Source organism: Actinomadura decatromicini, from assembly GCF_008121305.1.
Classification (GTDB): Bacteria; Actinomycetota; Actinomycetes; order Streptosporangiales; family Streptosporangiaceae; genus Spirillospora; species Spirillospora syzygii.
The window spans coordinates 222,548-278,610 of sequence record NZ_VSRQ01000002.1 but is presented as its reverse complement, the minus strand read 5'-3'; the positions used below and the strand labels follow the sequence as shown (position 1 = coordinate 278,610).

Here is a 56,063-nt window from a genome sequence, read left to right as displayed (position 1 = left end):
GAAGCGCTCACCGAGACGACGGCGATAAAGGCCCCGGCGTGAACGAAGCAGATCCGATCACCGTCGCCTGCCTCGATCTCGCCGGGACCACTGTCGCGGACGGCGACACCGTCCACACCGCCTTCGCCGAGGCGATCGCCGCACTGGGGATCGTCTCCGGCACGGCGGCGTACGACCGTGCCGTCTCCCGTTTCCGCGACTCGCGGGGCGCGTCGAAGCTCGGCGTCTTCCGCTCGCTCTTCGACGAGGCCCGCGCCCAGGCCGCGCACCTGGCGTTCGAGCGCTCCTACGCCGACCTCGTCGACCGCCGCGGCCTGCACCCCGTCCCCGGCGCGGACGACGTCCTGCTGCGCCTCCGCGACGCCGGCGTCCGCGTCTGCCTGCTCACCGGCTTCAGCCGCAGCACGCAGGCCCGCGTCATCGACGCCCTCGGCTGGTGGGACCGCGTCGACCTCACCCTCTGCCCGGAGGACGTCCCGCGCGGACGGCCATGGCCCGACCTCGTCCTCTCCGCCGCCCTGCAACTCGGCGTGGACGACGTCCGCAACATCGCCGTCTGCGGCGACACCGCCAACGACATGCTCGCGGGCCGCCGCTCGGGCGCCTCGATCGTCGCCGGCGTCCTGACCGGCGCCCACGACCGAGACCGCCTCCTCACCGCCGGCGCCACCCACATCCTCCCCAGCGTCACGTCCTTCCCCACCCTCGTCCTCCCGGCCAACGCCGGTACCCCACGGACCGCCGACCACGGGTAGGCTTGTGCCGCCGCAAGGGGCCTTAGCTCAGTTGGTAGAGCACCGGCTTTGCAAGCCGGGTGTCAGGGGTTCGAATCCCCTAGGCTCCACCCACTCGAAAGCCCAGGTCAGAACCGAAGTTCCGGCCTGGCCTCTCTTGTCTCAAGATCTCTTCTTCCGCTTCCGTGCCCGTTGCGTGCCCGATCGCTTCTTGCCCTTGAGTTCAGCCTTGGCCATCGCGCTCAGGGTGTCGGCGATCTCGCGGTGCCGTTCGTCCGTCGCGTGGAGGTAGATCATGGCCGCGCGGTCACTGTGTCGCCACAATGTGGCCATGGACGCAGGACTCGCCGCCCTGCTTGGTGCAGCCGTTGGCTCGCTCACCACGCTGGGGGCGGCTGTCGTGAACGGTAGGACGCAAGCACGAACCCAACACGTCCAGTGGCGCCGTCAGCATCGACGCGACGCCTATGCCGCCTACCTCAGTGCCCTCCATGATCGCGATATCGCCATGGACGCGATCCTCCACGCATTGAAGGCGGCTTCTCCCGACCTGCCCGAACTGGACGAGACGGTCCAGCGCTTCATCGCCCGGGCCCGCGACGTCCACCGTGCCGCGGAAGTCGTCATCCTCGAAGGCCCTCCCTCCATCGTCGATGCGGCCGACCGAATCGACGAGGAGTCCCGAGGCCTCTCCGAGGTCATGCAGCGAATGGTGAGGGATGCCCACGCGGGAGACGCCAGCGAGAGAGCGGAACACTCCGCTACGGCCTCAGCGCGAGAGCGACGGCTTTACCACGCGGTCAGTGAGTTTCGTGTCCAGGCTCGCGGCGTCCTTGGCAACGTCGACTGACACTTCACGCGGCGGGTTGCTTGCGGCTGGGCTGGAAGGGCGCGGGGCTTCCCCGACCTCGAGCTGTCGAGGATGGCGACGGCCGCAACCCGTCATGGGGGCACCCTTCGGGGGTCACTACGTGATGGCTTCGCCACCCTTGACAGGACTCGTCCGCCGCTAAGTGCAGGTCTCGTTGGGGCCGGAGCGAGGAAAGCTGCGGAAGAGCAGCGGCTACGTCGCACGCTCGGGGCGGCCGCAGGGGGCGGGCACCGCGCGACAGCAGCCCAGCGCCCCGGTCAGCGGGGTGCCAGGGCGGGTGGGAGATTCATGATCGGCTTTGTGAGGCGGGTGTCAGGGGTTCGAATCCCCTAGGCTCCACCCAACCGAAAGCCCAGGTCGGAACTTGGTTCTGGCCTGGGCTCTCCTGTTTCGCGAGCGTGCTCAGCGCCTTGTCTTGTACCTGGTCAAGTGCGCGCCGCCGGGGAACGTGTGTGTTTCCACCAGGTTCAGGTTCACCCGGCTCTCCAGCGTGGTGAAGAACGGTTTGCCGCCGCCGACGATTACCGGGTGGGTGACGATCTCGTACTCGTCGATCAGACCGGCCCGCATGGCCGCTGCGGCGAGCGTTGCGCCGCCGACTCTCATCGGTCCGCCGTCCTCGGCCTTGAGTCGGGTGATCTCGGCGATGGCGTCGCCGGTGACCAGGCGAGCGTTCCAGTCCACCTTGTCGATCGTTGAGGAGAACACCGCCTTCGGCGTGTCCCGCCAGTTCCGCGCGAACTCGATCTGTGCTGGGGTGGCGTCCGGCTGCTGGTCGCCGGTCGGCCAGTAGGAGCTCATGGTCTCCCACAGCCGGCGCCCGTAGAGGAAGAGGGTGATCGCCCGCTCCTGGTCGAGCCACCACTGGAACAGTTCGTCGCTCGGCTCGCTCCAGTTGATGTCGCCGCCGGGCGCGGAAACGTAGCCGTCCAGGGACAGGTTCATGCCGTAGATCAGTTTCCGCATTGCGCGATGCCTTCCGTCAGCCGGGTCTCGGAAGAGTAGACCAGTCGAGCGGAAGAAACTGATCGGTGCGCGGATCGTTCGTACGGATCCGGGTCCTGGCCCTCGCAAAGACATCCAAGCCGCTCGTCCCGTGCACCTTCGGACAGGTCCGTTCGGTTGTTGCGGGGCAGGGGACGACGGTGGGTCGGGACTCAGGCGATCGAGTGTGGGAGATGCTCGCGGCGCTACAGGCCGAAAGCACCGCCCTCGGTGAGGATCAGCAGGCCGATGCCGATCAAGACCACGGGAAGGAGGACATGGCCCCACCGGCTGAGGGTGCGGGCGATGACCGGCCGCGTTGCGAAGTAGCGACCCATCGCGCACCAGACGCCCACCAGGACGAGGAAGACAACGGCGTACACGATCATGCCGCCAGTGGCGGCGGTTGCGAAGACCGGGACGTAAACCCCGATGTTGTCGCCGCCGTTCGCGAAGGTCACCGCGGCGACTTCGAGGGCGGCTGGGCCGCTTGACCTTGTCTGCTCCTCGTTCTCTTCTTCGCTGTTTCGGTGGTTCTTCCACGCATGCCAGGCTGCTTTGAGCCCGAGGGCAAGTGGGAGCAACCCCAGATAGGGGATGACGGACTCCGGCAGGAAGGTCGCGCCGAACGCGGCCGCCACGGCCACAGCGAGGATCGCGGCGAACCCGAGGTATTGCCCGACGGTGATCCGGATCGCTGAGCGGTGATGCCCGGCGCCTTGGGCGAAGAACAGGGCCAGGATCAGGATGTCGTCGATATTGGTGACGGTGAACAACCCGGTCGCCTGCCCGACCATGTCTAGACCCACGAGCGTGAGATCCCTTCGGTGAGCGCATCCCCGGGGGCTACCGTCCCGATCACGGGCGCGGCGAATCCCAGCAGTCGACAGCAAAGACAGCGACGCCAGCACACACCATCGCATCTGATCAGCCATCACCGTGCCCTCAATGCGAGAGCGCAGGGCGACGGCCCCTACCTCGATCGAACTGGTTCGAGGTAGGCAGCAGCGAACCTGCGGCGGGGCATTCCGACTCTCGGGGAGCAGGGCCGAGGGTTTGCAAGAGGGTTGGGCGACTGTTGGGGTGGATTGCGCCCAGATGGCATTTGTCCCAGGGATCCCGCGGTCACGCCCAGAGCAGGAGCCTGGGGTGCCGATGGGGCTGCTCATTCCTCCTTTGTGCTGGCCACGATGATGTTGGCGCGTCCGGGAGGAGGTGGCGGTTTTGCTTTAGGGGTTGGGCGGGGGCGTCGGGGCGGGGTGGGGCTCGCGGTGGAGGGCTAGGGCTCGGCGGGTCAGGGCTGTTAGGCCGCCGAGGGTGATGAGGGCGCCCGGGCCTGCCGTTGGTTCCGTCCACCAAAGGATTCGGCCGGTGATCAGGGCGATTCCTAATGCCAGGGCGAGGATCGCCACTACTGAGCCGGCGCGGGTGGTGGGGAATCTTCTGCCGCGGCGACGGCCTTCGGAGTCGAAGAGCATGCGGTCTTCAAGGCGCATCAGGGCGTCCCACAGCCGTTTCATGCCTGCCTCCTTGGCCGGAGTCCGCAGGCGGGCAGCGTGCCGAACCGCCCCCGTCTGCGGACTCCAGTATGGAGGACGTCGTGTTCCTGCGGGAATGGCTTCTAGGAATTCGGGCCTGAACAGGGGGTCATGTGGCTGAAGGGCCCCTGATGGATTGGGGGAAGGTGAAGGTGTTGTGGGGGTCGTAGGTGGTTTTGACGGTGGTCAGGCGGGTCTGGTTTTCGGCGTAATAGGCGCGGGCCCAGTCGGGCAGGGACGGGTCGACGAAGTTCTGGTAGGTCTCGCCGTTCGAGTAAGGGCCGATGGCGGCGAAGCCCGCGTTCACCCAGGTGGTCGCGGCGGCGCGTGCTTCCGGGGGGACGGGGGTTTGGTAGACCGAGCTCAGGTAGTTCAGGTCGAAGAGGGTGTCGCGGTGGACGTAGGCGGTGTCCGTTCGGGCGAGGTCGTTGTCCGCTCCGCCTAGGGCCAGGACCTCCAGTTTGTTCGCCACGCTCGCGGGACGCGGGAGGTCGAATACCGCCAGGGCCTTTTCCCACATCTCCCGGGACGGAGGGCGGCTGAACAAACGGCCGCGTACCAGGCCGAATGGCGTCCGGGGAAGGAGGGCGCCTTGGCGCGTGCCTATTCGGTGGCATTGGGTTTGGGTGAGGTCCGTGCAGCCGTAGGTGTAGAGCATGAAGTCCTGGTGCGACATCACGTCGATGCTCTGGGACGACGCCGGGCCCGTCGCGGACAGCAGGGCGTCCACTTGCGGGCGGAGGTCGCCGGGGGAGATCAGGACGACGCCCGACCATGGGGGTTCGCCGTCGCCGAGGGCGACGACCGCGACGGCGCCGACCGTCCGCGGGGCGTCGGCCAGGAAGTGCGCGAAGCCGTCCAGCATGTCGGCGGCGCGGGTGAAATCCCAGGTCAGCGTGGCCACGGAGAGGGTGGTGAGGCGGGCGGGGACGACGTCGAACGAGGATACGACGCCGAAGTTCCCGCCGCCCCCGCCGCGGATCGCCCAGTAGAGGTCGGGGTGCTGGTCGCGGGACGCGGTGACGGTCCGTCCGTCCGCGAGGACGACCCGCGCTGAGGTCACCCTGTCGCAGGCCAGGCCGAGGGTCCGGGTGAGGTAGCCGATGCCGCCGCCCTGGATGTAGCCGCCCGCCGCGACCGTGGCGAACGCCCCGCTGGGGACGACGAGCCCGGCGGGTGCGAGGGCGTTGAGGATGTCCACGGCCGCCGCCCCGGTGCCGATCCGGACGGCACCGTGCCCGAAAGCGGCCTCGCGTCCGATCGCGATCGCGCTCAGCCGGGACACGTCGATAAGGAGGCCGTGGGACGTGGAGTAGCCGCCGAAGCTGTGGCCGCCGCTGCGAATGGCGAACGGCAGGCGCTCGTCCTGCGCGAAGGCGAGGCACACCGCCACGTCGGATTCGTCGGCGCAATAGGCGACCGCCGCCGGGTTGACGCGGTCGTACTGGGCGAGGTCGAGTTGTCTTGCCGTCCGATATCCGGGGTGCCAGGGCAGGACGAGCCGCCCCCTCAGATGCCGGGCGAGACGGGGCCAGGGACGGGCCGACCGTGGACGTGGGGCGAGCAATGCGAGTGCGCCGGCCCCCAGGACTTTCCTTCGGCTCAACATCCACCCATTAAAGGACCGAAACAATCTCGATCAGTACTACGGAATTCCGTAGTACGGTACTGGTGTTGCCGATATTGGCGTGGCTCCGCGCGGATTCTATGATCGGCCTTGTGGCTGATTCCGAGCTGATGCGAACGGTGCTGGTCGCCGCTTCGGACGTCGAGGTGCGTTTCGGCGACGCGGGTGGGAAATGCGAGATCGCGGTCGGGCCGCGCGCCTTTTCGCTGGCGGCCGGGGAGGATTCGCTGGATGCCCTGGCGGAGGTGCTGCTGCGGGTCGTCCCGCGACTGCGGCGCGCCGCACCTGCGGCGGAGCAGTTGTCCGCGGCCGAGGTCGCGACGCTGGAGCCCTATGTCGAGCGGTTCCGCGAAATGGGCGTCCTGCTTTTTCCTGGCGATGAGGTCGTCATCGACGATGAGCCCGGTCGCCGCCTCTATTCGTATGTCGCGCGGCGGGCGGCCGATCCCGACCGGGCGTTCATGGGGGTGCGAGCGAAACGTATCGTCCTGCGCGGGCCTGAGCATGTCGTCTCGGTGTGGGGTCGGCTTCTCAGCGAACAGGCAATCCAGGTCGAGCAGGCCGATGAAGAGGCCGATCTGAACATTGTCGTGGCGTCCGACGAAGAGGTGCTCATGGCAGTGAACCGCGCTTTGTGCTCGGCGCGGCGCAATTGGGTTCCCGTCGTATTCTCGCCGCAGAGCGTCCGGATCGGGCCGTGGGTGAAGGCCGGGGAATCGGGGTGCCTGCGCTGTTTCGTCCCGCCCGACACGGCGGCCGGAAAGGAGCGGAGCGCGCGTCCGGGATGGGCGACCATGCAGGCCGGAAGCCTTCACTGGACGGGCGGCCTCCTCTCCCACCTCGCTTTGAACGCGCTGCTGCCGATGGGCGCGGAGCATCCGTGGGGCCGGGTCACGACCGTGGACGTCGTCGCGGGCGAGCAGAGGTCGGTCACGACCTGGCGCGACCCGTTCTGCGACGACTGCGGCGAGCGGAGCGTCCCGCACCGGGAATGGGTGACGCTCTGATGGCCGAAACAGCCGAACCCGTAGGGCTGATCGAGGCGCTGGGGTACGGCGTGCGCGACGTCCCGCTCCCCGCGTTCGCCGAGGGCGCCGCGTTCGCGCTGGTCGCCGCCCGCCACGCGGCCGGACGGCTGGAGTTGTCCGGCGACCCCGTCCCCATGCTCGCCCTGACCGCCGGGCACGACGCGGCCGACGCGGCGTGGCGCCTCGCGGCCCGCGCCGTCGACCTGCGGCAACGACGTCCCGGACACGGCGTCGGCGCCGGTCCGTCGCGCGCCGCCGCCGTCCGCGCGGCGGTGTGCGACGCGGTCGCGCGCCGTCCGCCGCCCGCCACGGCGCGCCGCCTGACCGGATGGGAGGACGCGGTGCCGCCGCCCCTGCACCCGTCCTTCGACGGCCGCCTCGACTGCCACCTGTTCGACGCGCCGGACGGGTTGCCGCTGGTGGGCGCGGTGCTCCGGCAAGGCGGCGGCGCGACGGCGCGCGAGATCCGCGCGCTCGGCTGCGCGCTCACCCCGGCCGGGGCGGTGCGCGCCGCGCTCGATGGTGTCCTCGCCAAGATCGCGTCCGGCGGCTGGACGGCGCCCGCCGAGCCCGTGGAGGTAACCGCCGAAACAACGCTCGACGGCACCGTCGCCGAAGGCGAGCTGGGCGACCGCGTCAAGGCCAAGGTGCGGACGGTGCTCGACGACGAGCGCGGCGCCGTCATCCAATGCAGTCTGCTGGAGGAGCGGCCAGGAGAACTCGGGCCGTGGGCGGAGCACGACGTCGCAGGCTGCACGGCGCCCGCCGAGGTGCCGCTCGCCTGCCCGCCGTCCCGCGTCCGGCTGTCCCGGCTCTTCCACGAGAACTCCAAGATCCGCGCCGGACACCGGACGCTCCCGCCGGTGGACATCGACCGGCTCGCCCCCACCGTCCGGCAGGCGCTGGCCCGCCCTTACCGCGACTACGGCCGGACCGAAACCGAGTACGCGCTCCCCACGGAACAGCAGAAACAGGCGCTGCTTCCGCTGGACGTGGCGGTCCGGCGGCGGCGGTCGGCGGCGCCGATGGCCGCGTCCGCGCTTCCGGCGGCCGACCTCGCCCGCGTCCTCGACCTGTCCGCGGGCATCACCGGCTTCGCGCGCACGTCCGGCGGGACGAGGCTGCCCCTCCGCGCCACCCCCACCGCGGGCGGACTGTGCTCGTGCGACCTGTTCGTCCTGACCCGCCGGGTGGACGGCCTGCGGCAAGGCGTCCACTACTTCCATCCCGGCCGCCGCGTGCTGCAACTCGTCCGGTCGGACTTCGCGTTCGCCGAGGTCGCGGCGCACACCGGCTATCCGGGACGGGTCGCCGACGCGGCCGCGATCGCGGTGTTCGCGGGCGCGTTCCGCCGCAACCAGTGGAAGTACTGGGAGCGCGGCTACCGGATGGTCCTCCTCGAATGCGGACATCTCGCGCAGAGCGTGGTGGTCGCCGCGGCGGCGCTCGGGCTCGTCGCGCATCCGCTGATCGGCTTCGTCGACGACTACTTCAACCGCCTCCTGGGCCTGGACGGGACCGACGACGCCGTCCTCTACCTGGTCCTCCTCGGAAAGGCCGCGTCATGACCGCCGGAGCGAAGCCGCACCCCGGACGCCCGAGGGCCGTCCGCCAGAAAGGCAGGGCCACGTGATCGATCAGGACGGCGCCGTCCGGCTGACACCCGGTGTGCGCGTGCTGGTGCGCGACGACGCGACCGGCTTCGTCGAGTCGGCGGACGGGGTGCGCAGGCTCAGTGGGACGGGCCTCCGCGTCCTCGCCGACCGCGTGCTCCCCCGGCTGGACGCCCCGGCGCGGCCCGCCGAACTGGCCGACGCGCTCGCGGACGTCCTGCCGCGCGACACCGCGCTCAGCCTCCTGGACGGCCTGCTCGGCCAGGGCATCATCGAGCCCGCCACCATCGAGACCGCGAAGGAGGAGCGGGTCACGACCGTCGAGGTGCACGGGCCCGCCGACCTCACCGCCGACCTGTTCTCGGTTCTCCGCCGAATGCCGGGCATCGACGCGACCCGGGCCGGAGACCTGGTCGGCGACCCCGATCTCGTCGTCGTCGCGACCGCGTCGATCTTCGACCCGCGGGCCGGACGGGTCAACGAGCAGTGCGTCCGCGAGGGCAGGGCGTGCCTCCACTACGGGGTCGTCCGGGACGGCGCCGCCTTCGTCGGCCCGCTCCCGTCCCTCGACCAGGCGTCCGCACCCTGCTACGAATGCCTGCGCACCCGGATTTTCGCGAATTCCGTCCATGGGCCGACGTGGCGGGCGTACGCGGATTTCCTGGCCGAGGCGGGGCTGTCCGCGCTGCCACAGGGAATGGCGCCGTGGAACGCCGCGCGGCTCGCCGGAGCGGTCGCCCGCCGGATCGCCGGATGGCCGGAGCGGGCGGCCGCCGACCTGCTCTGGCTGGACGAGGACGGCGACGAGTCCAGCCGCCGCCTCCTTCCCGTCCCCACCTGCCCCGTCTGCGCCGCGCAACAGCAGCAACACCCCGCGCCCGTGTCGCCGATGACGGCCGCGGTGGACGAGCTGGTCGGGGTCGTCCACTCGGTCAACGTGCGGCGCGCGGACGGCGGCCCGCGCATCTACCTGGCGGGCAGCACGACGTCCGACCTGTCGCTGGTGCGGCCGGGCCTCGGCGTGATCCGCAACGGCGGCGCCGGGTTCGCCAAGGGGGACGCCCTGCACGCGACGATCGGGGAGTCCCTCGAACGGTACGCGGCGGGGGTGTCGCGTCCGGGCGGGCTGCGCCTCGCGTCCTGGACGGAGCTGACCTGCTCCGGCGAGCCCGCCGTCCACCCGACGGAGTTCGGGCTGTTCTCCGACGCCCAGTACGACGAGCCGGGGTTCCCGTTCCCGCGGTTCGCCGAGGACACGCGCGTCCGCTGGGTCCGCGCCACCCGCTGGACGGACGGCGAGACCGTCTGGGTGCCCGCCTCGCAGGTCTTCCTCTACTACCGCCGCGCACGCGACGAAACACCGATCGCCCCGTCGATCTCCACCGGGCTGGCCGCCGGGCCGTCCCGCCGCGAGGCGGTCCTCGGCGGGCTGCACGAGATCCTGGAGCGGGACGCGCTGGCGATCTCCTGGCTGCACCGGCTGCCGCCGCGTCCCGTCCCGGAGGACGTGGTCGCGGGATCGTCGCGGGTCCGGTACCACCTGGCGAACGCGACGTCCTGGCGGGTGTCGTTCTACGACCTGTCGCTCGACTTCGCCCCGACCGTCGTGGTCGCGGTCATGGACGGACGCGGCGGCCCCGACCCGGTCCTGTCGTTCGGGAGCGCCTGCCGCGCAACACCCGAACGCGCCGTCGAGAAGGCGTTCCTGGAGGCCGCCCAGGGCCTCACCTACGTGCGCAGGCTGGTCAAGGACTACGGCGACTTCGACCCCGGGCCCGACTTCGCGAACGTCGACGAGTTCAACAAGCACGCCATCCTCTACACGCTGCGTCCCGAGCTGCGGCGCCGCGCCGGGTATCTCGTCCACCCCGACGAACCACCCGTCTGCGCACGCCCCGCCCGAACACCGCCCCCCGAAACCGACCTCGACGCAACAGTCGCCGAACTCGCCGCCGCCGGACACGACACCTATGTCGTCGACCTCAGCACGCCCGACACGCGACACGTCGGGGTGGACGTCGTGCGCGTCCTCGTCCCGGGCCTCCAGCACCTTTCCGGGGCGCACCGGTTCCGGCTGCTGGGCAATCCGCGGCTGCGCGGCGCCGTCCGCGCGCTCGGCTTCGACTCCGAACCGGACAACCCGTTCCCCCACCCGCTTCCCTAGGAGGATTCCGATGGTGCCGTCCTTCGTCGCGCGGCCCTCGCTGTCGGTCGTCCGCAAGGAGGACTTCGCGGACACGTCGCTGATCCCGGCCGCCTTCGCCAGGCACGTCACGAGCCGCTGCCTGCCGCCCGACCGGTCGCCCGTGCACTGCTCCTACTCCGCCGACGAGGCCGAGGGCGGCGTGCGGCTGCGCTTCTCCAGCAAGGTCACCGGCCTGGACGAGCCGACACTGCTTACCCACCGCTTCTTCTTCATCGACCGCGACGAAACACGCGAACGCCTCCACCTGGTCACCCCCGAGGAGCCGGAGGTGACGTCGGAGGTCCTCGTCCTGATGGACGGCGCGGAACGCGACTACTGCCACGCCTCCGTCTACGACGGCGAGAACCGGCTGCTCGCCGTCCACGCGATCGTGTTCGACCAGCGGGGGCGGACCGTCCCGTATCCGTTCACCGAACGGTACGTCTCCCCCCACGACCTCGGCCGCGCCGACCTGGACGAGGTCACCGACGACGCCGGACGCCGCGCGCTCCGCTTCACGGTCGGCCTGACCGGGCTCACGGGGCCCGTCCCGATAGCGATCGCGTGGCAGTCCATGGGACGCATCGACCGCAGGGAGCTGACCTGCACACCGGAGGCGCCCGAGGCGCACCACGAGATCGCGCTCGACGCCAACCCGCTGCTCGCCCCCGGAGACTGGGTGGTCATCGCGGTGGACGAGCACGAAGGCTTCCTCGCGCAGTCCCTGGTCAGCGTCCAGCCGGCGGGCTGAGATGAGGCGGGTGCGGCTGCCGGGCGGGCTGCGGCTGGTCGAGGCGCCCCGCCCCGGGTCGCCGCTCGCCGCGGTCGTGCTGCGGGTGCGGGTCGGCAGCGGCGACGAGCGCCCGGACGAGCGCGGCACCGCCCACATGCTCGAACACCTCGTCGTCCGGTGCGCGCTCGCGGGCGGGCGCGTCGGGGAGGGCGCGCTCGTCTCGGCGCGCACCGGACGGGAGTCCACGGCGTACAGCGTCGTCGTGCGCGCGTTCGACGCCGTCCGCGCCGTGGTCGCGCTCGGCGCGGTGTTCGACGAGTTGCGCGTGCCGCCGGACGTCCTCGCCGCCGAGCAGGCCGCGATCGTCGAGGAGGCGGCGCGCCGGCACGCCGAGCCCGCGTGGCGGATCCGCGAGTCGCTGCTCGGCGGCCTCTGGGCCGGGACGGCGTTCGAGCATCCCGTGCTCGGGGACGCGCGCGTCGTCGCGTCCCTCACCCCGCGCCGCGTGCTCCGCTTCCACCGCACCTGGTACCACCCGGCGAACGCGACGCTCGTGGTCGTGGCGGGGCGCCCGCTGCCGGACGTTGCGGCGGTTGCGTCCCGGTGGACGGGCGCGCCCGCGCCGCCGCACCGGACGGACGCCCCGTCCCGCCCCTGGACGGCCACCGCCGGACGGGACCACGCCGGGATCGCGTTCGCCTACCACCGGGTCGATCCGGCCGGGTCGGCGGCGCCGGTCATGCTGGCCCGCGAGGCCGTCGCGGCGGCGAGCGGCGTCCAGGTGCGGACGCTGCCGCTGGGCGAATGGCTGTGCGTGTGGGCGGCGACGGCCCGGGAGCCGTTCATCGCCGCGCTCACCCGGACCCGCGACCGCCTGACCAGCGCCGACGGCGCGGCGTGGCTGCGCACCGAGGCCCTCATCCCGACCCTCCGCCGGGAGGACGACGTCGAGACGGCGGCCGTCCGCGCCGCCGATCCCCGGACGCTGGTCACCACCGACGCGCTCCTGTCCTGCGCGCCGGAGCCGGTGGCGGCCGTGCTGACCCACTGGCGCAACACCATCACCAGCGGTCGGGAGGGACGGGGGTGAGCGTGCGGCTGCTGTCGGCGTTTCCGCCCACCGGACGGTCGCCGGTCGCCGCGGCGGCGCTCGCCGTCCCGCTGACCGCCGTGTCGCGCACCGCCGTGCTGACCGCGCCGCTGGTGGCGGCCGTCTGGGCGAAATCCCTCGCGGACACCGCCGAGGCGACCGGCACGGCCATGCGCGTCGAGCCGCTCGTCACCGCCGACCTGGCGGGCATCACCGCCGAGGTGGTGCGGACGGACGAGACCGCCCTGCGCTCCCTCACATCCTGGTTCCACCACGTGCCTCCACCAGGGGAGCCGGAGCTGGAACGGCTGCGCGAGGACTGCGTGGCCCGGCTCCCGACGTCCGAGCGCGGGTCGGAGGACGTGCGGCGCGCCCTGTTCGGCGACCGGCACCGCTACGGCGTCACCCACCGGGAACGCGCCGCCCACCTGCGGGAAGCCGGTGTCCGCACGGTCGAGGACGCGATGGCGGAGCTGCTCGCGGAACGTCCCGCCGCGTTCGCCCGCGCCGACGACGCGGCCCGCCCGCCGGGCCGCCGGACGGCCGTCCGCGTCGACGGCGCCCGCGCCTGCTGCCTGATCGGCGCGCCCGGCGTCGCGCTCGCCTCGCCGCGCAAGTTCCCGCTGCACGTCGCCTGGGCCGCGCTCGGCGGACGCGACGGCCTGCTCGACCGGCGGCTCCGCCAGGAACGCGCCCTCACCTACTCGATCGCCGCGTTCAGCCGGGAGCTCGCGGAGGGCGGCTACGGCATGTGCGTCGCGGCGTGCCGCCCGGAGGCGCTGGACGAGGTCTCCGCCGTCGTCCGCGACACGTTCGCGGCTCTGGCCAAGGACGGCGTGAGCGGGGCGGCGCTGCGCTCGGTCAAGGAACGCCTGATCGTCCGCCAGCACCGCGCCCTGCAGACGGCCCGAGGCCGCGCCGAACGCCTCCTCGGCTACGCCGCCGCGGGCCTCCCGCCCGCCGACCTGGACCGCTACCCCCGCAACATAGCGACGGTGACCTCGGCCGACGTCCGCTCCGCAGCCGCCACGACCCTGACCCCGGAAACGTTCCTAGAACTGAAACTGATCCCCGCCATGTCCTGACCTGGACGAAGCTCAGCCGGGGCCACGGGTCGGGCGGCCGGAGGCCGCCAAGGCCGGAGGTCGCCCGACCCGAGGAGCGAGGGGCCGTTTCCCGAGAGCGACCGCGATTCGGGAAACGGTCCCTCGCGAGTGACGGGGGTTCCAGGGGGTCGCCCCCCTGGGCAAGTCACGCCAGTCCTAAGGCGGTGGCTCGTTCGACTACTTCCAGGCGGTTGCGGGCGCCGAATTTCGAGAGCAGGTGCCGCATGTGGTACTCGATCGTGTTTTCGGTGACGTGGAGGGCGCCCGCGATGTCGCGGTTGCGTAAGCCGCGGCGGAGCAGGTCGAGGACTTCGTGTTCGCGTTGGGTGAGGTGCGGCGCGGGGCCGAGCGAGCGCTCCTGGAGGATGCGGAAGAAGCACTGGTCGCTGACGTTGATGCGGAGCCGTTCGGCGGCGCGGATGGCCTCGGCCATCCGGTCGACTTCGACGGTGTCCTCCAGGTAGACGCGGCAGCCGCGGCGCAGCCAGCGCTCGCACCGCCGCCAGTCGCGGCGCTGGCCGAGGATGGCGAGGCTGAGGTCCTCGCGGATGGCCTTGGCCCTGCAGAACATGCGGTGGATGTCGCTGTCGTCGAGCTGCTGGCCCGCGAGCATCCAGCCCGCCCGGACCGTGTGGACGAGGGGCGCCAGGACGTCCGGGTCCGCGCACGGGTGGATCTCGACGTCCTGGTCGTGGACGGCGGTCGGCCGAGTCGACGTCAGGGCGCGCCAGGAACCGACCAGAACGACCCGGAAGGCGTTCTCGCCGACGACGAATGCCGCGCCATTACCGGAGATTGCGATTGTCATGTGACCTAGCCCCCGGACGGCCAATTGGAGCCCATTTGAGGTTCCGGTGAAGCCCCGTCGGATGAGTGCCCTGTGATTTATGCAATCACGTTGGACGCGGCCGCTGTCAAGGTGTGGCGGACTCTTGTCGGGCGGCCTGTTTCGGACGGGTCGGCGGTTGACCAGTGCAGTTATTCGGGAGCTCGGAAACTGCCGGTCTCCGACTAAGGAAAACCGTGGGAACTGGAACGTTTCATCCGGTCGCTCCGCTCTGCGCATCGTCCTCGCGGGATTCCAGAATCTTTCTTACAGTGATCAGCTCGTCGCGTATGGCTTCCAATGACTCCGCGATGCGGAGAAGCGGGTCGGGCGGCGTCGGCGCCGGCGTGGCCCGGCCCTCCGCGCCTGCGTCGCTTCCCGCTTCCGGGACGACGTAGCCGGCGAGCTCCATGAGCTCCCAGTAGCCGAGGTCGAGGACGCCCGCGAGCCGGTGCAGCACGCGTGGCGACGGCGTCCCGACGAAGCCGCTCTCCAGTTTGAACAGGTAGCCGGTGGAGATGTCGGCTGCCGCGGCGGCGGCCTGGGTGGACAGGCGGCGGGCCTCCCGTGCCGCGCGCAGGGTGTCGCCCATGCGCCGGGTGGGCCGCGGCGGCTGCCGGTTCGATTCTTGCTTGCTCACGTTCACTATGGTAGTCACATTCACTATGGGAATCAATCGTGAGACGTCATCGCGGAGCCGCGCGGCGCTCACCGTCGCGTCCCTCGGACTCGCCACGGACGCCCTGGTGTACGGCATGGCCGTGCCGGTGCTGCCGAAGATCGCGACCGAGCACGGCAGCCGCCCGCTCGGCGTCGGACTCATGTTCGCCGTCTACGCCGCGGCCCTGGTCGCCGCCACTCCGGCGGCCGGGCTGTGGGTCGACCGCCAGGGCAACCGGCGGCCGCTGCTGGCCGGCGTCGCCGGCCTCGCCGCGGCGACGGCGCTGTTCGCGTTCGCCCGGGATCCGTCACTGTTAATCCTGGCCAGAGCCCTGCAAGGCGCAGCGGCCGGCATCGTCTGGACGGCCGGCCTCGCCCTCATCGCCGCCACCCACGGACCGACCGAGCGGGGCAAGGCGATGGGCATCGCGCTGTCCACGTTCGCGGTCGGCACGCTGCTCGGCCCCCCGCTCGGCGGCCTGCTCGCCGGGTGGTTCGACCCGCGCGTCCCGTTCCTGCTGGCCTGCGCGCTGGCGCTGGCGGACGGGGCGGTCCGCTGGTTCCTCGTCCCGGCCGACACCGGCCCGGCGGTCCGCGGCGGCATCCGCGAGGTGCGCGGCCGTCCGGGACTCGCGCTGGTCGCGCTGCTGACCGCGACGGGCGCGGCGCTGATCGCGTTCATGGAACCGATCCTGCCGCTGCATCTGTTCACTACGGAGAATGCCGGTACCGGCGAGATCGGGCTCGTGTTCGGCGCGGCGGGCGTCGCCGCGGCGATCGCGCCGTCGCTCGCCGGGTACGCGCTGGCGCGGCTCTCGCCCGGCGCCGTCGCCGGGACGGGCTGCGTCCTCGCCGCGGTCGCGTTGCTCCTGCTCGGCGGCCCGCTGGACGGCGTCGGCCAGAGCGCCATCGGCCTCGCCCTGGTCACGGGCGGCGCGTCGCTCGTCCTCACGCCGACCGTCACCGTCATGTCGCAGATCGCCGAGTCGCGGCAGCCGCCCGTCTACGGGGCGGTGTACGCGGTCTACACGCTGGCCTACACCGGCGGCCTCGCGGTCGCGCCCTTCGGCGCGGGCTGGGCCATGCAGGGCCTCGGCTTCGACGGGGCCGCCCGGACCGCCGCGGCCGTCGCGGCGCTCCTGACCGTGCTCGTGGTCGCGTGGGGGCGGCGGCGTCCGGCGCGGCCACCAGCCGATTCCGTGGAAACCGCCGCCGGGAAATCCTCCGGCGCAAATCTCGGCTGACCGCCTCCCGTCCGCGCATTCCTGATTGCGGGGTGTATCAACTACGGAAAACCGGGATGGAGAAAAATGCCGTTCCGCTCTTACTGTGACGGAGTTCCTTCGGACCTCGAAAGGAGGGGAAAATGTCCGACATCGAGATCACCGTCATCGAGGAGCCCGTTTCCACCCTCGAAGCGATCGGTATGGACGAGGGCTGCAGCAGCAGCTCGTCCTGCAGCTCGCTCGACATCTCGGACGTGGAAGTCGAGTAAAACCACGCCCACGCCACCGGAACGAGCGGAGCGGTCCGCGGTGTCGCCGCCGCGGACCGCTTCCCGTTCAGCCGCCGCAGCCCACGGGGGTCCGCGAAATGAACACGCCTTTCGACGTCGTCGTGCGGAACGGCCGCTGGTTCGACGGCACCGGCGCGGCCTCCGCCGTCCGCGACGTGGGGATCAGGGACGGCAGGGTCGCCGCCGTGTCCGCGCGCCCGCTGCCCGCCGGGCCGCCGCCGTCCACCCGGGTGATCGACGCGACCGGACGCTGGGTGCTGCCGGGCTTCGTCGACATGCACACGCACTACGACGCGGAGGTCCTGCTCGACCCGGGCCTCGGCGAGTCGGTCCGGCACGGCGTCACGACGGTGGTGATGGGCAACTGCTCGCTCTCGACCGTCCACGCGGGGCCCGTCGACTGCGCCGACCTGTTCGCGCGGGTCGAGGCGGTGCCGCGCGGGCTGATCCTCGACGCGCTCACCGAGAACAAGTCCTGGACGTCCGCCGCCGAGTACGTCGCCGCGCTCGAAACCCGTCCGCTCGGCCCGAACGTCGCCGCCTTCCTCGGACACTCCGACCTGCGCGCCCACGTCATGGGCCTCGGCCGCGCCGTCGACCCGCGCGTCCGGCCGGACGAGGCGGAGCTGCGCCGGATGGAGGCGCTGCTCGCGGCGGCCCGCGCCGCCGGACTGGTCGGCCTGTCCACGATGACCAGCCCGTTCTCCCGCCTCGCGGGCGACCGGCACCGGTCGGCGAAGCTGCCGTCCACGTACGCGACGTGGCGCGAGTACCGGCGGCTGCACCGCGTCCTGCGCCGCACGGGCGGGATCCTGCAGAGCGCCCCGAACCCGGCGATGCCGCTGAACACGCTGCTGTTCGTCGCCGCGAGCGCCGCGCCCGCGGCCACGCGCCGGGCGCCGCTGAAGACGACGCTGCTCACCGCGATCGACCCGAAGTCCGCGCCGGGGCTCGCGGCCGTCCTCGTCGCGACCTCGCACGTCGCCGGACGCGCGCTCGGCGCCGACCTGCGCTGGCAGCACCTTCCCGTCCCGTTCGAGCTGTACTCCGACGGGATCGACCTCGTCGTGTTCGAGGAGTTCGGCGCGACCGCCGAGGTGCTGCACCTGCGCACCGAGGCGGAGCGGCGCCGGCTGCTCCAGGACACCGGGTTCCGGCGGCGGTTCCGGCGCGAGTACCGGCGGCCGCTGCCGCGCCGCGCCTGGCACCGCGACCTGTACGACGCGGAGATCGTCGCGTGCCCCGAGCCGGGCCTCGCGGGACGCAGTTTCGGCGACGTCGCCGACGCCCGCGGCCGCCACCCGGTGGACGCGTTCCTCGACCTCGTCGCCGAGCACGGGTCGAAGCTGCGCTGGCGCACGACGCTCGCGAACCACCGTCCCGCCGTGCTGGACCGGCTGGCCGCCGAGCCCGCCGTCCAGTTCGGCTTCGCCGACTCGGGCGCGCACCTGCGCAACATGGCGTTCTACAACGCGCCGCTGCGGCTGCTGAAACGGGTCCGGGACGCCGACCGCGCCGGACGTCCGATCCTCACGCTCGAACACGCCGTGCACCGGCTGACCGGCGAGCTCGCCGGCTGGCTCGGCCTGGACGCGGGCACCCTGCGCGTCGGCGACCGCGCCGACCTCGTCGTCGTCGACCCGGACGGGCTGGACGACTCGCTCGCCGCCTACCACGAGGCGCCGATGGCGGGGTTCGGCGGCGTGTCCCGGATGGTCAACCGCAACGACGCGGCCGTGCCCGCGGTGTGCGTCGGCGGCGAGGTCGTCTTCGCCGACGGCGCGTTCGCCCCCGGCTTCGGCCGCGTCCGCGCCACCGGGCGCTTCCTGAGACATGAGCGAGGTACGCGATGAAAGTGCTGGTCACCGGAGGCGCGGGCTTTCTCGGACGGGCGGTCTGCGCGCGCCTGGTCGAGCGCGGGCACGCCGTCCGCGCGTTCCAGCGGCGGCCGCTGCCGGTGCCGGAGGCGCTCGACGTCGGGCAGGTCACCGGCGACCTCCGCGACCCGGACGCCGTGGCCAGGGCCGTGGACGGGCACGACGCCGTGATCAACTGCGCCGCCCTGGCGGGGGTGTGGGGCGCCGCCCGCGACTACTTCGACGTGAACGTGACGGGCACGGCGAACGTGGTGACCGCGTGCCGCCGCGCCGGGACGCGGATCCTCGTGCACACGTCCAGCCCGGCCGTCGTGCACGACCGCGCCGACCTCGACGGCGTGGACGAGTCGGCGCCGTACGCGTCCCGGTTCCTCGCGCCGTACCCGCGCACGAAGGCGATCGCCGAACGGCTGGTCCTGGACGCCGACTCCGCCGACCTCGCGACGGTCGCGCTCCGTCCGCACATCATCTGGGGGCCGGGCGACCCGCATTTCCTGCCCCGCCTCGCCGACGCAGCGCGCAGCGGACGGCTCCGCCGCGTCGGCCCCGCCACCAAGCTGATCGACACCGTCTACATCGACAACGCCGCGGACGCGCACGTCCTGGCGCTCGAACGGCTGGGACGGCTCGGTCCCGGACATCCTCCGGCGGGCCGCGCCTACTTCATCACGCAGGACGATCCGCGCACCGTCGGCGAGACCATCGACCTCCTCCTCGGCGCGGCGGGCGTCACGCCGCCGACCAAGGCGGTCCCGGTGTGGGCGGCCCGCGGCCTCGCCGCCGCGATGGAGTTCACCGGACGCCTGCTCCGCACCGACGAGCCGCCCCTCACCCGCTTCCTGGTCAACCAGCTCACCACCGCCCACTGGTTCGACATCACCGCAGCGAAACGCGACCTCGGCTACCAACCCCGCATCGACATGACCGAGGGCCTACGCCGCCTCGCCGCCGAGCACGCGCTTGCGAGGACGCCATGAGGGGTTGGGGGCTCGCTTTCGTTGAGGCAGGGCGAGTTTTGTGGTGGACGGTGGTGCTCGCCGTCCGGTTCGGGGTGGGGCGGCGTGATCGCGTCCGGTCCGCCCGGTTGCTGCGCGCCTACCTGCTGCGGATGGGGCCGCTCTACATCAAGGCGGGCCAGGTGCTCGGCACCCAGTCCGGGCTCCTGCCACGGGACGCGGTCGAGGAGTTCCGGACGTTCTTCGCCGAACTCCCGCCGATGCGCGACCGCGTCCTGCGCCGGACGCTCCGCCGCGGCCTCGGCCGTTCGCCGGACGAGGTGTTCGCCGCGTTCGACATGCGTCCGGTCGCGGCCGGCTCGGTGGCGCAGGTCCACCGGGCGAGGCTCGACAACGGGGAGACGGTCGCGGTGAAAGTGGTCAAGGCGGGGGTGCGCGGACGCCTGGAGGCCAGCTCCACGGTGCTCGGCGCCCTCCTCGCGATCGTGAACGTCCTCCCGAAGGTCCGCGGCTACGATCTGCCCGGCCATTTCCGGGAACTGCGCCCGCTCCTTACCGGACAGTGCGACATGGCTGGGGAAGGGGCGCGGCAGCAGGAGGTCGCCGCCAATTTCTGCAACCACCCGTTCGTGCGGGTGCCGCGCGTCCACGAGGAGCTTTCGAGCCGGGACGTCCTCGTCATGGATTTCGTCGAAGGCGCCCCCGGCCACCTCCCCGACGAGGCCGGGCTGCCACCGAACGAGCTGGCCGCCCGCATGCAGGACGCCTTCTACTGCATGGTCTATTTCCACGGCGTCTTCCACGTGGACCCGCATCCCGGCAACCTCGTGTTCGCCCCCGGCGGCCTGCTGGTCTTCCTCGACTTCGGCCTGGTCGGACGCCTGTCCGAGGACGACAGGTGGAACCTCGCCTCCTTCTACTACGCCTGTATCCGCAAGGAATGGACGACGGCCGTCCGCCGCTTCACCCGCGCGTTCGCGGTGCGACCAGAAAGGCTCAGCGGTTCCGCCTACGAAGAGGAACTCGGCCGGATCCTGCGCCGCCATTTCGAGGAGGAATCGTCCCGCTGGTCGACGCTCGCCTTCCTGGACGACGCGATCCGCGTCCTCGGCAGGCACGGCTCGCGGATCACGACGGCGTTCTCCGTCCTCGCGCTGTCGCTGCTCACCGGCGAGGGATTCATCGCGAAAGTCGACCCGGACATCGACCTCTGGGCGACGACCCGCCGGTTCACCGACCGTTTCGCGCCCTACCTGAACGACGGCCTCCGCGACCGTCTACAGCAGCAGATGGCGGAGGCCGCGCCGCGTTCCCTGGCGCTGCGGAAGCGCGCCGCGCGCCGCCTGGTGGCGCCCACGCACTTCGACCGGTTCGTCCTGCCGAGCGCGTTCCCGCTGGTCGTGGACCGGGCGTACGGGTCCAAGCTCCGCGACGTCGACGGCAACGAGTACATCGACCTCGGCGGCGGGTTCGGCCCGCACATCCTCGGCTACGCGCACCCGGCCGTGGTCGCGGCGATCCAGGACGCGGCGGCGCGCGGCGCCGTCAACGCCGTCGGCCATCCCGGCGAGGTGCGGCTGGCGGAACTGATCGCGGAGGCGTTCGGCCCCGATCATCGTGGAGGGACGACCCCCCGCACCCCCCGGAGCGACCTGGAGCACCGCGTCCTCCTGGCGAACTCCGGAACCGAGGCCGTGCAGGTCGCGCTGCGCATCGCCCGCGCCTATACCGGACGCCAGCGCGTCGCCAAGTTCGAGGGCCACTACCACGGGTTCTCCGACCAGGGCCTGGTCAGCTCGTGGTTCCGGTACCGCGGCGACCCGCGCGCGCCCGAGCCGGTCGGGAACTCCGCCGGGATGCAGGACGCGGTGGTCGCGGAGACGCTCGTCCTCCAGTACGGCGAGCGGGGCTCGCTCGACCGGATCGCCGCGCACGCGGACGAGCTGGCCTGCGTGATCGTCGAGCCGATGCCGTCCGCGCTGGCCGACTACGACGCGGAGTTCCTGCGCGCCCTGTCCGACGTGTGCGGCAAAGCCGGGATCCTGGTGATCTATGACGAGGTGGTGACCGGCTTCCGGGTCGCCTACGGCGGGGTGCAGCACCTCGTCGGGACCGTCCCGGACCTCACCTGCCTCGGCAAGATCATCGGCGGCGGGCTGCCCGCGGGCGCCGTGACCGGCCGCGCCGACGTCGTCGACACGGCCCGCACCAGCGGCGATCCCTTCCACGACGTGGACGGACGCGCCTTCGCGGGCGGCACCATGAGCGGCAACTCGGTGACGTGCGCGGCGGGGACGGCCGTCCTCGAACAGCTCCGCGCCTGGCCGGACATCTACCCGGGGCTGCGCGAGCGGACGTCCTGGCTCGTCGCCGACCTCGCCGCGCGGGCCGCGGACTGCGGCGTCCCGTGCCAGGTCAGGGGCCGCGACTCGATCTTCTCGATCACGTTCGACCACGCCACGCCGAGCCTCGTCCGGGACCGGTTGGCCGGGCTGGACGTCACCGCGACGCTCGCGCTCGCCTACCACATGCGCGGGCACGGCGTCTTCCTGCCGGAACTGCACACGCTGCTGCTGAGCGCCGCCCATTCCGACGCGGACCTGGAACAGGTGTCCGAGGCGTTCGGGAAGAGCGTCCGCGAAATGGCGTCTGCCGGATTCTTCTCCATTTCACGAGAAAGGCTCACGGGGGAACGGTTATGAGATTCCTGGCGATCGAGCATGTCTTCCCGTCCCGTGTCGTCACCAACGAGGACGTCGTCGACCGGGTGCTCGCGGGCAGCTCAGCCCACCTGCCCGAACCCGACCTGCGCACTCTCGAAGAGCTGGTGCGGACCTGTTTCGCGTCGAGCGGCACCGAGGTGCGGCACCACCGCGCGGACGGCGAGTCCGCGAGCGAGCTGACGGCGGCGGTGGGCCGCCGGGCCCTCGCCACCGCCGGGCTGCACCCGCACGACGTCGACCTGCTGATCTACGCCGGGATCGGCCGGGGGATCATCGAGCCCGCGTCGGCGACGATCTACCAGGACCTGCTGGGCCTCGACCGCGCGACCGCGTTCGACGTCCTGGACGCCTGCGCGAGCTGGGTGCGGGCGCTGCACGTCGCGAACGCCTTCCTGCGCACCGGCGCCTACCGCACGATCATGATCGTCAACGCGGAGTTCGGCGCCGGGGACGTGTACCGCTACGAGCTGACCTCGCTCGACGAATTCCCGCACTGGCATCCGACCGTGACGATCGGCGAGGCCGCCACCGCGACCATTCTGACCGCGTCCCCGGACGACGGCTCCTACGACGCCGACTTCCGGACGTGGGGCGAGAAACGCGACCTCTGCTTCGTCCCCATGCCCAGTTTCACGGGCCATTTCGGCAAGGACGTCGACGTCGCGGGCGGGCTCGCGGACCTGCAATTCGTGTCCTACGGGCTCAGCCTGCTGGAGTTCGGCACCCGCAAGCTCGTCGAGCACTACCGGGACCTTCCGCGCTTCGAGGAGTTCAAGGCCGACCGCGTCTTCCTGCATTCGGCGAGCGACGGCGCCGCGCGGCACGTCGTCGACGCCTGCGGAATCGACCCGGCGCGGGCCCGTTTCGACCACCGCAACCACGCCAACACGGCCTCGGCGTCGGTGCCGGTCAGCATGTCCGAGGCCGTGCGGTCCGGTGAGCTGGCAGACGGCGACCGGACCCTGCTGATGGTGGCCTCGTCCGGGGTCACCAGCGCGCTGACCGCATTCGAGTTCCACGGACGGTGAGGAGACCAGATGACCAAGGACGAGATATTCGCGGAAATACTTGAGGCGGTGTCCGCCGTGGACGGCCGCGTCGACATCTCCACGCTCCGGCTGGACGAGACGCCGTTTCGCGCCCACGGCCTGACATCGCTGACCCAGTTGCAGGTGTGCGTCGACGTCTCCGACCGGCTCGGCGTCCCGTTCTCCGACAACGACGTCCTCCTCGCCTCGACCCCCCTTCGGCTCGCGTCCCTGATCGAGCGGCGACTCGCGGAGGCGGCGTGAATTTCTTGGACGTTACGAGGGCCAACGTTGCCCGCGCCGATCCCCGGAACGGCGTGTGTTTCCTGCGGTACGGGAAACCGAACGTGGAAATGCCGTACGACACGTTCCTGCGGACGTCGGCGTGGCTCGGACGCAAGATCCCCGAGGACGCCACCGTCGTCATCGCCGCGGACGATCCCATGCCCGCCCTCCTCGCCTTCTTCGGCGCGCTGTGGACGGGCGGCCGCCCGCTGATCCTGCCGTCCCCGCACGCGGCGGGCGGCATGGAGCAGTTCCAGGGCCAGGTGCGGCGGACGCTCGGCGTCGTCCAGGGCGAGGTCGTGCTCGCCCTCCAGGACGGCATCGCGGTCGAGTCGCCGGGCGTCCCGGTGGTGCCGCTGCCCGCCGACGCGGACGGCTACGACACCCTCGCCCCCGGCGACCTGCCCGAATCGGCGGGCTTCGGCGGCGACACGGTCGCGTTCCTGCAGGCGACGAGCGCGTCCACCGGAGACCCGAAACTGATCGGCATCACGCACGCGAACGTGTGCGCCAACCTGACCACGATCGAGCGGAGACTCGGCCGGAACGGCGGCGAGCGCCTGGTCACGTGGCTGCCGCTCTACCACGACATGGGCCTCGTCGGGATGGCGCTGCTCGGCGCCTTCCACGGCTGGCCGCTGTACGTCATGAAGCCGATCGAGTTCGTCATGCGCCCGCACACGTGGATCGACGCGCTCAGCCGGTACCGCGGCACGCTGATCGCCGCGCCGACGTTCGGGTACGACCACGTCCGCCGCAAGGTCGCGCCGGACGACGTGCCGGGCTGCGACCTGTCCGCCCTGCGCACGGCGGTGGTCGGCGCGGAGCCGATCAGGTTCGACACGCTCGACGGGTTCCACCGCCGGTTCGCCCCGGCCGGGCTGCGGGCGGGCGCGCTGGTCTGCGGCTACGGCATGGCCGAGACGACGCTGGCGGCGGCGCTGGCCGAGGTCGACGCGCCGCCGCGCTACGTGCTGGTCGACCCGGTCGGCGTGGAGACGGGCGCGCCGGTGCGGCTGCTCGGCGAGGGCGTCCTCGGCGGCCCGCCGCCCGAGGGCCCCGGCATCGCGGTGTTCTCCTGCGGCCCGCCGCTCGACGGCATGACCGCCGCCCTCATCGACGAGGACGGACGTCCCGTCGAAGGCGACGCGGTCCTCGGCGAGATCACGCTCACCGGCCCGAACATCGCCGCCGGATATCTCGACCCGGACACGGGCTCGCCGCGGCCGTTCCCGGACGGCGTCCTGCGCACCGGCGACCTCGGCTTCCGGCACCGCGGCGAGCTGTTCGTCCTGGAGCGACGCAAGCACGTGATCATCCGGAACGGCCGCAACCACCTGGCGTCGCTGCTGGAGGAGCGCGTGGCCGGGATCCTCGGCCGTCCCGTCCAGGAGGTGATGGTGCTGGACGCCGACATCTACGACCCCGGCAGCGAGATCGTCGCGGTCGTCGAGCACTGCCCGGCCCGGTTCGAGCTGGACGAGGCACGCCGCCGCGCCCTGCGCACCCTCGACCTGCCGGTGGACTCCCTGCACCTCGCCCGCCGCCGCGTCATCCCCCGCACGACCAGCGGAAAGAAGCGCTACCACACGGCGCGGCGGCGGCTCGCGGACGGCACCCTGCGGGCCGACACGACCGTCGCGCTGGCGGGGGCGCGATGACGCGGCCCACGACGAAGCGGCCCGCCGCGGAGCGTCCGGCGACACGACTCCAGCGGTGGGGCGGCCTCGTCGCGCGGCGGCGCGCCCCGGTGCTGGTCGCCTGGCTGGCCGTCCTCGTCGCGGCGGGACTGTTCTACCCGCACGTCGAAGGACGGCTCGGCGCCCCCGACTACTTGGTGCAGGGATCGGAGTCGTCGAAGGCGCAGTCCCTGCTCGCCGAGCGCTTCCCGGCGCTCGGCGCCGAGCAGGGCGTTCTCGTGTTCCGTTCGGCGCGGCTCACGGCCGACGCGCCCGAGTACCGCCGGACGGTCGACCGCGTCATCGCGGCGGTCGCCGCGCACGGCGCCGCCCCGCACAGCCCGTACGCCGGACCCGGCCAGATCTCCGCCGACCGGCATGTCGCGGTGGCGGCGTTCGCGATGTCCGGCAGCCGCGCCGACCGCGCGAAGAAGGCCGACGAGCTGCAACGACGCACCCGCGACGCGGCGGCCGGCGGGCCGGTCGAGGCGTACCTGACCGGCGCGTCCGCGATCACCAACGACCTGTCTGACGCGGAGCTGCGCGACCAGGAGGTCGCGGAGAGCATCGGCATCCCGATCGCGTTGATCGCGTTGCTGCTGGCGTTCGGCGCGGTCGTCTCGGCGGTGCTCCCGGTCGTGGTGGCCACGGCGTCCGTCGCGGTCTGCACCGCGCTCCTCGGACTGCTCGCCGGGGCCCTCAACCTGGACCGGTTCGTCACCGTCGTCGCCACCGTGATCGGAGTCGGCGTCGGCATCGACTACGCCCTCTTCATGATCAGCCGGTTCCGCGAGGAACTCGCCCGGCGGACACGTCCCGGCGTCCAGCCCTCCCGGGACGACGTGCGCGCGTCGGTCGGCGTCGCCGTCCGCACGTCCGGCCGGACGGTCCTCACCGCCGGGCTCATCGTCATGGTCGCGCTCGGCTCGATGGCGCTGATCCGCGGCCACATCTTCATGGAGATCGCGATCGCGGCGGGCCTCATGGTCGCGTGCTGCCTGGTCGCGTCGCTGACCGTGCTCCCCGCGCTGCTGTCGCTGCTCGGCCACCGGGTGAACCTCGGCGCGCTGCCGAAGCGGTTCCGTCCGGCCGACCTGACGCCGGGCGGCGCCGCCGCGCCCGGCCGGTGGTCGCGGTGGGCGAGTGTCGTGCTGCGCCACCCGTACCGGCTCGGGATTCCGGCGTTGCTGCTGCTCGGCGCGATGTGCCTGCCGCTGCCGACGATCAGGCTCGGGGTCGACTGGGGCCTCGCGTCGCTGACCGGGACGCCGTCCGGCAAGGGCCAGCAGATCGTCGCGACGGCGTTCAGCCCCGGCGCGGTCGGGCCCGTCCAGGTCGTCGGCTGCGGCGGCGACGCCGCCACCGGGATGGGACGCCTCGCCGACGCGGCGGGCGGCGACCGGCGCACGGCCCGCGTGCTCCCCGCGGGCCAGTCGGGGGACTGCGCCGCGATGCAGATCGTCCTCAAAGAGCGGGTGGACTCCCCGGCGGCGAGCGCGTTCGTCCGTGACCTGCGCTCCGACCTCGTTCCCCACGCGTTCGCCGGGACGGGCGCGCATGTGAAGGTGGGCGGGCTCACGGCGGAGTACGTCGACCTGTCCGACGAGACGACCGGCAAGCTCCCCCTGGTCGTCGCCGTCATCCTGACGCTTTCGTTCTGCTACCTGCTTGTGGTGTTCCGGAGCGTGCTCGTCCCGGTGAAGGCCGTCCTGCTGAACCTGCTCGCGACGGTCGCGGCGCTCGGCGTCACCACGCAGGTGTTCCAGCACGGCCTGGGCTCCGGCCTGCTCGGCTTCACCAGCTCGGGGACGCTCCAGGCGTACCTGCCGGTGGCGCTGTTCGCGCTGCTCTTCGGCCTGTCCATGGACTACGAGGTCTTCCTGGTCGGACGCATCCAGGAGGAACGGCACGCCACCCACGACGACACCCGCGCCATCCCCGCCGCGCTGGACCACACGGCACGGCAGATCACCGCCGCCGCGTCGATCATGGTGATCGTCTTCGGCGCGCTGCTGTTCGCCCGCGTCCTGGAACTGAAGCAGTTCGGGTTCGGCCTGGCGTTCGCGGTGCTGCTCGACGCGACCGTCGTGCGGCTGCTGCTCGTCCCGGCGGTGATGGGGGTCGCGGGACGCGCCAACTGGTGGTTGCCCGGCTGGCTCGACCGGCGGCTCCCCGCCGCGTGGAAGGAATGACACGAAAGGACGGCACATGCCGAATTCCAAGGGCTACCGGGGGGTCTCGACCCAAGCGGCGGCCAAGCACTACGACGTCTCGGACGAGTTCTTCCGCATCTGGCTCGGCCCGAGCCTCGCCTACGCCTGCGGCTTATGGACGGACGGCGCCGACACCCTCGAAAAGGCGCAACTGCGCAAGGAGGAGTACCTGCTCAGCCAGGCCGGGATCAGGCCGGGAATCCGCGTGCTGGACGTGGGCTGCGGCTACGGCGGCGAAATGCGGCGGATGGTGGAGGAGCACGACGTCGAGTCCGTAAGCGGCATCACGCTGAGCCGCGCCGCCGTCGACTGGACGCGGAACCTCGGCATTCCGCGCACCGACGTGCGGCTGGAGAACTGGATCGACCACCGTCCGTCCGCGCCGTACGACGCGATCATCTGCATCGAGGCGATGGAGCATTTCGCGCGTCCCGGAATGTCGGGACGGGCGAAGATCCAGGGCTACCGCGAGTTCTTCAAGCGCTGCCGGTCGTGGATGCGGCCGGAAGGGCGGCTGGTCGTCCAGACGATCTCCTGGGGCCACCGCTTCCCGCTGGACGTCGACATCCTGCGCGACCTCTATTTGGCGACGACCGTCTACCCGGAGTGCAACCCGTCTTACCTGACCGAGTTGCAGGCGGCGTCCGACGGATTGTTCGACCTGGTCGCGCTCCGCAACGACTTCGACCATTACTCGCGGACGCTGGAGGTGTGGCTCGACAATCTGCGCGCCGACCGCGACCGTGCCGCCGAACTCGTCGGCGCCCGTAAGGCGGAGGACTTCGAACGCTGCATGGCGCTGGCCGTGCAGGCGTTCGCGGACGGCTGGTTCTACTTGCACCGCCTGACGTTCCGGCCGGTCCCGAAACCGACGAAACCCGCGCGGCGCTTCCTCATCAACAATGTGCTGGCCCGCGATTCGCTGCCGACCCCGCGCTTCCTCCAGCCGAACCGATGAGATGTGCGCGGCCGCCCCTCGCTTGGCGGTGGGGCGGCCGCATGCTTTTCACCGGCCCGGAGTGCTCCGGGATTCCGCGCCCTTGGCGAAGGCGGCACGGAAGGTGATCGGCCCGAAGATGCCGTCGGCGCCGATTCCCTTTCGCTGCTGGAATGCCTTGACGGCCTTCGTGGTCGCCGGGCCGTACTGCCCGTCCGGGACGAGCGAGCGGCTCTGGAGCACCCTCATCGCGTACTGAAGGCCCTTGACCTGGGAGTGCCGTGCGCTGCCCTGGCCGACCGTGCCGCCGTCACGCTGGAGCGCGCCCCAGGTCTCGACGTCGAGCCGTCCCGACTTCGGCAGGTGACGCGCGCCCTGGTAGTTCTTCAGCGCGGCCCCGAGATCGCTGGGCCACCCTTCCCCGGCGGACGTCGGGGCGCAGGCGCGGTAGTAGCCGAGCTGCACCAGGAAGCAGCGCGCGGACGCGATCCGGTAGTCGCTGTCGCCGGGACCGAGCACGACCCACGGCTGCTCCTGGATGGCCCTGGCGGCCGCCGGGTCGGTACCCGGCCCATCGGCGCTGGCGACGCCCATCCCGGCGCCGGTCCCGGCGCCCAGCGCGAGGAGCGCGACGGCGACGCCGAGCCCCGCCCTGTTCAAGATCTTCATCTGCGGAATCCCCTATTCCCTCGATCGGATCCTGTACCCGGGTGAGATGCCGGGCGACGGGGAATGGTTCTAGATAATCCATGGAATATGATGACGAGCCGCGACGAATGAGGGCTCGGGTAGGTTTACCGCTTGGCCGAGAATTTACCTTCTTAAATGATGGTGGATGTCGTGGTTGTCCAGCGCGTCCAATCAGACGCGCTCTTCCTCAGGTGTCACCGTGACCCCAGGCTGCGGTGTCGGCCCTCTGGCAGATGGCCAAGGTCGGCGCCGTCATCGCGTCGTGGCGGCTGCGGGGGCGGTACCGGCAAGCTTTCGCCACTATTTGTCGACCTGCCCGGAAAAGGGGTGATGGCGTGGTCAAGTGCGAGCATTCGCCGGGCCATTTATCCGCCGAATCGGCGGTCCCGCCCGATATGGCTCGTCCGCTTTCTCAGGATATGGCGTGAATAAGCGCAGATCAGCCCCATGATCGGCGGTCTCCGCGGAGTTATGATCGCAATCGGGCTCCGGGTGAGAAACGGTCCCCGCGATTCAGGGACGCGCGTCCGGCGCCGTCCGAAGCCCATCCCCGCCCGGCCGGGACACGGCGATGGGACGCGAGCGAGGAGGCACCGTGACACACCACGTCGAGCAGGAACCCGTCCCGCACGCCCCGACCGCGGTCGCCGACCCGGCCCCGCTCGGGCTGGCGGCGTTCGCGCTGACGATGTTCCTCCTGTCCGCCAAGAACGCGGCGTGGACGGACGGCACCGACGCCTGGCTCGGCTACGCGCTCGCGTACGGCGGCCTCGTCCAGATCTTGGCCGCGATGTGGGAGTTCCGGAACCGGAGCGTGTTCGGTGCCACCGCGTTCGGATCCTACGGCGGCTTCTGGCTCGGCCTCGGCCTCTACGTCGCACTGGTCGCGGGCGGGGCGACCGCCGCGCAGCAGGCCAACGACCTCGGCTGGATCCTGCTCGCCTTCGCGATCTTCAACACGTACATGATGCTGTGGAGCGCGCAGGTCAACCAGGCCGTCTTCGCCGTGTTCGTCACGCTTGAGGCGACCGAGATCATCCTCTTCATCGGGAACTTCGCGACCAGCCCCACCACGATCAAGATCGGCGGCTACATCGGCGTGCTGACCGCGGTCTGCGCCTGGTACGCCTCCGCCGCGTGGTTGATCAACAGCATGCTCGGCCGGACGTTCCTGCCCGTCGGGAAGCCGCTCCTCCACCAGCTCATCCCCGGCACCACACGGCGCTGACGCCGGGTCCCGGCCGGACGTGGACAGCGTCCCGCACGCCCCCCGCCGCCTCGCGTACGTTGAAGCGAAACGGGGCGGGGAGGCCGGCGGCACATGCAGCGGTTGGACGACGACCAGGTCGAACGGATCCTCGCCATGGTGGACGCGTCCGCCGCGGCGGTCGCCCCCGACGAGCGCGACGACTCGTTCGACGACTACGCCGACCTCATGCGCACCGAGCGCATCCTCCCCGGCACCGAGTCCCACCCCGTGGACGACAGCGCCGCCGGAGTCGCGGACGCCCTCATCTTCCTCGGAATGGGCCTCACGTTCCTCGGACATGTGGCGTTCACCGTCCTGAACGTCGCCACGAACATGGCCATCGAGCGCGGTGTCGAGAACGCCGTCACCTACCTTCGCAAGAAGTTCCGCAAAGACGAGATCGTCGACCACGTCATGGAGGAACTGCCCCTCCCACCCGAGGTGGACGCAGGCGAACTGCGCACAGTGATAGTCATCCAGGTGACCGTGCTGCTCGACGGCGACGACGCCGAATGACCGAGGCGGCCCAGCTCCGCCACCTCCGCTTCACCGACCGCGCTTTACGCGCCGTCATCGCCGCCCCCTACGCGCTGTTCGTGCCGACGCTCATGACGGTCGACCATTACGGCGACTCGCCCCTGCATCCCGCAGGGGAGCTCCTGCTCGGCCTCGGCGCCGTCACCGTGATCTGCGTGGCGATCTTCGCTTTCCTGATCAGGGAATGGGCCGCCTGGTCGTACGAATACCGGCACGGCCGCCAACTCCGGAGCCCGATCGACTGGGACCACCGCTGGAACGACGTCCGCCGCGTCCTGGAGAAGTCCGGCCTGGACATCGACACGGTCGCCGCCTACTCCGTCTTCAGAGCCCACTTCAACTTGGAGACCCTGCACCCGCCCGGACGCAGCCTGGGCATGCTCGGCGTAATGGCCGACTGGGGCGCCCGACACAACCAAAAACTCATCGTCACCGGTGCTACCGCCGGAGTCGCCATCGCCGTGGCCGGGGAAGTATGGCCGGGGTGGTACGACCGCCCGCAGTTCTGGATCGGGGTAGGTGTGGTGACGGCCGTCATCATGCCGTTCGCGGTATGGAACGGCTGGTCGCAGTACCGGATGAACGCCCGCCGCCCTGAAAGCGTCGTCCTGATCCCCACCCAGTGGCGCTCCCGCCTGCGCGGCGACACTCCCACGGCCACCGCCGTGTTCCTGCATGAGGTCTCCCACGTCCGCCACCACGACGTGTCCCGCCGCCGAATCGTCGCCATGTACGCGCACTTCGCCCAGTTCGGCGCTTTCCTGGACGCGGGAATGGCGTTCACCGTCCGGGGCTCCGAGGGGCCGCTCTTCGCCCTCTTCCTCATCATGGCCGTCAGCGGAATCCTCGCGGTCCGCCGAGCCCGCACCGTCCTCCGCCTGGTAGAAGAACTACGCGCGGACGCCGAAGCCTGCACAGACGAGCCCACCCGCAAGGCCATGCACCACTTCCTGGACGGCCTCCCAACCCCAACCCGCCAAACCGCCTTGCGAAGCCGAGTCCTCACCACGCCCTGGAAGCTGAGCTACCTATTTCCCGCCCTTCGTGTTACAGCCCTAATGACCCTAGGCAACGCCGTCCCCCTAATAACCATCTTCACCCTCCTCTGGACAGGCACCGTCTCCCCAGCCCCAGACCTCTGACAACCAGTTACGCCTGCCTAGAATGCGCCCATGCCCGTACCGGACGTGATCCCGATCAAGCACGAGCCCGACTTCCACACCGACACCATCGGCACTTACCAAGCGGGCCAGTTCTTCGCCTCGGTGACCGGCGCATACCCGAACGACTACACCCCCGGCCCGGACTGGCAGACGCAGATGCGCTGGTACGCCGTCCTGCACAGGTTCGACCCGGCAGGCTCTCACACAGGCTCAGAGATCTGGTCGGCGGGCGCGAACCAAAAAGACAGCCGAGACGCAACCCAACGCGCACAAGCCAAACTAACCGAATGGCTGACCGCCCTCCCCGACCGCACCTACGGCGACATAGCGATCCGCCCCTTCCACCTAGTAGTAGACGAAACAACATTCGGCCTACTAATAGAGAAAAGACGGGGCCGACGAAACTGGGCCGAACTCCACCCCCAAGGCCTAGGCTTCGGCCCTCCCTGGGACGGCCTATACAGCACATGACCCACCCGGCCGCCATCACGCCAAGACGGCAATCGCGACGGACATAGCCCGTGCAGATCAGCGACACCCAGCCGCAGGTGGCTACTGTGCCCGCATGACGCACGTCGAGATCGAGATCACCACGGAGTTGGTGCGGGATCTTCTGCGAGATCAGCATCCCGACCTGGCCGACCACCCGGTGACACTCGGCGCCCGCGGCTGGGACAACCAGCTATGGCGGCTCGGTGACGACCTCGCCGTCCGATTGCCCTGGGCAACGGCGTCCGCAGATGAGTTGGTGCGCAAGGAGCACGCCTGGCTACCCACCCTCGCCCCGCGCCTCCCGCTACCCGTCCCCGTTCCACAACGTCTAGGCGAGCCCTCCGCACGGTTCCCGCGCCCCTGGATCGTCACAACGTGGGTTCCAGGGGAACCAGCCGACCGCGCCCCCGCCATCCACGCCCAGGAGGCGGCAACCACCCTGGCCACCTTCCTAACGGCACTCCACCAGTCGGCCCCCGAGCACGCACCCACCGGACGCAACCGCGGAGGACATCTCTCCGACCACTCCGAGGGCTTCGCCAACCAGCTGGCCTCCGCCACCGAACTGGGCCTGATCCCCGACCCGGATGCCGTCCGCGCGATCTGGGAGGACGCCGCCGCAGCGCCCCCCTACACCGGCCCGCCACTCTGGCTCCACGGTGACCTGCACCCGGCGAACGTCCTCACCACAAACGGCACCATCAGCGGCGTAATCGACTTCGGCGACCTCTTCGCAGGCGACCCGGCCTACGACCTAGCAGCCGCCTGGATCCTGCTCCCGGACGACGCCATCGACCACTTCCACGCTGCCTACCACTCAACCCCAGACCCCGCGACCCTGCGCCGAGCCCGCGGATGGGCAATGGCCCGAGCCCTAACCGGCATCCTCATAGGCCACGCCGGCACCCAAGGCCACCCCGGCGGCAAACCCACCTGGGCCCCACCCGCCCACGCCTCCCTAATCCGCCTCACCACCTCCCGCCACTAGCCACCAACCCCCCGATGCGTCCGAGGACACCGCGCAACCCCGTGACAGACCGCTTCGCGCGAACGAGCGCCGGGCTCTAGGAGGGCGCGGCGCGCAATGCTCAGATGCGACATCGGCTGTCGCACACGCGAGCGGACTGCCGTCCAGTGCCAGAGGTATCCGGAGGGCGGGCGGCCACGAGCTGACCCCCTAGCGTCCTCGCTTCTTCAGCAGGACGCCGAGGTCGTTCCGGATCCACAGGGTCTCGGGGTGATCAGGCCCTAGTATCCGTAACCGGCCCTCCAGCGCGGTGCGAAGTAGGGCCTCGGCTTCTGGCATCCGCCCCCGCCTCGCCAGGAGGCCGCCGAGGTTGTGATGGGCCCAGAGGGTTTCGGGGTCGTCGGCGTCGAGCACCCGCAACCGTCCCTCCAGCGTGGCTCGGAGCTCAGTCTCGGCCTCCGCCAACCGCCCCAGATCCCAGAGCAGACGCCCGACCTCTTGGCGACTGGCCAGAGTCTCAGGATGATCAGGCCCCAGCACCCGCAACCGACCCTCCAACGCCGTGTACAGCTGGGTCTTGGCGTCCTCGAACCGTCCTTGCTCCTTGAACAGGACGCCGAGGTCGGTTCGGATCCAAAGGGTGTGGGGATGGGCGGGTCCCAGTACCCGTAACCGGCCTTCCAACGCGGTGCGGAGTTGGCGCTCGGCTTCCGGAAACTGCCTCAGCCTTACTAGCAGGCCGCCGAGGTTGTGATGGGCCCAAAGGGTTTCGGGGTCGTCGGCGTCGAGCGTTCGCAATCGCCCCTCCAGGGTGGCCCGAAGCTCAACCTCAGCTTCCGCTAACCGCCCCAGGCCCCAGAGCAGGCGCCCGACCTCTTGGCGGCTGGCCAGCGTGTCGGGATGATCAGGCCCCAGCACCCGCAACCGCCCTTCCAACGCCGCGCGAAGCTCGTATTCAGCAGACGTCTCTCCCTCTACAAGGGTGGCCTTGCCCGGCGGCTGATGCCCGAGAAGGCTGAGCAGGACCTCGGTGGCGGTAGGGCGCCGGCTGGGATCTTTGGCCAAAGCCGCCGAGATCAGGACTTCGAGGCGTTCGGGTATTCCGCTTAGGTCGGGCTCGTCATTGACGATCCGCCACATCATGACGTGCATGGTGTCGTCCCCGAAGGCGTGTCGGCCGGTGGCCGCATAGACCATGGTGAGGGCCCAGGAGAACAGGTCGGTGGGGAAACCTATCCGGCCCCCGGTGATCTGCTCCGGCGACATGTAGGCGGGAGTGCCGATCACTCCACTCGCATCGGTGGCGACGGTGTCCAAAGCGCGGGCGATACCGAAATCGATCACTCTCGGCCCGTCCGGGCCCATCAGCACGTTGTGGGGCTTGAAATCCCGATGCATGATCCCGGCCTGGTGAATCGCCGACAGCGCCGAGGCCGTACCGACCGCGAGCCGTTCCACCGCACCCGCGTCGCGCGGCCCGTCGCGAGCGACCAGATCCCTGAGCGACTCACCCGGAACGTACTCGCTCACGATGTACGGAATGCCCCCGGCAGTGGCGACCTCCAGCACCCGCGCGGTACAGAACTGGGCGACCCTGCGGGCAGCCTCCACCTCCCGCACAAAGCGTTCGAGAGCCTTGCCATCACCATCGAACCGGCCGTGCAGGACCTTCACCGCCACCCGGCGTCCGTCCGCAGCTTCACCCAGATAGACCGAGCCCTGACCGCCCTCACCCAGAACCCCGACCAGCCGATACCCGCCGATCTCCTTAGGAGCACCCTGTGACCACGGAGCCTGAGACATCCCACAACCTCCGCAGGTCAACTACGGGACACGGCCATTCCACCAAGTCAGGCGCAAGCCGAGCAACGCCGGTTCAGATCAGGAAGAAGAGTCTCCCCTCCCAGCAAGCGACCACCCTCGAACCAAAGACCCACCCACCCCGCGCCCAACACTCTGACCGGCGGTCACCCCATGGTTCGGCCGACGAGCCTGACGGCCGCGCCCAGCCGGATACCAAGGGGCAACGCAGGCGCTGTCAGGCGAGTCTTCGAAATCGAGCGTGCCGACGCACCCATCCCCGCTGACCAACTACCAGCCGCCACAGACGGCGTCGTGCCACTCGATGTACTCGCGCGGACACACCTCAACACGGCGCCCCAAGATCCCCACCCTGCGTCCACGGCGACCGCCAAGACCGCGGCGCCTGAGGTGGCTCCCACGGCCCACGCAAGAGGCCCCTTCCATGATTGGAAGGGGCCTTTGAGCTGGCGCACCCGAAGGGATTCGAACCCCTAACCTTCTGATCCGTAGATTCCCAAACGATCACCGGAACCGTTCGGATCAGTCCGCACGCTCGGGGGCGCTGCGTCCGGCCGTCCGCATGCGTTCGCCACTCTCCAAGATCGTCCGTCCGCGTGGCTCCCAACGTGGCTCCCAGGGAGCCAAGCACGCTTCACACCCGTGGCCGCGCACGAGACCGATCACAAACACTCCAAGCAGTAAGGCCGACCGGCGGCCACCAGGACTGAACGTGCCAGCGCCAACCCTCCGCCTGGCAGCTCCGTGAGCCTCATGGATGACCGCCCTTCCAGTCCAACCGACCACTGGAACCCAGCCAACGGAGTGATACGCGCCGTAGGCGTGGTCATAGCGGCGGCGCGTACCCCGTGGCGGGCGGTCAGGGCGCGGCTGGCGGAGGTGGCGCGATGCGCGGCCCGGCGCGGCCGTCCGGTGACCGGCGCCCACGCCGCACGCTCCGGGCGGCCTGGCGCGGGGCCGCGCAGCGGCCTGAGCGCCGCCGCCCCTTGATCCCAAACAGCCAAATTCGGCAGTTCTCCCTGGTCGTCCGACTTAATCACGCACCGGCTGTACGCTGAGCACACGTGCAACTTCCTCATACGGAACCTCACTTGTGGTACCGTTTGAGGAAGTCGATCTATGTGGAGCTATGGATGAGCGCTGCACCTGAGTCACAGCCATGCAGGATCTTCATTGGCGAACAGGCTGAGCAAGAGCTTTCCCGCATGGGGCTCCGGGAGCGCTACTTCCATAACGCCATCACGGTAGGTAACGAACGACGGGAGCGTTGCGGGCCGACCCACCCCCGCCCCTACCAGGGGTATGTGATGTGGGCAGAGACCTTGGCCCATTTCCGCATGGAGTGCCTGGCCCTTGCACAAGACTGGAAGATGGGCCATGCCGATAACTACGAAACAATATTCAACCTGTCGCGAAAACTGGCAATCGCAGTTGTCGGCGGTGACACGAATACCGGCATTCAAGGTTTCGACGACCCCATGACTGCGCGCCCGAGAGGGCCTATAACGCAGCTAAGGGTCAAGCGAAACTACCGAGGTCAGGCTATGCTTCCCGGCATGCCCAAGTCGTCGGCCGAGAATTCTGAAGATGACTGTGAGACTTGGTTTTTCCTCGTCAACGGTCGAGAGAACCGACTGTACAGCGAGCTGGCTCTACCCATTCTTATGGGCAAGAGTCAGCGGGTGTCCCGGTATGCCAAGAGGATCCTTTTTGATCCCATAGAACTCGGCGATGTCGCCGTGACACCAGTCGAGCCCGATGAGGGACCCGAAGACGAAACCACCGTTCATGTCGGACGAAAGTGATATCACTAGGGCGTTTAATCCGAACAGATTGCGCCTCGCCCGTGAACGCTCTGGCCTTACCAAGGAAGCGTTTGCTCAATTGTGCGGCGTTACGCGTCGTGCAGTTTCAGACTGGGAAGCTGGGCGGGTGGAAAACCCGCCCGTCAGCAGAATTAGCCGCGAACTGGCATTTCCGTCCAGCTTCTTCTATGGCGAAGACATAGAAGAAGTACCCAAGGATGCGGTAAGCTTTCGCGCTTTGACAAGCATGTCTCAGCGCCAATTGCGGCGAGTACTTGCCAACGCCTCCATCATTCGGGCGTTTTCGGAGTGGATTGACGATCGATATACCACTCCTGTTCCCGACGTTCCTTCAATAGAGGAACTCTGCCCTTCCTCTATCGACTCTGAACCGGCTCCCGTTGAAGCCGCAGAGTCACTGCGCACGATGTGGGCTCTCGGCGTCCGTCCCATCCGGGACATGCTGACTCTGCTGGAAAGCAAAGGAATTCGAGTCTTTGGCATCGCTTCAGAAGATCGCGAGGTCGACGCCTTTTCTTTCTGGCGTGACGATCGCCCCTATATCCTTTTGAATCCGTCAAAGAGTTCCGAACGCCTCCGTTTCGATCTCGCTCATGAACTAGGCCACCTATGCATGCATCGTGGAGTAAGAACTAATCGCGAACGCAAGTTCGAATTGCATGCAAACTTGTTCGCTAGTGCTTTTTTGATACCCCAAGCGGGAGTGTTGCCGCAAGTTTCAGGCACCGTAAAGCTTAGCGATATTTTCGTTCTCAAGAGGTACTGGCGTGTGTCTGCCATGGCGATGGTGAAGAGGCTTCACCAAGTTGGGCGCATATCTGACTGGCAGCAGCGCCGGTGGATGATCGATCTGACAGAAAGAGGCTTTCGAAAGTCTGAGCCCGACGGAATCTCGCATGAACAGTCGTCCCTACTGAAACAGATCATGTCGCTGGCCCGAGAGGACGGATGGAGCACAGCTCGCCTATCAAGGGACTTGGGGATACCGGCCGCAGATTTGACCTCAGCCTTGATGGGACTAACGGTCACTTCCGTTTATGGTGATAGGGAGCCCCATTTTAGTCCGGAAGTTGGACCGCCTCAGCTTCAAGTAATAGCGGGTGGGCTGACTGAGTCGCCATCTCAAGAACCGATGTTTTGATACCCGAGATGGGCCGAATAATATACCGCTGGTATTGCATAGCGTGGCATTCCTTGTCCAATTGGCTAATCCTGACAGTGTTGCGCTATGATGCCAAGGATCGCTGCTAGACCATGCACTAGTTGATCACTAGATGCAATAGTTGCAGTGGATTTAAACGTGTGGTCGCTGCCATCTTGGTCGGTGACCTTTGCTCCCGCTTCGCGGGCAATGATGACTCCGGCGGCAGTATCCCAAGGTTTGTTCGAAAGTGTGATACTGGCGTCTAGCCTTCCCTCTGCGACCCACGCTAGATCTATGGCTGCTGAGCCGAGCATGCGGATGCGTTGGACGTTGGCGGCCAGGCGTTCGGTTAGGGCAATGCGTTGGCGGTTCTTGGCTTCGGCTCCCTCGCCTACGGCGTAGTCGCCGATGGCGACTATTGCGTCTTTGAGGTTGGTGGTCATGCTCGCTTGGATGCGGCGGTCTCCGAGGTAGGCGCCGGTGTGCTGGGCCGCGTGGTAGCGGGTGCCTAGGAACGGTAGGTCTATCACGCCGACCACGGGGCGGCCTCGTTGGATGAGACCGATTGAGAAGCCGCAGAGCGGGATGTTGCGGACGAAGTTTGCGGTGCCGTCTACCGGGTCGATGGCCCAGAGAAGTTCGCCGGTAGTGTCGCCGGTGATGCCTTCTTCTTCGCCGAGTATGGCGATGTCGGGCGTTCGCTCTTTGAGGTAGTCGCGGACGGCGCGTTCTACGGCGTAGTCGACTTCGCTCGCCATGTCGCGGTCACCCTTGGCGGTGAGCAGGCCGGGGACGCGGGTGCGCACTAGGTCACTGGCTATCTCCGCTGCCTTGAGGGCGACGGGTAGTAGTGCGGCTGGTGCGTCGGTCATAGGGTGCGGCCTCGTTCCCATAGCGCGTTGAAGGTCTCTTCGAACGTCTCATACAGTCCGGTGCCGTTGCCGGTCGCACTGCGTTCGGCGAGGAATGTGGGCGAGTCGAGTCCGCGGGCGCTCGGTAGGTAGGGCTGCATCACGCAGAGCCGGTCGTTGATGAGCGTGATGTTGAACCGGATCGTCTCGTCGTAGACGGCGACCGTCAGGCGTTCTTGGGCCTCGGACGACAGGCGCTTGCGTAGGCGGGTCAGAACCTCGATGTTTAGGCGCGTGAGCGTGGTGAGGTGGTTGTCGCTGTAGCCCTCTTCCTGTTCGCGGGCTCGGATGGCTTCGCCTTCGGGATCCAGGAACAGGGCTTGCAGAGTGGTGCCGTCCTCGATGAGCCGGTAGAGGCGCTGGTCGGGATACTGCTGGCAGAGCATGTTGAGGGAGAGGCCGGCGGCTCGGATGCTGCTCGCTCCGTCGAGTAGGGCGTGTGGCGGGTGGGCGTAAGAGAACTCGGCGCGGGTGGTGAATACGGCGGTGACGTCCGCGTAGGGGTTCGGACCTACCCGGTCGGCGGTCGATTCAAGGTCGGCGCGCTCGTCGCTGGGCGCGTAGGCGGCGGGCTCGTCGGCCAGGACGTGCGGCGGGCACGGAGCGAACAGCTCGTCGGCGGTCCACTCGGGGAACATCGCCTCCAGGACGCGGCAGTGATCCGTGTAGGGAAGGCGCTTGAGTTCGCCGGACGTCCAGCGGTGGAGCTGCGCGCGGCTCGGTGCGGTGCCGGTGAGTTCGGGCGAGACCCTCTTGGCTGCCTCGTTGTAGGCGGCCTGGAACATGCCGTACCGATGTAGGCGGCGCTGACGGATGACGACTTGCAACAGGATCGGTTGGGGAGACACAGGCCGTCCTCTCTGCTGGGCGTTTCTCAGGCTAGACGCGGCGCGAGATCGAGGACGAGACAAAGTCGAGACAGGTGCAAGACCTTGACGTTCAGGACGAGATGATCATGACGTCGTGACGCAACGTGACTTGTTGGCACGGTGGCGTCATGGTGAGCGATTGCACCTCTTGCAGGGGACGCGGGGTCAAGCGGCGTGTGGCGCGGCGGACGTTGACGCCGGGTCACGTGGCGGGCGTTCCGGCGGACAGTCGTCAGGACTCGTGCCCTGACTGCCTGGGGACCGGTCGCGCGTCCGAGCGGCAGAACGGTGCGGAGTCGTGAACGCGCGGGATTTCGAGATGCGGCTTCTGGCTGATCTGCGGTCCTCCCTTCTGGCTCTGGGCCTGGCTGTCCGGCTGGATGAGGGAATGCCGGGGCTGCTAGTGAGTACCGCGAATCCAGGGCTGTTCGTGTGGGTGTTCGTCGGGGCCTCGGGCCGGACGTTCACCTGGCGACGCGACGACAGCAAACACCCGGTCGACGACATGTCGGGCGCGGCGGCCGAGGTGGCTCGCTTCGTGATCGCGCAGGCCGGGCAGCTCAACGGCTCGGCGAACGACCACTTTGACTAGCGCTGCGGCTGGCCTGGCGGGCTGGCCCTGAGCGCATTGAACGGCAGAGCCGGAGGCACGGCGAGGACGGTCCGTCGCGTGATCGCCCCCCAGTTCCCCCATGGTCACGCGTGTGGGAGGGACGGACCAGGCCCCGCGCCTCCGGCTCTGCTTCCGACGAAAGCGAGAACAGGTGATGGGTCCTTCTCTGTCCCGCGACGCTGAACTTCGGGTGCTGGGTGAGCTGTGCCGGGCTCTAGTCAAGCGCGGTCTGTACGTCCAGATGCGTGACGCCGTCCCCGGACTGACGGTCACGCGAACGGGTGGGACGGCACTCGACATCATCGGGTACGTGGTGGTGAACCGTCACAAGAGAGAGATCTCTTGGTGGCGGGTCGACAACGTCCACCCGGTCGCCGACCTGGACGCGGCGGCCGAACGGATCACCGCGTTCATGCACGAGCCGACCGCGTCGAACCTGCCGAGACGGCCGTGACGATGCGGGCCGGAGATGCACCGGACGATCGGACGGCGGCAATCATCACCCTGCAACGCCGGTTCCCGGACTCGGCCGTCTGGTTCGGGCAACACACCTCCCGTTGGTGGGCTCTGATGCCCTGGGCGAATTGGTGGGTGCTCCTCGAAGCGGGGACGCCGATGGAGCTGGCAGACCGGATGACTGAGGCGCGCGGGTCCGCTGTTCCTCACGGCGTTATAGGGCCTGCTGATGTCCGGTAGTCGTGACATCCGGGACGGGTTGGGCGTACATTAACGCTGACCTGGTAAGACAACCTGTCGGATGATGGACGGACGAGATGAGCCTTGAATCCGTGCCCCCCAAGTACGCCCAGCTCGTCACGGAGCTTCAACGGCGCATCGAGTCCGGCCAGTACCCGCCCGGCTCCGCGATGCCGAGCGAACACATGCTCATCGCCGAGTTCGATGTCAGTCGGCCAACCGTGGTGGCGGCTCTGCGGGTGCTTCGGGATCAGGGCTGGATCGACTCCCGGCAAGGCAAGGGCCGGTTCGTCCGGGGCCGTCCTGCCCTCGCTTCGCTGGAGAACGCGCGGGCGGGTCAGGTTCGGCTCGCTGGTTCGGAGGCGGCCGTACCCGGCGAGGTCCTCGCCGCCGGGGTGGTCGATGCGCCGAACCGTGTCCGGTCTCTTCTCGGCCTCGGCTCGTTCGGCAAGGCGTTCCTTCGCCGACGGCTGCTGACGGCTGACGGTGCGCCGTCTGAACTCCTCTCGCTGTGGCTGCCCCTGGACCTCGCCGAGTCAACGAACCTGACCAGCGCCGAACCCCTGAAACAAGGTGTGCGGCAGCACCTGGAATCCCGCAAGGGCGTGAAGTTCGATCACGTCGTCGAGCACATCGTTGCGAGGATGCCAACCGGCGAGGAGGTCGACGCGTTGTCGATGCGTACGGGGACGCCTGTCCTCGTGGTGTACGCGACTGCCCGGGACGCTGCCGGTCGTCCGCTCATGGTGGTTGACACCGTCCTGCCTGCTGACCTGCATGAGCTGGAAGACGCCTACCCGCTGGCGTGACCGCACCCGGCCACACGCCGGTTAGTTACTTGATAGACCAAGCTGGGTAGCCTACGATCACACTTGGTAGGTCAACTGACAGACAGTTGACCGGATAGGAGTGATCGCCATGGCGATGCAAGGTCCGTTCAAGGTCGCGTTCGGGGACGTGTTCCCGTTCGGGGCGTTCATCAAGGGCGGTGTGGAGCCGGTGCGGGACTTCGACCGGTCGACGCGGGAGAACTTCGTCCAGGCGCGCGACAAGGAGTCGGGCGAACTGGTGTGGGCGGTGGAGGTGCTGGACGCTGACCCGGAGTCCAAGGGCACGTTCAAGGTCAAGCTGACCGCGCCGGTTCAGCCGATCATGCCGGAGGCTCCGACCGGGTTCCCGTTCGTGCCGGTGGAGTTCGACGGGCTGAGCGTGACGCCGTACGTCAACAGCCAGAACAACCGGCTGGCCTACTCGCTGAAGGCGGCGGCGATGCGCCCGGCCAACATCAAGCCCGCGGGCCGTGCAGCGGGCAAGGACAACACGGCCAAGGACAACACGGCCAAGGATGCGGCCTGATGGGCGCGCAGTCGGGCGGGCGCATGTCGGCGCTGTCGCTGCCCATCGACGGTGCGGCCTCCTCTGAGTTCAGGGCGTTTCGGGCGCGTACGCCGCTGTTCACCGTCTCGGCCGGTCGGGTGCTGGTCACGCTCACTCTTCCCGAGCGGCTGGGCGCCGGGGACGTGGAGTTCGCGCGGCGGCTGGCCGAGCAGGCGGCGGCGTACGCGGTGGAGGTGGAGCGGCTGTACCGGTCTGGCCGTCGTCCCTCGTCCGTCGGGTCCTCGTCGGGGCGGTCCTCGGGCAAGGGGAGGGCGGCGTGAAGGACGGATACGGCGGGATGGACCTGCACCTCGGCGCGGGCATGCGGTTCTACTGCCACACCTACCCCGAGGACCCGGAGGCGGGGCCGATTCTGGTGATCGAGGCTGCGGGCGTGTCCCTGATGCTGACCAACCGGACGCGCGGCGCGGTAGAGGCGGGCGACGTGCAGAACGCGCGGCGGCTGCTGGAGGTCGTCTCCGGGTTCACCGCCGAGGTGGAGCGCCTCCACGCCCTCCACGCCCTCCACGCCGTCAACGGTGCTGCGGTCGAGTCCATCCAGGACGCGACGGCCTGATCTGGGTGGGGCGGCTGGAGCTGCTACCTCCGGCCGCCCCGCTTCTCTCCCCTGAACAGCACAAAGAAGAGGTGACCCATCATGGCATGGGAGTTCCGCAAGCTCGGTCCCGGTGAGAACGTCGCCGTTGAGGCCCAGCGTGACCCGTTCGCCGCGCCGAAATGGGCGCCGCCGGTCTGGCACATGCCCGAGGGCCTGGTCCTGATCGTCAACGCCGTCCGCGCTCTGGTCGGGACGGTCGTCTTCCTGGTCCGCAACATCGTCCCCGTCTCCGTCCTGTCCGGACTGGCCTGGCTCGGGTACCGGTTCGGCTGGCTGGTGCCCGTCTTGGTCCTGTTCCTCGTCGCCGTGGGCCTGTCGGTTTGGGCGGGGGCGGACCGCCCGTCCTTCGTCCGCTGGATCGGCCGTCCGGCTCGTGCCCGGTGGCGGCTCGTCCTTGTGTATCGGCGGGACTGGCAACCCGTCCTGGTCACGGCCGGGCTGACCAAGGTCCACAAGGGGCGGGAGTACCTGCCCTCCCTCGTCCGCGTCCGCTGCGGTCCAACCTCGGACCGGGTTCTCGTCCGGATGCTCAAGGGGCAGGCTCCGGACGCCTGGGAGCGGGTCGCGGTGAACCTCGCGCACGGCTTCGGCGCAACCCTCGTCCGCGTCCGCGCCGGGGACCGTCCGGGCCGGATCTGGCTGGAATTCGTCCGCCGTGATGCCCTCGCCGAACCGATTCCCGCCCTGCCCATCCTCGACGCGGCCGACGTCGACCTATCCGCGCTGCCCATCGGACGGCAGGAAGACGGTTCCCCGTGGCGGCTGCGGCTGCTCGGAACCCATGTCCTCATCGCGGGTGCGACGGGGGCGGGGAAGGGCTCGGTCATCTGGTCGACCATTCGCGCAGTGCTGCCGCTGATGCTGGGCGGCCTGGTGGAAGTCTGGGCGGTCGACCCCAAGCGCATGGAGCTGTCGTTCGGGCGGGCGTTGTTCGAACGCTACGGGCGCTACAGCGATGACCCGCGCGGCGGGATGGTGGCGCTGCTGGAGGACGCGGCGGCGGACATGAACGCCCGCGCCGAACGGTTCGCCGGACTAACCCGCAGCTTCACGCCCTCGCATGAGTTCCCGTTCCGGATGATCGTGGTGGATGAGCTGGCGTTCCTGACCGCCTACTGCCCTGAGCGTGATCTACGTAAGCGGGCCGAGTCGGCGCTTGCCGTGCTCACCTCGCAGGGCCGCTCGGTGGGGTACTGCGTGATCGGGGCTCAGCAGGACGCGCGCAAAGAGGTCAACAACCTGCGCAACCTGTTCCCCGACCGGATCGCCCTGCGCTTGGACGAGGACGAACAGGTGGACATGGTGCTCGGCGACGGTGCCCGCGACCGTGGTGCCCTCGCCGACCAGATCTCGTCCATCCCTGAGATCGGCGCGGGCGTGGGCTTCGTGCGGCTGGAAGCCTCGCCTGACCCGGTGCGGGTGCGGGCGGCCTATGTCTCCGACGCCGACATCCGCGACATGGTCACGCTCGGCCTGCCCGGTGTGGAGGCGGCATGAGGCAACCCACCCTCGACGACACCACCGAGGACACCCGGCCCTCGTCGGCCGAACCCGGTCCAGAACCCGTGGTCAAGACGCTGGCTCCGCTGGCGCGCGGGGTGCTGGAAGCGGTCGCGGTCGAACACGGCGTCTGTGTCCGTCCCGTGCCCATGCGGCGGGTTGAGCTGAACACGGGCGCGGCCGAGGTGGTCTATGTCCCGTGCGGTCACACCCTGGCCTCGGTCTGCCCTTCGTGCGCTGAACGCAAGCGCAAGCTCCGGGCCGTGCAGTGTCGCCAGGGCTGGCACCTGGCCGAGGAACCGGTCATCACGCGCGCTGACCCCGACGACGAACAACGCGCGTGGATGGAACTGCGGGCACAAGCTGCGGCGGCCCGTGACCTCGCGGCCGAGGACGGTACGGCGCACGGGGAAGACGCTGCGTTCTGGGATGCCGTGGTCCGTGATCTCGACAACGAGCTTGAACGCGCCGGGGTCCGCGGTTCCCTCAAGGCCGGTGACCAGAGCAAGAGCCGACGCACCCGATCGACCCGGCGGCGGCAGGACGCGCCCGACCTTCCCCGGCGTCCGGTCGACTCCCGCACGGTCGGCAAGGTGTTCCGAGGCAAGAACGGCAACACCTTCCGGCCCTCGCTGTTCCTCACGCTGACGCTCGACTCCTACGGGCGGGTACGCGGTGACGGTACGCCGGTCGACCCCGAGTCCTACGACTACGCGCGGGCCGCCCGTGACGCCGTGCACTTCTCCAAGCTGGTAGACCGGTTCGTGCAGAACCTACGCCGGTTCGTCGGCTATGACGTGCAGTACTTCGCCGCCGTCGAACCACAACGCCGTCTCGCTCCTCACCTGCACATGGCCATTCGCGGCACCATTTCGCGGGCTGAGCTGCGACAGGTGGTGGCGGCCACCTATCACCAGGTGTGGTGGCCCTCGACCGATCGCGTCGTCTTCGACGGTGAACACCTGCCGGTCTGGGACGACGCGGCGGGCGAGAACGACGGCGGCTACCTCGACCCCACTACCGGCGAAGTGCTGCCCACCTGGGACGAGGCGCTGGACGCCCTCGGCGAGGATCCCGACGCCCAACCCCTACACGTGGTCAAGTTCGGACGCCAGATCGACGCGCAAGGCGTCCTCGCCGACTCGGCCGACTCGCGCCGCTGCATCGGCTACCTGACCAAGTACCTCGTCAAGGGCGTCGCCGAATGCCACACCGCCCAGACAAGCACGCAGCGCGAACACATCGACCGGATGGCCGAAGCACTCCGCTACGAACCCTGCTCACCCACGTGCGCGAACTGGCTGCGCTACGGCGTCCAACCCAAGAACCCACGCAAAGGCATGGCGCCGGGCTACTGCAGGGGCAAAGCCCACCGACGCGAACACCTCGGCTACGGCGGCCGCCGCGTCCTGGTCTCCCGCAAATGGTCCGGCAAGACCCTCGCCGACCACAAAGCCGACCGCAAAGCCTGGGTCCTCGCCCGACTGGCAGAAGCCGGAATCCCCGTCACCAACCCGGCCGACCCACAAGCGGTCCACATCTGGGAACGCGCCGGACCCGCCGACCCCGACGTGAAACCGACCGAACAACGGCTCCTCCTGCTGATCAACGAACGCATCCAACGGCGCCGCCAGCTCGACGCCGCGACCCACAACACCACTCCCGAACTTTCGGCAACTGCGGAGGCAGCGTGACGACTGCGAAGGACCGAGCGGCTGAACCGCTCTTGTGGAGGCCCGAACAGGCGGCCGTGATGCTCGGCATCGGACGCACGAAGGTCTACGACCTGATCCGTACTGGTGCGTTGCGGTCGGTTCGGCTCGGTGGCTCCCGAAGGATTCCGGCATCGGCGCTGACCGAGTTCGTTGCCCAGCTCGAAGAAGAGGCGGACGCGGCATGACCAAGCGGCGGGGCAACGGCGAGGATTCGATCTACAGGGATGGCGACCGCTGGCGCGGCGCGATTCATCTCGGCTACGACGAGAAGGGACGCCGTATCCGAAAGAAGGTGTCAGGCCGGACGCGCAACGAGGTGGCGGACAAGCTCCGGAGCCTTCGCAAGCTGGTGGACGCCGGAACGGTTCCCGACGACAAGATCACGGTCAAAGCGTTCCTGGACCGCTGGCTTGCTCACAACCTGCCGGGCACCGTCGCCGAGTCGACGGAAGACGACTACAACGACACGGTCCGGCTTCATCTGTCGCCTGCGCTCGGGCGTAAGCGGCTGGCCAAACTCACGGTCCTGGACGTTGACAAGCTGTGGCAGGCCAAGCGGGAAGCGGGCTACAGCGCAAACAGCATCCGAATCATGCGAACGGTCCTCCGTAAGGCGCTGGGCCAAGCGGAGCGCGAGGGAATCGTCCCGCGCAATGTCGGCGCTCTTTCGGCAGCTCCTCACGTGGTGGCCAAGGAGGGGCGAACGCTCACGATCGACCAAGCGAAAAGGCTGCTCAAGACGGTAACGGGACACCGTTTCGAGATCGCGATCATGATCGCCCTGGCCTACGGGCTGCGGCGCGGTGAGGTTCTCGGTCTGCACTGGTCGGCGGTCGACTGGGATGCAGGCACGGTGCGACTCACGCACGCCGTGAAGCGCAACAAGAACCGCGACAAGACGAGCAAGCGCAAGACAGCTCTAGTGATCAGCGAACTCAAGACGCCGAAGTCACGCCGGACGCTGGTCCTCACTCCGCAGATCATGGCCAAGCTTCGGGCGCTTCACGTCCACCAGGCCAAGGCCAAGATCGCGGCCGGTGAGCTGTGGAAGGATCATGGGCTGGTCTTCACGACTGCGGTCGGAACCCCCATGGATCCCGACAACTTCTCGCACACCTTCTCCAAGCTGGCCAAGCGGGCGGGGCTCGGTCACTGGCATCCGCACGAGTTGCGGCACTCGGGCGCGTCGCTGATGCTCGCGCAAGGGACGCCGTTGCACGTCGTCTCCGAGATCCTCGGCCACACGTCTATCGCGATCACCAAGGACGTGTACGGGCATCTGCTCGTCGATGACAAGCGGGCGGCGGCTGAGGCCATGAGCGGCGCCCTCTTCGGGACCTGATCGAATCCCGTGGCTCCCAACGTGGCTCCCATGGCCCACGCAAGAGGCCCCTTCCGTGATCGGAAGGGGCCTTTGAGCTGGGCGCACCCGAAGGGATTCGAACCCCTAACCTTCTGATCCGTAGTCAGATGCTCTATCCGTTGAGCTACGGGTGCCTGCCGGGATTACTGTACCGGCTCCGCGGGGCGGACTGCGAATCGGTTGCGGTACAGGTCGGCGCGGGAGTGTGACTTGAGTCACGGAACCCTTTGTGGTGGGTGGGTGTCAAAGGGGTCATCGGGACGGGTGTGACGTGAGAGGTCTGGCTCGTCCGGAAGATCCAAAACCCCCTGAAGGAGAATCCCTATGCGCATGTCCGCCACCACGCTGGTCGGCGTTCTCGTCGTCGGTGGCCTGTTGATCGGGTCCACGGGTTGCGGGGCGATCGACGCCGTCGCCGGTGGCAAGAAGAGGACCGCCTGCAAGAACATCGAGACGGAGCTGCGCAGCTTCTCCACCGGCAGCATGTCGATGACGTCGCCCGGCGGCGCGTCGTCGACCGCTCAGAAGTTCACCGACACGGCCGCCAAGGTGCGGTCGGAGGGGCAGAGCGCCGGCGGGGACGTCGAGTCCGCCGCCACCGCGTTCGCCGGGGACCTCGACAACACGGCGCAGATGCTGCGGAAGCTGAGCTCCGGCGACACGTCGTCCATCGGGCAGCCCGACACCGCCGCCATGCAGCGGCACGGAAACGATCTCGCCGAGGCCTGCGGGTTCAGCTCGTTCCGCCTGGGCTGACGTCCGGCGATCCGCTCCTGCGGCCCCAGGGGCGGGACGTTCGGTAAAGGTCGTCGCGTCGCGGCGGCCGCTCGGACTATGCTGCTCGTCGGGCTTTGCCGGTTGGTGCGCTGAACCGGTAGCCTGTCTGGGCCTGAAGGCTCTGGAGGATTCGCCTAGTCCGGTCTATGGCGCCGCACTGCTAATGCGGTTTGGGTTCACGCCCATCCGGGGTTCAAATCCCCGATCCTCCGCCTTACGACCAGCGCGTTCGCGGAAGTCGATAACTTCGGCGAGCGCGCTGGACTCGTCTTGTAGGTCCATTGTGGGTCCGGACCGGCGAGGAACGATCGTCGCCGTCGCCTCGGCCGCCGCTCTGGCGACTTGGGGGATCACCGACGTGTAGGTGTCCGCGGTGAAGCTCGACCGCGCGTGCCCGAGCGTCTCGCTGATGATCTTCATATCGACCCCGGCCGCGAGGCTCAGCGTTGCGGCCCCGTGGCGAAGGTCGTGGAAGCGGATCGGCGGAAGCGGGCCGCCGTCCAGCGCGACGTACACGGCTTCCACGGGGACGCGGTGACGCTTCGCGATCTCGGCGACCGTCCAGCCGTCCGCGTGCCGCTGGCGGATCATGCCGTACCGCGTGACGATCGCCTCGAAGCGTTGCGAGATCCATTCGGGCCGGAGCGCCGAACCGTCCTCGCGCGTGAACATGAGGCCGTTGTCCTCCCACAGGTCCCCGGCCGCGCGGCGCTCGGCGTCCTGGAGGTCTTCCCACTCGTCCAGGAACCCGGACGTCACGCCGTCGAGCGAGACCGTCCGCGCGCCGCTCTCCGACTTCGTGTCGTCCGGGTCCAGGTCGTCATCGGGGCGGGTCTCGCGGATCGTGATCGTGCCCGCGTCGTGGTCGCGCTCGGCGCGCGGCAGTCCGGCGACCTCGGCGCGGCGAAGGCCGCGGAAGGCCACCAGGTGGAACAGCGCGTAGAACCGTTCCTCGATCGCCGTGGCGAAGTCCAGGAACGCGCCGGTCTGGTCAGGGGTCCACACCATGACCGGGCCCGGCGCCTTGCCGGTCTTCTCCCATCGGGCGACGCGCCCGGCCGTCCAGACGAGCGGCTTCGGCCGCGGGCCGCGCGGCAGTTCGACGTTCTCCACGGGGTTGAAGTCGAGAAGCTTCGACTTCTTGACCGCGCTGCCCAGGGCCGAGCTCAGCACCGCGTGCACGCGCTTGATCCGCGCGGGAGACAGCGGCTTGGTGGACTTCTTGCGGCGCTTCTCGCCCTCGGCGAGTTCCTTCTTTACCGAGTCGGCACGCGCCGCGATCAGCCGGACCATGAGCTCGCTCGGCTTCTCACCGTCCGGCAGCGGCCGGTTGATCAGCAGCATTTCGGCGTAGAGCTCGCTCGCGTGGTAGTCGCGAAGGTCGATCAGGCGCAGATGGCCGAGGCCCGGCTTCAGGTAGAGGTTCACGGCCTCCACGTAGCTTTCGCGCGTGGAGTCCTTCAAGTCCACCTTGCCCGCGAGCCAGCGGTCCAGGTACGGGCCGACCTTCAGCGCGTGCTCCGCGGTGTGGCCGCGCGTGCCGGTCTTCGCCAGTGCTTTGGCGAGCTCGGCCTCGGCCTCCTTCTTCGTCTCGAAGGGGCCGATCCGCGGCCGCCGACGTCCACCCTTCGCAGTGGAGGGCGCCTCATACCGCGCCCACCACGCGCCGTGGTTCTTCTTCTGGATGTCCGGGCACGTCGTGTCGTACGGCTTCCCCGTGTCCGGGTTCCGGCACCCGCACCGCTTGAACGCGGAGCCCTTCATCGCTCGCCCGCCTTCCCCTTGACCGCGGAACCGAGATGTCCGGCCGCCCGCGCTTGCTGGACCCACCGGCGGGCCGTCCGGTCCGATCCGAGGTCGAAGTGCTCAGCGACCGCACGCACCGGTGCGTGCGCGAGGTTCTCCCGGTAGACCTCGGCCACCTGGCGAAGGATCTCGTTGGTGACCCGCCTACGAACCTGGCGCCGAGCCGTACGGACGGCGGTGATCCCCTCCCGCTGTCCGTCCTCGGTGAGGATGAACCGCGCGACCCGTCGCCGGTTGCCTTGCTCGTCGGTCCGGTACTGCACGGCAAGTTGGGCCGCTACCTGCTCGGTGATCTCCTCGACGGGAATCGCTCGAAGATCTGCGTTCCGAACTTCCCGGTTGCCCGGGGTTGCCAAGATGCGGACCTCTCGACTCTGCGGGGCGCCGTCGATCACCTCGAAGTGAATCTCGAACCCGATGGGGTCCGCGCTGCCAGAGCGCGGCACGTAGGTCACGGTGAACTGGTGGGGCAGTTCGTAGCCGTCCCCGATCGGGAGCCATTTCTCGGATTCGTCGTACTGCACGGAGCTGCGCATGCCCGCGCGCCCCGCGTAGAGATTCAGTGATTTCACGTGTCGTCCCGTCCGGTCAGTCATCGGCTGCTGAGTGACCTAGCTTACGACCTAGGTCAGTCGCGATGCTATGGATTATGACCACATCGGACAGAACTGACGTCACGCTGCCGGACCCCCGCAAGCGCCCGACCATCCCCGTACCGGAGGCTGGCGAGCTCCTCGGACTCTCGCGGGCATCTGCCTATGAGGCCGCGAATCGTGGCGACATCCCGACGTTGCGGATCGGGCGCCGGATGGTGGTTCCGACGGCGCGCCTTCTCGCCATGCTCGGACTCGACAATGGCGAGGCTGGCTGATGGCGAGCGGGACGACCGCGGCCGGTGCGGAAAGCGCGCGGCGCTGGCGCGCCGTGGTTCGGCTACCTCCGCTGGAGTGCGGGCACGCGGACCCGTGGCTCTGTCTCGTCACGCCGACCGGTCCGAGCACGTTCGGACTGACGCACGCCGAACTACTCGCCCACGTACGACGCCAGGCCGCGGCCGGTTGGCAGCGATGGGAACTGGTTACGCGCTTCGCCGATCCGCGAAGGATGGTGAGCGCGTGAGCAAGCCGGGGCCCGAGTCGGGCGCGCGGTTGCTGGACGAGCTGCGCGCCGCGCTGGCCCGGTACGTGATCCTTCCATCTGCGGAGGCCGGTGATGCGGTCGCGTTGTGGATCGCAGCCACCCACGCGCAACCCGCGTGGCAGCACGCAACCCGGCTCGTTATCACCGCGCCCGAGAAGCGGTGCGGCAAGTCCCGGCTTCTCGACATCGTGGAGACGACGTGCCATACGCCGCTGATCACGGTGAACATCTCCCCGGCGGCGCTGGTCCGCTCGATCGGCAAGGACCCGCCGACGCTCCTCCTTGATGAGGCAGACACGGTGTTCGGGAAAAAGGCCGCGGACAACCATGAGGATCTCCGCGGACTCTTGAACGCAGGGCATCAGCGCGGACGGCCCTATATCCGGTGGGACGCGGCGCAGCGTCGGCCCGAACACTGCCCAACGTTCGCTATGGCCGCACTGGCAGGGATCGGCTCGATGCCGGACACGATCGAAGACCGCGCCGTCATGGTCAGGATGCGCCGTCGCGGACCTGGTGAGCGGGTCCAACCCTTCCGGACCCGCCGCGACGCTCCGGCGCTGCACAAGCTACGCGCCCGCATCAACGGCTGGATGCGGCACCACCTGGACGAGCTCGGCGACGCCGAGCCCACCATGCCGGTAGAGGACCGGGCAGCGGACAACTGGGAACCCCTCATCATCGTTGCCGATGCCGCTGGCGGTGCGTGGCCCGACCGCGCCCGCCAGGCATGCCGGACTCTGACCGACGCGGCCGCCGAGGACACCTCCATTGGCGTGCGCCTCCTCGCCGACCTACGGACCGTGTTCGGTGACGCCGAGGCGCTGCACGGGGCGACCATCCTGGAAAGGCTGCACAAGCTCGATGAGGCCCCCTGGTCGGACTGGTTCGGTCGCCCGTTCAGCGCTCGCGACTTGGCCAAGACGCTCAAGCCGTACGGCATCAGCTCAACGAAGGTGAAGGTCTCCGGGCAGGCACTCCAGGGGTATCGACGCGATCACCTCTACGACGCATGGAGTCGCTACCTCCCACCTGAGCAGGCCCCGAGCGGAACCCCCGGAACCAGCGGAACCATGCAGGTCACAGCCTCGCCAAAGGTTCCGGTTCCGGACACGCAAACGGAACCGGAACCGGTGACGACCTCTATGAGCTGCGAAGTTCCGCAGGTGCCAGAAGTTCCGGACGCCTCGCGCTGCGCCGTATGCGAACAGCCTCTAGACCCTGCTCTAGCGGCGGCCGGTGAGACCACACACCCCATGTGCGACGGAGGCCCCGAGTGATCCGCAACCGCGCACACCCCCCACCCCCCGGCGCGGGGGGAGAGATGTTCAGTGGGCGTCGGGGTCCCTACCGGGATCATGAACGGGACTTCGACCCGGGGCCCCGGCTCGGCGCCGAGCGGCGATCGGAGGAGACGTGAGCAGGCGAGGACGACGGCCGAGTGAGGTCCGCTTGGACCTGCGCTGCATGCCAGCGTGGAACGGTGGCCGCGGCCGCGGCCGCCACGACAAGCGCGCCGCGCTGTTCTGGCTCGACCTGGACGAGCCGGGGCGGCCGCTGCACGGCCGGTTGTCGGGCGGCCGCGTGCTTGCGGCCGGGGCCGCGGTCGTGGAGGTCGCGTGCCCGGTGTGCGGGCTGCGCGAGACCGTCCAGCTCGGCATCGTCGCCGAGTTGCTCGCCTCGCGCGCCGCGGTGATCGGCGTGTCCACGCTTCCGGTTCCGCTCGGCGGCCGCGTACCCTCATGATCAGTAGCCGCGCGGGTCATGGTGCGGCGGCCGGAACGCGATCAACGGCCGGAGCTGTCGCGGGAGTCCAGGCACCATCTCTCCCGCGGAGGCATCACGTGGAACCCCTCAGCTCATCCCCCGTCCGTGCGTGCGAGGCCGAGGCCCTCGGCACCCAGACGCCCGACACCCGGACCACCGACACGGACGCGCCGCCCTCGGCCGTCGAGACCGTCCGGGAGGAGGGCCGCCTACTGGAGGCGCTCGGCACCGACGCCGCGGGCGGCCGCGTGTTCGCCGTACGGATCATCGCCTACGGCGACAGCAAGAACGGGCGGCGCTACCCCCCGGAGGTGATGCGCCGGGCGGTCGGGCTGTACGAGGGAGCGCGCGCCTACGACCACCACCGCACCGCGGAGGAACTCCAGAGTTCCACCATCGCGGGCATGATCGGCTACTTCGCTGACGCGCGGGCGGCCGATGACGGCATACACGCCGATCTGCACCTGTTGCCCTCGGCGAGCCAGGCGGCCGAGGCGCTGGACGCCTCGCTCGCCGTGCAGGCCCTCGGCGCGCCGCCGCTGGTCGGGATCTCCCATGACGTCATGGCCCACTACAAGCCGGTCAGTGTCGGCGGCCGCCGCATGCAGGAGGCGATCGCCATCGCGAAGGTACACAGCGCCGATGTGGTCGCCGATCCGGCCGCGGGCGGGCAGATCACGCGGATGGTTGCGGGCGGCCTCGGCGCCGCCGGCGACGAGGGCCAGGAGGACGCCGGCGGGAACCGCGGCCGCGACGACGGCCCGGACGGGCGCGGCGGGGGCGGCGCGGCCGAGCTGCTGCACGACGCCGGGACGGCGCGCGGCCGACAGGTCATCGCGCAGGAGTCGGCCGCCCGCGGACTACCGCCCGCGTCGATCGAGCACGTGACCCGGGCACTTCCCGCGCGGTTCTCCGAGGCGCAGCTCTCGGCCGTCATCGACGCCATCCAGGCCGCCACCGGCACCCGGGAGCGCGCCGAGCTGCGCCCCGCCGCGGTTCAGGTGACGACCGAGGCGCGAGACAAGAAGGTCGCCGCGCTGGACGAGATGCTCAGCTACCAGCCGAAGGGACCGGCCTACCGGTCGCTGCGCGAGGCGTACATGGACCTGACCGGCGCGCGGCCGGACTTCCTCGGCGAGGACTTCAACCGGCGCATCCTGCGCGAGTCGTTCGGCGCCGGGTTCGACTCGGCCATGCGCGCGGCCGAGTCGATGGACTCGGCGAGCTGGGCGCAGGTCCTCGGCGACGCCGTGACCCGCCGCCTGATCGCCGAATACGGCGTGCCGAACCTCATGGTCTGGCAGCAGATCGTGTCATCGACGCCGACCGGCCTGGACTTCCGGACCCAGCGGCGCGGCCGCGTCGGCGGGTACGGCACGCTGCCCACCGTCGCCGAGGGCCAGCCGTATCAGCCGCTCCCGTCCCCGCCCGATGAGGAAGCCACGTACGCGATTACCAAGAAGGGAGGCACCGAGGATCTGACGCTGGAGATGATCGCCAACGACGACATCCAGGCGTTGCGCTCGATCCCGTTCCGGCTCGGCCGCGCGGCCTCGCAGACGCTCTACCGGTTCGTGTTCGACTTCTTCCCGACCAACGCCGCCACCACCTACGACGCGACCGCGCTGTTCCACACCAACCACGCCAACACCGACAACCCCGCGGCGCTGGGGCAGAGCGCGCTCAGCGCCGGGCGGCGCAAGATGCGGCGGCAGGCCGCCTACGGCGACGGGTCCGACATCCTGTCGATCGTGCCGAAGTTCCTGATCGTGCCGACCGACCTGGAAGAACTGGCCTACCAGTTGTGCAGCAGTGAGCACGCCATCCCGTCGACGGGCAACGATCCGGCCGACCGGCCCAACATCCACCGCGGCCTAGTCCCGCTGGTGATCGACTACTACGCCGACGCCAGCGACTGGTTCCTGACCGCCGACCCGATGCTGTGCCCCACGATCGAGATCGGCTTCTACGGCCCCACCACCGAGCCGGAACTGTTCACCCAGTCCGACCCGAACGTCGGCAGCATGTTCAACGCCGACAAGTTCACCTACAAGATCAGGCACGTCTACTCCGGGACCGTGCTCGATCACCGCGGCATGTACCGAGGGAGCAACTGACCCATGGCCAACCCGTCGCCGCTGAGCGCGGCCGACCTGGACCGCATCGCCGAGATCGTCGGCCGCCTGGACACCGGCAAGGAGATCATCCCGATGGCCGAGTGCCGGGAGTTGTTCGCCGAGTTCTACCCGCGCGGGCTGCTCGTCCTCGCCGCGGCGGCCGAGGCCGCCGACCACATGCGCGAGCTTCGCCGCGACCTCGCCACCACCTGACCCGGGGCGCGCCCCGGGGCGGCCGGACCGGTCTCACCTTCCCGGCTCGGCCGCCCCGCGCGGGCGCGCCCCGCCCCCTCACAGACGGGGCGCGCGTCCGGCCGTCCCCCTGGGATCGGCCGGTCCGCGCGCCCCTGACCACCGCGGCGTTAGCGGCCCCCACCGGCCCGCCGTCGCCACCGTGGCGCTTCATGCGGGGCGGGTCGGGCCCCGCCTTGGTTGCGCCCGACCCGCCCCGCGCTCGACCCGCACCCCCGCCCGTCGTGGCGGCCGAGGGCAAGGGCGCGGGCGTCCCTAGCGGCGCTCGATCATCCGCCGCGTGACTTCCTCCGGACCGCCGTCCGGCACCCACAGCCGCTTACCGGTCCCGTTGGCGTAGTACCCGGACCACCATCCGCCGTCCTCGGCGAAGAACGTCCCCAGTGGCCGCCCCTTCTCGTCCGCCAGGACGTAGATCTCATCCGGCGTCCGGCTGATCGTCA

At 69.6% G+C, this 56,063-nt stretch carries 54 protein-coding genes, 3 tRNA genes and 1 pseudogene (1 of these 58 cut by a window edge); 44 read left to right on the top strand and 14 right to left on the bottom strand.

The window, feature by feature from the left end; all coding sequences use genetic code 11:
* Positions 1–38 precede the first annotated feature (38 nt).
* Together FXF68_RS08910 and FXF68_RS08905 are read left to right on the top strand one after the other, a co-directional pair.
* A complete protein-coding gene (locus tag FXF68_RS08910; protein ID WP_148758478.1) occupies positions 39–755 on the top strand; it encodes an HAD-IA family hydrolase in 717 nt (238 codons plus the stop codon).
* 16 nt (positions 756–771) lie between these two features.
* Positions 772–844, top strand: a tRNA-Ala gene (locus tag FXF68_RS08905).
* Positions 845–896: 52 nt separating this feature from the next.
* Here FXF68_RS08905 and FXF68_RS44415 read toward each other — a convergent pair.
* On the bottom strand, positions 897–1,031 hold the full coding sequence (locus tag FXF68_RS44415) for a hypothetical protein (RefSeq protein ID WP_279436369.1): 135 nt from the start codon (positions 1,029–1,031) through the stop codon (positions 897–899).
* A 34-nt stretch (positions 1,032–1,065) separates the two neighbouring features.
* Here FXF68_RS44415 and FXF68_RS08900 point away from each other — a divergent pair, with 34 nt between their 5' ends.
* On the top strand, positions 1,066–1,584 hold the full coding sequence (locus FXF68_RS08900) for a proline dehydrogenase (protein ID WP_148758477.1): 519 nt from the start codon (positions 1,066–1,068) through the stop codon (positions 1,582–1,584).
* Between the two features lie 423 nt (positions 1,585–2,007).
* Here FXF68_RS08900 and FXF68_RS08895 read toward each other — a convergent pair whose 3' ends face one another.
* The 3 genes from FXF68_RS08895 to FXF68_RS08885 all read right to left on the bottom strand — a co-directional run bounded on the left by FXF68_RS08895 (position 2,008) and on the right by FXF68_RS08885 (position 5,736).
* The gene (locus FXF68_RS08895; RefSeq protein WP_148758476.1) at positions 2,008–2,571 is read right to left on the bottom strand and encodes a dihydrofolate reductase family protein; all 564 of its coding nucleotides are present in this window, start codon (positions 2,569–2,571) and stop codon (positions 2,008–2,010) included.
* Between the two features lie 224 nt (positions 2,572–2,795).
* Positions 2,796–3,386: a cadmium resistance transporter gene (locus FXF68_RS08890; RefSeq protein WP_246178527.1), complete on the bottom strand. Its 591-nt coding sequence runs from the start codon at positions 3,384–3,386 to the stop codon at positions 2,796–2,798.
* Positions 3,387–4,236: 850 nt separating this feature from the next.
* Positions 4,237–5,736: an FAD-binding oxidoreductase gene (locus FXF68_RS08885; protein ID WP_148758474.1), complete on the bottom strand. Its 1,500-nt coding sequence runs from the start codon at positions 5,734–5,736 to the stop codon at positions 4,237–4,239.
* A 110-nt stretch (positions 5,737–5,846) separates the two neighbouring features.
* On the opposite strand from FXF68_RS08885, the gene FXF68_RS08880 reads away from it, so the two are divergent.
* From FXF68_RS08880 to FXF68_RS08855, 6 genes are all read left to right on the top strand, one after another.
* Entirely contained in the window at positions 5,847–6,761 is a 915-nt protein-coding gene (locus FXF68_RS08880; protein WP_148758473.1) for a hypothetical protein, read from the top strand.
* Positions 6,761–8,350, top strand: a complete 1,590-nt coding sequence (locus FXF68_RS08875) for a SagB/ThcOx family dehydrogenase (RefSeq protein ID WP_148758472.1) — start codon at positions 6,761–6,763, stop codon at positions 8,348–8,350. Before FXF68_RS08880 ends, FXF68_RS08875 begins: the two co-directional genes overlap by 1 nt.
* A 61-nt stretch (positions 8,351–8,411) precedes the next feature.
* Entirely contained in the window at positions 8,412–10,559 is a 2,148-nt protein-coding gene (locus FXF68_RS08870) for a TOMM precursor leader peptide-binding protein (protein WP_148758471.1), read from the top strand.
* 10 nt (positions 10,560–10,569) lie between these two features.
* Positions 10,570–11,331: a DUF5944 family protein gene (locus tag FXF68_RS08865; protein WP_148758470.1), complete on the top strand. Its 762-nt coding sequence runs from the start codon at positions 10,570–10,572 to the stop codon at positions 11,329–11,331.
* Position 11,332: 1 nt separating this feature from the next.
* Positions 11,333–12,403: a M16 family metallopeptidase gene (locus FXF68_RS08860; RefSeq protein WP_148758469.1), complete on the top strand. Its 1,071-nt coding sequence runs from the start codon at positions 11,333–11,335 to the stop codon at positions 12,401–12,403.
* Positions 12,400–13,488, top strand: a complete 1,089-nt coding sequence (locus FXF68_RS08855) for a M16 family metallopeptidase (protein ID WP_187437818.1) — start codon at positions 12,400–12,402, stop codon at positions 13,486–13,488. The genes FXF68_RS08860 and FXF68_RS08855 overlap by 4 nt, the downstream gene beginning before the upstream one ends.
* 166 nt (positions 13,489–13,654) lie before the next feature.
* On the opposite strand, the gene FXF68_RS08850 is transcribed toward FXF68_RS08855, so the two are convergent.
* Both FXF68_RS08850 and FXF68_RS08845 read right to left on the bottom strand, forming a co-directional pair.
* On the bottom strand, positions 13,655–14,317 hold the full coding sequence (locus FXF68_RS08850; protein ID WP_187437817.1) for a response regulator transcription factor: 663 nt from the start codon (positions 14,315–14,317) through the stop codon (positions 13,655–13,657).
* Between the two features lie 232 nt (positions 14,318–14,549).
* A complete protein-coding gene (locus tag FXF68_RS08845) occupies positions 14,550–14,975 on the bottom strand; it encodes a helix-turn-helix domain-containing protein (protein WP_187437816.1) in 426 nt (141 codons plus the stop codon).
* A 25-nt stretch (positions 14,976–15,000) separates the two neighbouring features.
* Between FXF68_RS08845 and FXF68_RS08840 the strand changes: the two genes are divergently transcribed.
* From FXF68_RS08840 to FXF68_RS08800, 10 genes are all read left to right on the top strand, one after another.
* Positions 15,001–16,239 carry an MFS transporter gene (locus tag FXF68_RS08840; protein WP_187437815.1) on the top strand — a complete coding sequence of 413 codons (1,239 nt, stop codon included), beginning with the start codon at positions 15,001–15,003 and terminating at the stop codon, positions 16,237–16,239.
* Positions 16,240–16,361: 122 nt separating this feature from the next.
* Positions 16,362–16,490: a hypothetical protein gene (locus FXF68_RS44410; RefSeq protein ID WP_281288903.1), complete on the top strand. Its 129-nt coding sequence runs from the start codon at positions 16,362–16,364 to the stop codon at positions 16,488–16,490.
* Positions 16,491–16,588: 98 nt separating this feature from the next.
* Positions 16,589–18,364 (top strand): N-acyl-D-amino-acid deacylase family protein, encoded by a 1,776-nt coding sequence (locus FXF68_RS08835; RefSeq protein ID WP_148758465.1) that lies wholly within the window; start codon positions 16,589–16,591, stop codon positions 18,362–18,364.
* A complete protein-coding gene (locus FXF68_RS08830; protein WP_148758464.1) occupies positions 18,361–19,365 on the top strand; it encodes an NAD-dependent epimerase/dehydratase family protein in 1,005 nt (334 codons plus the stop codon). The genes FXF68_RS08835 and FXF68_RS08830 overlap by 4 nt, the downstream gene beginning before the upstream one ends.
* Before the next feature lie 53 nt (positions 19,366–19,418).
* On the top strand, positions 19,419–22,046 hold the full coding sequence (locus FXF68_RS08825; RefSeq protein ID WP_222869871.1) for an aminotransferase class III-fold pyridoxal phosphate-dependent enzyme: 2,628 nt from the start codon (positions 19,419–19,421) through the stop codon (positions 22,044–22,046).
* Positions 22,043–23,095 carry a 3-oxoacyl-ACP synthase III family protein gene (locus FXF68_RS08820; protein ID WP_148758462.1) on the top strand — a complete coding sequence of 351 codons (1,053 nt, stop codon included), beginning with the start codon at positions 22,043–22,045 and terminating at the stop codon, positions 23,093–23,095. Before FXF68_RS08825 ends, FXF68_RS08820 begins: the two co-directional genes overlap by 4 nt.
* A gap of 9 nt (positions 23,096–23,104) precedes the next feature.
* Positions 23,105–23,359, top strand: coding sequence for an acyl carrier protein (locus tag FXF68_RS08815; RefSeq protein ID WP_148758461.1), 255 nt, complete (start codon positions 23,105–23,107; stop codon positions 23,357–23,359).
* 89 nt (positions 23,360–23,448) lie between these two features.
* The gene (locus FXF68_RS08810) at positions 23,449–25,041 is read left to right on the top strand and encodes an AMP-binding protein (protein ID WP_246178657.1); all 1,593 of its coding nucleotides are present in this window, start codon (positions 23,449–23,451) and stop codon (positions 25,039–25,041) included.
* The gene (locus FXF68_RS08805) at positions 25,038–27,251 is read left to right on the top strand and encodes an MMPL family transporter (protein ID WP_148758459.1); all 2,214 of its coding nucleotides are present in this window, start codon (positions 25,038–25,040) and stop codon (positions 27,249–27,251) included. Before FXF68_RS08810 ends, FXF68_RS08805 begins: the two co-directional genes overlap by 4 nt.
* A 16-nt stretch (positions 27,252–27,267) precedes the next feature.
* Positions 27,268–28,230, top strand: coding sequence for a class I SAM-dependent methyltransferase (locus FXF68_RS08800; RefSeq protein WP_148758458.1), 963 nt, complete (start codon positions 27,268–27,270; stop codon positions 28,228–28,230).
* A gap of 48 nt (positions 28,231–28,278) precedes the next feature.
* On the opposite strand, the gene FXF68_RS08795 is transcribed toward FXF68_RS08800, so the two are convergent.
* On the bottom strand, positions 28,279–28,878 hold the full coding sequence (locus tag FXF68_RS08795; protein WP_148758457.1) for a peptidoglycan-binding domain-containing protein: 600 nt from the start codon (positions 28,876–28,878) through the stop codon (positions 28,279–28,281).
* A gap of 616 nt (positions 28,879–29,494) precedes the next feature.
* On the opposite strand from FXF68_RS08795, the gene FXF68_RS08790 reads away from it, so the two are divergent.
* The 5 genes from FXF68_RS08790 to FXF68_RS08770 all read left to right on the top strand — a co-directional run bounded on the left by FXF68_RS08790 (position 29,495) and on the right by FXF68_RS08770 (position 33,328).
* Positions 29,495–30,127, top strand: coding sequence for an acetate uptake transporter (locus tag FXF68_RS08790; protein WP_222869870.1), 633 nt, complete (start codon positions 29,495–29,497; stop codon positions 30,125–30,127).
* Positions 30,128–30,220: 93 nt separating this feature from the next.
* On the top strand, positions 30,221–30,664 hold the full coding sequence (locus FXF68_RS08785) for a hypothetical protein (protein WP_148758455.1): 444 nt from the start codon (positions 30,221–30,223) through the stop codon (positions 30,662–30,664).
* Positions 30,661–31,827 (top strand): M48 family metalloprotease, encoded by a 1,167-nt coding sequence (locus FXF68_RS08780; protein WP_148758454.1) that lies wholly within the window; start codon positions 30,661–30,663, stop codon positions 31,825–31,827. Before FXF68_RS08785 ends, FXF68_RS08780 begins: the two co-directional genes overlap by 4 nt.
* A gap of 30 nt (positions 31,828–31,857) precedes the next feature.
* Positions 31,858–32,319: a hypothetical protein gene (locus tag FXF68_RS08775; protein WP_148758453.1), complete on the top strand. Its 462-nt coding sequence runs from the start codon at positions 31,858–31,860 to the stop codon at positions 32,317–32,319.
* 94 nt (positions 32,320–32,413) lie between these two features.
* Positions 32,414–33,328, top strand: coding sequence for an aminoglycoside phosphotransferase family protein (locus tag FXF68_RS08770; RefSeq protein ID WP_148758452.1), 915 nt, complete (start codon positions 32,414–32,416; stop codon positions 33,326–33,328).
* Positions 33,329–33,517: 189 nt separating this feature from the next.
* Here FXF68_RS08770 and FXF68_RS08765 read toward each other — a convergent pair whose 3' ends face one another.
* Positions 33,518–35,110 (bottom strand): serine/threonine-protein kinase, encoded by a 1,593-nt coding sequence (locus FXF68_RS08765; RefSeq protein ID WP_148758451.1) that lies wholly within the window; start codon positions 35,108–35,110, stop codon positions 33,518–33,520.
* Positions 35,111–36,261: 1,151 nt separating this feature from the next.
* Here FXF68_RS08765 and FXF68_RS08760 point away from each other — a divergent pair.
* Both FXF68_RS08760 and FXF68_RS08755 read left to right on the top strand, forming a co-directional pair.
* Positions 36,262–36,933 carry a hypothetical protein gene (locus tag FXF68_RS08760; RefSeq protein ID WP_148758450.1) on the top strand — a complete coding sequence of 224 codons (672 nt, stop codon included), beginning with the start codon at positions 36,262–36,264 and terminating at the stop codon, positions 36,931–36,933.
* Positions 36,917–38,095: an ImmA/IrrE family metallo-endopeptidase gene (locus FXF68_RS08755; protein WP_187437814.1), complete on the top strand. Its 1,179-nt coding sequence runs from the start codon at positions 36,917–36,919 to the stop codon at positions 38,093–38,095. The genes FXF68_RS08760 and FXF68_RS08755 overlap by 17 nt, the downstream gene beginning before the upstream one ends.
* A 65-nt stretch (positions 38,096–38,160) precedes the next feature.
* On the opposite strand, the gene FXF68_RS08750 is transcribed toward FXF68_RS08755, so the two are convergent.
* Together FXF68_RS08750 and FXF68_RS08745 are read right to left on the bottom strand one after the other, a co-directional pair.
* Positions 38,161–38,970, bottom strand: coding sequence for an inositol monophosphatase family protein (locus FXF68_RS08750; RefSeq protein WP_148758448.1), 810 nt, complete (start codon positions 38,968–38,970; stop codon positions 38,161–38,163).
* The gene (locus FXF68_RS08745) at positions 38,967–39,857 is read right to left on the bottom strand and encodes a DUF5919 domain-containing protein (protein ID WP_148758447.1); all 891 of its coding nucleotides are present in this window, start codon (positions 39,855–39,857) and stop codon (positions 38,967–38,969) included. The genes FXF68_RS08750 and FXF68_RS08745 overlap by 4 nt, the downstream gene beginning before the upstream one ends.
* A 319-nt stretch (positions 39,858–40,176) precedes the next feature.
* Here FXF68_RS08745 and FXF68_RS08740 point away from each other — a divergent pair, with 319 nt between their 5' ends.
* The 10 genes from FXF68_RS08740 (at position 40,177) to FXF68_RS08695 (ending at position 47,740) form a co-directional block, all read left to right on the top strand.
* Positions 40,177–40,470, top strand: a complete 294-nt coding sequence (locus tag FXF68_RS08740; protein ID WP_148758446.1) for a hypothetical protein — start codon at positions 40,177–40,179, stop codon at positions 40,468–40,470.
* A 175-nt stretch (positions 40,471–40,645) separates the two neighbouring features.
* The gene (locus FXF68_RS08735; protein ID WP_148350159.1) at positions 40,646–40,945 is read left to right on the top strand and encodes a hypothetical protein; all 300 of its coding nucleotides are present in this window, start codon (positions 40,646–40,648) and stop codon (positions 40,943–40,945) included.
* 319 nt (positions 40,946–41,264) lie between these two features.
* Positions 41,265–41,996: a GntR family transcriptional regulator gene (locus FXF68_RS08730; protein ID WP_148758445.1), complete on the top strand. Its 732-nt coding sequence runs from the start codon at positions 41,265–41,267 to the stop codon at positions 41,994–41,996.
* A gap of 109 nt (positions 41,997–42,105) precedes the next feature.
* Positions 42,106–42,543, top strand: coding sequence for a plasmid replication, integration and excision activator (locus FXF68_RS08725; protein ID WP_148758444.1), 438 nt, complete (start codon positions 42,106–42,108; stop codon positions 42,541–42,543).
* Entirely contained in the window at positions 42,543–42,845 is a 303-nt protein-coding gene (locus FXF68_RS08720) for a hypothetical protein (protein WP_148758443.1), read from the top strand. Before FXF68_RS08725 ends, FXF68_RS08720 begins: the two co-directional genes overlap by 1 nt.
* On the top strand, positions 42,842–43,141 hold the full coding sequence (locus FXF68_RS08715; protein WP_148758442.1) for a hypothetical protein: 300 nt from the start codon (positions 42,842–42,844) through the stop codon (positions 43,139–43,141). The genes FXF68_RS08720 and FXF68_RS08715 overlap by 4 nt, the downstream gene beginning before the upstream one ends.
* A gap of 81 nt (positions 43,142–43,222) precedes the next feature.
* Complete coding sequence (locus FXF68_RS08710; RefSeq protein WP_246178525.1) at positions 43,223–44,680, top strand: FtsK/SpoIIIE domain-containing protein; 1,458 nt, start codon at positions 43,223–43,225, stop codon at positions 44,678–44,680.
* Positions 44,677–46,377 (top strand): replication initiator, encoded by a 1,701-nt coding sequence (locus FXF68_RS08705; protein ID WP_246178523.1) that lies wholly within the window; start codon positions 44,677–44,679, stop codon positions 46,375–46,377. Before FXF68_RS08710 ends, FXF68_RS08705 begins: the two co-directional genes overlap by 4 nt.
* Positions 46,374–46,583, top strand: a complete 210-nt coding sequence (locus FXF68_RS08700; protein WP_246178521.1) for a helix-turn-helix domain-containing protein — start codon at positions 46,374–46,376, stop codon at positions 46,581–46,583. Before FXF68_RS08705 ends, FXF68_RS08700 begins: the two co-directional genes overlap by 4 nt.
* Positions 46,580–47,740: a site-specific integrase gene (locus tag FXF68_RS08695; protein ID WP_148758441.1), complete on the top strand. Its 1,161-nt coding sequence runs from the start codon at positions 46,580–46,582 to the stop codon at positions 47,738–47,740. Before FXF68_RS08700 ends, FXF68_RS08695 begins: the two co-directional genes overlap by 4 nt.
* Before the next feature lie 82 nt (positions 47,741–47,822).
* Here the strand turns inward: FXF68_RS08695 and FXF68_RS08690 are convergent.
* Positions 47,823–47,895 (bottom strand) — tRNA-Arg (locus tag FXF68_RS08690).
* A gap of 190 nt (positions 47,896–48,085) precedes the next feature.
* On the opposite strand from FXF68_RS08690, the gene FXF68_RS08685 reads away from it, so the two are divergent.
* Positions 48,086–48,517 carry a hypothetical protein gene (locus FXF68_RS08685; protein ID WP_148758440.1) on the top strand — a complete coding sequence of 144 codons (432 nt, stop codon included), beginning with the start codon at positions 48,086–48,088 and terminating at the stop codon, positions 48,515–48,517.
* 144 nt (positions 48,518–48,661) lie between these two features.
* A tRNA-Ser gene (locus tag FXF68_RS08680) sits at positions 48,662–48,750 on the top strand.
* A 151-nt stretch (positions 48,751–48,901) separates the two neighbouring features.
* On the opposite strand, the pseudogene FXF68_RS43720 reads toward FXF68_RS08680, so the two are convergent.
* Positions 48,902–49,546, bottom strand: a pseudogene (locus tag FXF68_RS43720) (tyrosine-type recombinase/integrase); the annotation flags it as partial.
* Here FXF68_RS43720 and FXF68_RS43715 point away from each other — a divergent pair.
* Positions 49,545–49,892: a hypothetical protein gene (locus tag FXF68_RS43715; RefSeq protein ID WP_246178519.1), complete on the top strand. Its 348-nt coding sequence runs from the start codon at positions 49,545–49,547 to the stop codon at positions 49,890–49,892. The pseudogene FXF68_RS43720 and the gene FXF68_RS43715 sit on opposite strands and share 2 nt — an antisense overlap.
* 406 nt (positions 49,893–50,298) lie before the next feature.
* On the opposite strand, the gene FXF68_RS08665 is transcribed toward FXF68_RS43715, so the two are convergent.
* A complete protein-coding gene (locus FXF68_RS08665) occupies positions 50,299–50,940 on the bottom strand; it encodes a hypothetical protein (protein ID WP_148758439.1) in 642 nt (213 codons plus the stop codon).
* 53 nt (positions 50,941–50,993) lie between these two features.
* On the opposite strand from FXF68_RS08665, the gene FXF68_RS08660 reads away from it, so the two are divergent.
* From FXF68_RS08660 to FXF68_RS08640, 5 genes are all read left to right on the top strand, one after another.
* A complete protein-coding gene (locus FXF68_RS08660) occupies positions 50,994–51,215 on the top strand; it encodes a helix-turn-helix domain-containing protein (protein WP_148758438.1) in 222 nt (73 codons plus the stop codon).
* A 244-nt stretch (positions 51,216–51,459) separates the two neighbouring features.
* Positions 51,460–52,764, top strand: coding sequence for a DUF3631 domain-containing protein (locus tag FXF68_RS08655; protein WP_246178518.1), 1,305 nt, complete (start codon positions 51,460–51,462; stop codon positions 52,762–52,764).
* Between the two features lie 187 nt (positions 52,765–52,951).
* Positions 52,952–53,230 carry a hypothetical protein gene (locus FXF68_RS08650; protein WP_148758436.1) on the top strand — a complete coding sequence of 93 codons (279 nt, stop codon included), beginning with the start codon at positions 52,952–52,954 and terminating at the stop codon, positions 53,228–53,230.
* Positions 53,231–53,328: 98 nt separating this feature from the next.
* Positions 53,329–55,368: a phage major capsid protein gene (locus tag FXF68_RS08645; protein ID WP_148758435.1), complete on the top strand. Its 2,040-nt coding sequence runs from the start codon at positions 53,329–53,331 to the stop codon at positions 55,366–55,368.
* Between the two features lie 3 nt (positions 55,369–55,371).
* On the top strand, positions 55,372–55,581 hold the full coding sequence (locus FXF68_RS08640) for a hypothetical protein (RefSeq protein WP_148758434.1): 210 nt from the start codon (positions 55,372–55,374) through the stop codon (positions 55,579–55,581).
* Between the two features lie 294 nt (positions 55,582–55,875).
* Here FXF68_RS08640 and FXF68_RS08635 read toward each other — a convergent pair whose 3' ends face one another.
* A protein-coding gene (locus tag FXF68_RS08635) for a hypothetical protein (RefSeq protein ID WP_148758433.1) crosses the window boundary here: on the bottom strand, positions 55,876–56,063 show its 3' portion. The gene runs 10 nt beyond the window's last position; only the last 188 of its 198 coding nucleotides appear in the window; its start codon lies off the right edge, out of view; its stop codon occupies positions 55,876–55,878.

Coding starts and splice junctions, on each gene's coding strand:
- FXF68_RS44415 (WP_279436369.1), bottom strand. CDS start 1,031: ATGATCTACCTCCACGCGACGGACGAACGGCACCGCGAGATCGCCGAC.
- FXF68_RS08900 (WP_148758477.1), top strand. CDS start 1,066: ATGGACGCAGGACTCGCCGCCCTGCTTGGTGCAGCCGTTGGCTCGCTC.
- FXF68_RS08895 (WP_148758476.1), bottom strand. CDS start 2,571: ATGCGGAAACTGATCTACGGCATGAACCTGTCCCTGGACGGCTACGTT.
- FXF68_RS08890 (WP_246178527.1), bottom strand. CDS start 3,386: ATGGTCGGGCAGGCGACCGGGTTGTTCACCGTCACCAATATCGACGAC.
- FXF68_RS08885 (WP_148758474.1), bottom strand. CDS start 5,736: ATGTTGAGCCGAAGGAAAGTCCTGGGGGCCGGCGCACTCGCATTGCTC.
- FXF68_RS08875 (WP_148758472.1), top strand. CDS start 6,761: ATGGCCGAAACAGCCGAACCCGTAGGGCTGATCGAGGCGCTGGGGTAC.
- FXF68_RS08865 (WP_148758470.1), top strand. CDS start 10,570: ATGGTGCCGTCCTTCGTCGCGCGGCCCTCGCTGTCGGTCGTCCGCAAG.
- FXF68_RS08860 (WP_148758469.1), top strand. CDS start 11,333: ATGAGGCGGGTGCGGCTGCCGGGCGGGCTGCGGCTGGTCGAGGCGCCC.
- FXF68_RS08850 (WP_187437817.1), bottom strand. CDS start 14,317: ATGACAATCGCAATCTCCGGTAATGGCGCGGCATTCGTCGTCGGCGAG.
- FXF68_RS08840 (WP_187437815.1), top strand. CDS start 15,001: ATGGGAATCAATCGTGAGACGTCATCGCGGAGCCGCGCGGCGCTCACC.
- FXF68_RS44410 (WP_281288903.1), top strand. CDS start 16,362: ATGTCCGACATCGAGATCACCGTCATCGAGGAGCCCGTTTCCACCCTC.
- FXF68_RS08835 (WP_148758465.1), top strand. CDS start 16,589: ATGAACACGCCTTTCGACGTCGTCGTGCGGAACGGCCGCTGGTTCGAC.
- FXF68_RS08830 (WP_148758464.1), top strand. CDS start 18,361: ATGAAAGTGCTGGTCACCGGAGGCGCGGGCTTTCTCGGACGGGCGGTC.
- FXF68_RS08820 (WP_148758462.1), top strand. CDS start 22,043: ATGAGATTCCTGGCGATCGAGCATGTCTTCCCGTCCCGTGTCGTCACC.
- FXF68_RS08815 (WP_148758461.1), top strand. CDS start 23,105: ATGACCAAGGACGAGATATTCGCGGAAATACTTGAGGCGGTGTCCGCC.
- FXF68_RS08810 (WP_246178657.1), top strand. CDS start 23,449: ATGCCGTACGACACGTTCCTGCGGACGTCGGCGTGGCTCGGACGCAAG.
- FXF68_RS08805 (WP_148758459.1), top strand. CDS start 25,038: ATGACGCGGCCCACGACGAAGCGGCCCGCCGCGGAGCGTCCGGCGACA.
- FXF68_RS08800 (WP_148758458.1), top strand. CDS start 27,268: ATGCCGAATTCCAAGGGCTACCGGGGGGTCTCGACCCAAGCGGCGGCC.
- FXF68_RS08795 (WP_148758457.1), bottom strand. CDS start 28,878: ATGAAGATCTTGAACAGGGCGGGGCTCGGCGTCGCCGTCGCGCTCCTC.
- FXF68_RS08785 (WP_148758455.1), top strand. CDS start 30,221: ATGCAGCGGTTGGACGACGACCAGGTCGAACGGATCCTCGCCATGGTG.
- FXF68_RS08780 (WP_148758454.1), top strand. CDS start 30,661: ATGACCGAGGCGGCCCAGCTCCGCCACCTCCGCTTCACCGACCGCGCT.
- FXF68_RS08775 (WP_148758453.1), top strand. CDS start 31,858: ATGCCCGTACCGGACGTGATCCCGATCAAGCACGAGCCCGACTTCCAC.
- FXF68_RS08770 (WP_148758452.1), top strand. CDS start 32,414: ATGACGCACGTCGAGATCGAGATCACCACGGAGTTGGTGCGGGATCTT.
- FXF68_RS08765 (WP_148758451.1), bottom strand. CDS start 35,110: ATGTCTCAGGCTCCGTGGTCACAGGGTGCTCCTAAGGAGATCGGCGGG.
- FXF68_RS08760 (WP_148758450.1), top strand. CDS start 36,262: ATGAGCGCTGCACCTGAGTCACAGCCATGCAGGATCTTCATTGGCGAA.
- FXF68_RS08755 (WP_187437814.1), top strand. CDS start 36,917: ATGTCGGACGAAAGTGATATCACTAGGGCGTTTAATCCGAACAGATTG.
- FXF68_RS08750 (WP_148758448.1), bottom strand. CDS start 38,970: ATGACCGACGCACCAGCCGCACTACTACCCGTCGCCCTCAAGGCAGCG.
- FXF68_RS08735 (WP_148350159.1), top strand. CDS start 40,646: ATGGGTCCTTCTCTGTCCCGCGACGCTGAACTTCGGGTGCTGGGTGAG.
- FXF68_RS08730 (WP_148758445.1), top strand. CDS start 41,265: ATGAGCCTTGAATCCGTGCCCCCCAAGTACGCCCAGCTCGTCACGGAG.
- FXF68_RS08725 (WP_148758444.1), top strand. CDS start 42,106: ATGGCGATGCAAGGTCCGTTCAAGGTCGCGTTCGGGGACGTGTTCCCG.
- FXF68_RS08720 (WP_148758443.1), top strand. CDS start 42,543: ATGGGCGCGCAGTCGGGCGGGCGCATGTCGGCGCTGTCGCTGCCCATC.
- FXF68_RS08710 (WP_246178525.1), top strand. CDS start 43,223: ATGGCATGGGAGTTCCGCAAGCTCGGTCCCGGTGAGAACGTCGCCGTT.
- FXF68_RS08705 (WP_246178523.1), top strand. CDS start 44,677: ATGAGGCAACCCACCCTCGACGACACCACCGAGGACACCCGGCCCTCG.
- FXF68_RS08695 (WP_148758441.1), top strand. CDS start 46,580: ATGACCAAGCGGCGGGGCAACGGCGAGGATTCGATCTACAGGGATGGC.
- FXF68_RS08685 (WP_148758440.1), top strand. CDS start 48,086: ATGCGCATGTCCGCCACCACGCTGGTCGGCGTTCTCGTCGTCGGTGGC.
- FXF68_RS43715 (WP_246178519.1), top strand. CDS start 49,545: ATGACCGGGCCCGGCGCCTTGCCGGTCTTCTCCCATCGGGCGACGCGC.
- FXF68_RS08665 (WP_148758439.1), bottom strand. CDS start 50,940: ATGACTGACCGGACGGGACGACACGTGAAATCACTGAATCTCTACGCG.
- FXF68_RS08660 (WP_148758438.1), top strand. CDS start 50,994: ATGACCACATCGGACAGAACTGACGTCACGCTGCCGGACCCCCGCAAG.
- FXF68_RS08650 (WP_148758436.1), top strand. CDS start 52,952: ATGCCAGCGTGGAACGGTGGCCGCGGCCGCGGCCGCCACGACAAGCGC.
- FXF68_RS08640 (WP_148758434.1), top strand. CDS start 55,372: ATGGCCAACCCGTCGCCGCTGAGCGCGGCCGACCTGGACCGCATCGCC.